41 protein-coding genes, 1 rRNA gene and 4 pseudogenes are annotated in these 50,658 nt (G+C 41.2%); 18 read left to right on the top strand and 28 right to left on the bottom strand.

The window, feature by feature from the left end; all coding sequences use genetic code 11:
• Positions 1-181 precede the first annotated feature (181 nt).
• A complete protein-coding gene (locus Xmir_RS33310; RefSeq protein ID WP_422646040.1) occupies positions 182-607 on the bottom strand; it encodes a DUF1240 domain-containing protein in 426 nt (141 codons plus the stop codon).
• Between the two features lie 68 nt (positions 608-675).
• Positions 676-1,488: a hypothetical protein gene (locus Xmir_RS09320; protein WP_099114108.1), complete on the bottom strand. Its 813-nt coding sequence runs from the start codon at positions 1,486-1,488 to the stop codon at positions 676-678.
• A gap of 201 nt (positions 1,489-1,689) precedes the next feature.
• On the opposite strand from Xmir_RS09320, the pseudogene Xmir_RS28160 reads away from it, so the two are divergent.
• The 4 genes and pseudogenes from Xmir_RS28160 to Xmir_RS09300 all read left to right on the top strand — a co-directional run.
• Positions 1,690-1,815, top strand: a pseudogene (locus tag Xmir_RS28160) (recombinase family protein); the annotation flags it as partial.
• Positions 1,816-2,165: 350 nt separating this feature from the next.
• Complete coding sequence (locus tag Xmir_RS09310) at positions 2,166-3,428, top strand: DUF1479 domain-containing protein (protein ID WP_099114106.1); 1,263 nt, start codon at positions 2,166-2,168, stop codon at positions 3,426-3,428.
• 228 nt (positions 3,429-3,656) lie between these two features.
• Positions 3,657-4,625, top strand: coding sequence for a glucokinase (glk, locus tag Xmir_RS09305; RefSeq protein WP_099114105.1), 969 nt, complete (start codon positions 3,657-3,659; stop codon positions 4,623-4,625).
• Between the two features lie 226 nt (positions 4,626-4,851).
• Positions 4,852-6,597: a beta-ketoacyl synthase gene (locus tag Xmir_RS09300; RefSeq protein ID WP_099114104.1), complete on the top strand. Its 1,746-nt coding sequence runs from the start codon at positions 4,852-4,854 to the stop codon at positions 6,595-6,597.
• A 172-nt stretch (positions 6,598-6,769) separates the two neighbouring features.
• Here Xmir_RS09300 and pyrF read toward each other — a convergent pair whose 3' ends face one another.
• From pyrF to ssb1, 4 genes are all read right to left on the bottom strand, one after another.
• Entirely contained in the window at positions 6,770-7,585 is an 816-nt protein-coding gene (gene pyrF / locus Xmir_RS09295) for an orotidine-5'-phosphate decarboxylase (RefSeq protein ID WP_099114103.1), read from the bottom strand.
• Between the two features lie 322 nt (positions 7,586-7,907).
• Positions 7,908-8,048 carry a hypothetical protein gene (locus Xmir_RS24515; RefSeq protein WP_167385962.1) on the bottom strand — a complete coding sequence of 47 codons (141 nt, stop codon included), beginning with the start codon at positions 8,046-8,048 and terminating at the stop codon, positions 7,908-7,910.
• Positions 8,049-8,231: 183 nt separating this feature from the next.
• Positions 8,232-10,136, bottom strand: coding sequence for a reverse transcriptase/maturase family protein (locus Xmir_RS09290; protein ID WP_099114102.1), 1,905 nt, complete (start codon positions 10,134-10,136; stop codon positions 8,232-8,234).
• Positions 10,137-10,751: 615 nt separating this feature from the next.
• Complete coding sequence (gene ssb1 / locus Xmir_RS09285) at positions 10,752-11,270, bottom strand: single-stranded DNA-binding protein SSB1 (RefSeq protein ID WP_099114101.1); 519 nt, start codon at positions 11,268-11,270, stop codon at positions 10,752-10,754.
• Positions 11,271-11,520: 250 nt separating this feature from the next.
• On the opposite strand from ssb1, the gene uvrA reads away from it, so the two are divergent.
• The 3 genes from uvrA to Xmir_RS09275 all read left to right on the top strand — a co-directional run bounded on the left by uvrA (position 11,521) and on the right by Xmir_RS09275 (position 15,343).
• Positions 11,521-14,352, top strand: coding sequence for an excinuclease ABC subunit UvrA (gene uvrA / locus Xmir_RS09280; protein ID WP_099114100.1), 2,832 nt, complete (start codon positions 11,521-11,523; stop codon positions 14,350-14,352).
• Positions 14,353-14,604: 252 nt separating this feature from the next.
• Positions 14,605-14,763: a DUF5993 family protein gene (locus Xmir_RS24510; protein ID WP_167385961.1), complete on the top strand. Its 159-nt coding sequence runs from the start codon at positions 14,605-14,607 to the stop codon at positions 14,761-14,763.
• Between the two features lie 13 nt (positions 14,764-14,776).
• Positions 14,777-15,343: a disulfide bond formation protein B gene (locus Xmir_RS09275; RefSeq protein ID WP_099114099.1), complete on the top strand. Its 567-nt coding sequence runs from the start codon at positions 14,777-14,779 to the stop codon at positions 15,341-15,343.
• A 94-nt stretch (positions 15,344-15,437) separates the two neighbouring features.
• On the opposite strand, the gene Xmir_RS09270 is transcribed toward Xmir_RS09275, so the two are convergent.
• The 6 genes and pseudogenes from Xmir_RS09270 to Xmir_RS09245 form a co-directional block, all read right to left on the bottom strand.
• Positions 15,438-16,562 (bottom strand): AAA family ATPase, encoded by a 1,125-nt coding sequence (locus tag Xmir_RS09270; RefSeq protein ID WP_099114098.1) that lies wholly within the window; start codon positions 16,560-16,562, stop codon positions 15,438-15,440.
• Complete coding sequence (locus Xmir_RS09265) at positions 16,559-17,290, bottom strand: RNA ligase family protein (protein WP_099114097.1); 732 nt, start codon at positions 17,288-17,290, stop codon at positions 16,559-16,561. The genes Xmir_RS09270 and Xmir_RS09265 overlap by 4 nt, the downstream gene beginning before the upstream one ends.
• Before the next feature lie 497 nt (positions 17,291-17,787).
• A complete protein-coding gene (locus Xmir_RS09260) occupies positions 17,788-18,981 on the bottom strand; it encodes an amino acid aminotransferase (RefSeq protein ID WP_099114096.1) in 1,194 nt (397 codons plus the stop codon).
• Between the two features lie 241 nt (positions 18,982-19,222).
• Positions 19,223-20,302, bottom strand: a complete 1,080-nt coding sequence (gene alr, locus Xmir_RS09255) for an alanine racemase (RefSeq protein ID WP_099114095.1) — start codon at positions 20,300-20,302, stop codon at positions 19,223-19,225.
• Positions 20,303-20,413: 111 nt separating this feature from the next.
• A complete protein-coding gene (gene dnaB / locus Xmir_RS09250) occupies positions 20,414-21,823 on the bottom strand; it encodes a replicative DNA helicase (protein WP_099114094.1) in 1,410 nt (469 codons plus the stop codon).
• Positions 21,824-22,163: 340 nt separating this feature from the next.
• Positions 22,164-22,694: pseudogene (locus Xmir_RS09245) on the bottom strand (transposase); the annotation flags it as partial.
• 406 nt (positions 22,695-23,100) lie between these two features.
• Between Xmir_RS09245 and Xmir_RS09240 the strand changes: the two are divergent.
• Both Xmir_RS09240 and Xmir_RS09235 read left to right on the top strand, forming a co-directional pair.
• Positions 23,101-23,787: a hypothetical protein gene (locus Xmir_RS09240; RefSeq protein ID WP_099114092.1), complete on the top strand. Its 687-nt coding sequence runs from the start codon at positions 23,101-23,103 to the stop codon at positions 23,785-23,787.
• Positions 23,765-24,187 (top strand): hypothetical protein, encoded by a 423-nt coding sequence (locus Xmir_RS09235; RefSeq protein ID WP_099114091.1) that lies wholly within the window; start codon positions 23,765-23,767, stop codon positions 24,185-24,187. The genes Xmir_RS09240 and Xmir_RS09235 overlap by 23 nt, the downstream gene beginning before the upstream one ends.
• Here the strand turns inward: Xmir_RS09235 and Xmir_RS09230 are convergent.
• Entirely contained in the window at positions 24,184-24,663 is a 480-nt protein-coding gene (locus Xmir_RS09230) for an Hcp family type VI secretion system effector (protein ID WP_099114090.1), read from the bottom strand. The two genes, Xmir_RS09235 and Xmir_RS09230, sit on opposite strands and share 4 nt — an antisense overlap.
• A gap of 674 nt (positions 24,664-25,337) precedes the next feature.
• Between Xmir_RS09230 and Xmir_RS24505 the strand changes: the two are divergent.
• Both Xmir_RS24505 and Xmir_RS09215 read left to right on the top strand, forming a co-directional pair.
• A pseudogene (locus tag Xmir_RS24505) lies at positions 25,338-25,752 on the top strand (transposase); the annotation flags it as partial.
• 115 nt (positions 25,753-25,867) lie between these two features.
• Positions 25,868-26,851 (top strand): quinone oxidoreductase, encoded by a 984-nt coding sequence (locus Xmir_RS09215; protein WP_099114088.1) that lies wholly within the window; start codon positions 25,868-25,870, stop codon positions 26,849-26,851.
• Positions 26,852-26,873: 22 nt separating this feature from the next.
• Here the strand turns inward: Xmir_RS09215 and dusA are convergent, their stop codons facing one another.
• The 4 genes from dusA to Xmir_RS09195 all read right to left on the bottom strand — a co-directional run bounded on the left by dusA (position 26,874) and on the right by Xmir_RS09195 (position 30,501).
• Positions 26,874-27,848 (bottom strand): tRNA dihydrouridine(20/20a) synthase DusA, encoded by a 975-nt coding sequence (gene dusA / locus Xmir_RS09210; protein WP_099114087.1) that lies wholly within the window; start codon positions 27,846-27,848, stop codon positions 26,874-26,876.
• 194 nt (positions 27,849-28,042) lie between these two features.
• Positions 28,043-29,059, bottom strand: a complete 1,017-nt coding sequence (locus Xmir_RS09205) for a PDDEXK family nuclease (protein ID WP_099114086.1) — start codon at positions 29,057-29,059, stop codon at positions 28,043-28,045.
• Positions 29,060-29,278: a hypothetical protein gene (locus tag Xmir_RS09200; protein WP_099114085.1), complete on the bottom strand. Its 219-nt coding sequence runs from the start codon at positions 29,276-29,278 to the stop codon at positions 29,060-29,062. It abuts the gene before it with no gap.
• A gap of 74 nt (positions 29,279-29,352) precedes the next feature.
• Positions 29,353-30,501, bottom strand: coding sequence for a DUF1266 domain-containing protein (locus Xmir_RS09195; protein ID WP_099114084.1), 1,149 nt, complete (start codon positions 30,499-30,501; stop codon positions 29,353-29,355).
• A 469-nt stretch (positions 30,502-30,970) separates the two neighbouring features.
• Here Xmir_RS09195 and zur point away from each other — a divergent pair, with 469 nt between their 5' ends.
• Positions 30,971-31,483 carry a zinc uptake transcriptional repressor Zur gene (zur, locus tag Xmir_RS09190; RefSeq protein ID WP_099114083.1) on the top strand — a complete coding sequence of 171 codons (513 nt, stop codon included), beginning with the start codon at positions 30,971-30,973 and terminating at the stop codon, positions 31,481-31,483.
• 149 nt (positions 31,484-31,632) lie between these two features.
• On the opposite strand, the gene lexA is transcribed toward zur, so the two are convergent.
• A complete protein-coding gene (lexA, locus tag Xmir_RS09185; protein ID WP_099114082.1) occupies positions 31,633-32,250 on the bottom strand; it encodes a transcriptional repressor LexA in 618 nt (205 codons plus the stop codon).
• A 118-nt stretch (positions 32,251-32,368) separates the two neighbouring features.
• Positions 32,369-32,740 carry a diacylglycerol kinase gene (locus tag Xmir_RS09180; RefSeq protein WP_099114081.1) on the bottom strand — a complete coding sequence of 124 codons (372 nt, stop codon included), beginning with the start codon at positions 32,738-32,740 and terminating at the stop codon, positions 32,369-32,371.
• Between the two features lie 136 nt (positions 32,741-32,876).
• On the opposite strand from Xmir_RS09180, the gene plsB reads away from it, so the two are divergent.
• A complete protein-coding gene (gene plsB / locus Xmir_RS09175) occupies positions 32,877-35,357 on the top strand; it encodes a glycerol-3-phosphate 1-O-acyltransferase PlsB (RefSeq protein WP_099114080.1) in 2,481 nt (826 codons plus the stop codon).
• A 53-nt stretch (positions 35,358-35,410) separates the two neighbouring features.
• Here the strand turns inward: plsB and ubiA are convergent, their stop codons facing one another.
• The 3 genes from ubiA to pgi form a co-directional block, all read right to left on the bottom strand.
• Positions 35,411-36,265: a 4-hydroxybenzoate octaprenyltransferase gene (gene ubiA / locus Xmir_RS09170; protein WP_208620411.1), complete on the bottom strand. Its 855-nt coding sequence runs from the start codon at positions 36,263-36,265 to the stop codon at positions 35,411-35,413.
• Between the two features lie 13 nt (positions 36,266-36,278).
• Entirely contained in the window at positions 36,279-36,806 is a 528-nt protein-coding gene (gene ubiC / locus Xmir_RS09165) for a chorismate lyase (RefSeq protein WP_099114078.1), read from the bottom strand.
• 184 nt (positions 36,807-36,990) lie between these two features.
• Positions 36,991-38,637: a glucose-6-phosphate isomerase gene (pgi, locus tag Xmir_RS09160; protein WP_099114077.1), complete on the bottom strand. Its 1,647-nt coding sequence runs from the start codon at positions 38,635-38,637 to the stop codon at positions 36,991-36,993.
• Between the two features lie 265 nt (positions 38,638-38,902).
• Here pgi and lysC point away from each other — a divergent pair, with 265 nt between their 5' ends.
• Positions 38,903-40,276, top strand: coding sequence for a lysine-sensitive aspartokinase 3 (gene lysC / locus Xmir_RS09155; RefSeq protein ID WP_099114076.1), 1,374 nt, complete (start codon positions 38,903-38,905; stop codon positions 40,274-40,276).
• Between the two features lie 187 nt (positions 40,277-40,463).
• Here lysC and Xmir_RS28150 read toward each other — a convergent pair whose 3' ends face one another.
• Positions 40,464-40,613, bottom strand: a complete 150-nt coding sequence (locus Xmir_RS28150) for a type II toxin-antitoxin system HicB family antitoxin (RefSeq protein WP_279627212.1) — start codon at positions 40,611-40,613, stop codon at positions 40,464-40,466.
• A gap of 137 nt (positions 40,614-40,750) precedes the next feature.
• On the opposite strand from Xmir_RS28150, the gene iclR reads away from it, so the two are divergent.
• The 4 genes and pseudogenes from iclR to Xmir_RS09135 all read left to right on the top strand — a co-directional run bounded on the left by iclR (position 40,751) and on the right by Xmir_RS09135 (position 43,809).
• Entirely contained in the window at positions 40,751-41,581 is an 831-nt protein-coding gene (gene iclR / locus Xmir_RS09145) for a glyoxylate bypass operon transcriptional repressor IclR (RefSeq protein WP_099114075.1), read from the top strand.
• 327 nt (positions 41,582-41,908) lie between these two features.
• Positions 41,909-42,004, top strand: a pseudogene (locus Xmir_RS22745) (hypothetical protein); the annotation flags it as partial.
• 709 nt (positions 42,005-42,713) lie between these two features.
• The gene (locus Xmir_RS09140; protein WP_099114074.1) at positions 42,714-43,400 is read left to right on the top strand and encodes a hypothetical protein; all 687 of its coding nucleotides are present in this window, start codon (positions 42,714-42,716) and stop codon (positions 43,398-43,400) included.
• Positions 43,393-43,809 (top strand): hypothetical protein, encoded by a 417-nt coding sequence (locus Xmir_RS09135; RefSeq protein WP_099114073.1) that lies wholly within the window; start codon positions 43,393-43,395, stop codon positions 43,807-43,809. Before Xmir_RS09140 ends, Xmir_RS09135 begins: the two co-directional genes overlap by 8 nt.
• Positions 43,810-44,139: 330 nt before the next feature.
• On the opposite strand, the gene aceK is transcribed toward Xmir_RS09135, so the two are convergent.
• The 5 genes from aceK to rrf form a co-directional block, all read right to left on the bottom strand.
• Positions 44,140-45,870: a bifunctional isocitrate dehydrogenase kinase/phosphatase gene (gene aceK, locus Xmir_RS09130; protein ID WP_099114072.1), complete on the bottom strand. Its 1,731-nt coding sequence runs from the start codon at positions 45,868-45,870 to the stop codon at positions 44,140-44,142.
• A gap of 81 nt (positions 45,871-45,951) precedes the next feature.
• On the bottom strand, positions 45,952-47,259 hold the full coding sequence (gene aceA, locus Xmir_RS09125; protein ID WP_099114071.1) for an isocitrate lyase: 1,308 nt from the start codon (positions 47,257-47,259) through the stop codon (positions 45,952-45,954).
• A gap of 57 nt (positions 47,260-47,316) precedes the next feature.
• Entirely contained in the window at positions 47,317-48,912 is a 1,596-nt protein-coding gene (gene aceB / locus Xmir_RS09120; protein ID WP_099114070.1) for a malate synthase A, read from the bottom strand.
• Between the two features lie 306 nt (positions 48,913-49,218).
• Entirely contained in the window at positions 49,219-50,148 is a 930-nt protein-coding gene (gene metA / locus Xmir_RS09115; RefSeq protein ID WP_099114069.1) for a homoserine O-acetyltransferase MetA, read from the bottom strand.
• Between the two features lie 246 nt (positions 50,149-50,394).
• Positions 50,395-50,510 (bottom strand): 5S ribosomal RNA (gene rrf / locus Xmir_RS09110).
• Between the last annotated feature and the right edge of the window lie 148 nt (positions 50,511-50,658).

The following is a 50,658-nucleotide window of genomic DNA, read 5'->3' as shown; positions in this document are numbered from 1 at the left end:
TATTTTGGAAAATCCGGCATTCATGCCTTTTAATTCCGGTATGCGATGAAAAAGCGATGAGTTTATTTTTTTCCTAAAAAAACAAGAAAAAGTCATACACAATAAGGTCATTTATTGGTGAGTGCAAAATTGATCTTATTTTTTGTATTGAGAGTTTTTAGAGGTTCCCTTTAATATATGCTTAGCGACATAATTTTATATTTCTAACATATTCATTTGGTGCAACCCAAGATTTTTTACTACATGTTAAATACCCAAATGACTTCAATTTATAATCAGTATATAAAGAAATTGGAAAACTTAAGACAAAGACGACAAAGAACATTCTTGTGAAAATTTTGAAAAAACGATTAATAAATGACTTGGGCTTACTTATAAAACAAATCAAAATAACAGAAAAAAACATATGAAAAGCTATAGGAAAACCAAAGCAAAAAAGAAAAACCCTCCATGAGAAATATACTTTCTCATCCAAATAAATTAACGAAAAAAGATCTCGCCAGGAATCAAAAACAACAAATGACAAAACTAACAAACAAAGAAAAGATATTAATACATAAAATATCTTTTTCCAAAAAGGAACATCTAGCAAACCTTTACCATTCATAACATTTGACATATGTAAGCCTTATTATTAAATTTGACCCATACTAAAACCTTTGATTAAATTATCTTTTAACCTATCAATATTTTCTTTTTTCTTAAATTTTCTACAACTTTGTTAGTTATTCCATAATCATTATCTAAAGCATACAAAATCGCAGCAATAGCTAGACCAAGCACGAAAAGCCCAACACTAATACCAACTATGCTTGCCCCTATAGCCAAAAGAGGAGCAGTTACAACCTTTCCAATAACTAAAGTTGCCAAGATAGTAATAGCTAATTTAGCCACATCAACTGTAACATTACCTAAAAAATCAGCAAGGGCATATTCATCCTTCATAATCCATTCAATGGCTCTATAAGCAAGGGAGAAATATATACTATGTTTAATTCCCCCTAATATACCATTTACGATACCTTTTGAACCAATTCCTATTTTTAATATTTTAGGATTGTCAATACGATAATCTGAACCTGTAATAAATTTTCTAACGCTTTCTTTACCTGTTATTTTTATATAAGTAACACCTTTGACTTTATACTCTCTAGCTTTAACACCAAGACTTTTGAACTCATTAATTACTTTAACCAACCCAATAGATTCAAGCATATTCCCAAAAAAAGAAGATGCTGGATCAGTACATGCAAATACCTTATCTTTCCATGCCTTATGTTCGCCATCTTTACATAAGTAAGATTTTAAAAAACCAGCTGCTTCCTCTAGCGTTATTAGAGCATGATGTTCTTCATTTTCATTTAGCTTACTTTCAAGCTCAGAAAATTGTTTTTTTCTATACTCTTTCATATGAGTAAAAGGTTTTAATGTTCCATTATCAAAAACTAACTCCCCATCCATAAACTCATCTGATAATCTTCTACTCATTTAACACCCCATAAAATTATATGGCATGATTATTTATTAATATTTTGCCTTATATCTTATCGGATTCAGCCATTTTTTCTTTAGATTTCCTGAAATATTGGGAACTGGCTCAAGTTTCCCTGTCGGGGTACGGCACTGCATTTTACAGCTTCGCTTCCACTGAGCCAAGTATATTAAATTCCCCAAAACAGGCTGGCGAGAGCCCCCATGCAAGAGCTACAACTGCATATGATGTCTGCATTTAACCAGTTTGAACGTGCATTAATTCGGGAAAGACAGACCGAAAGGATCGCAGCTAAAAAACAGCGCGGAGAACGAACAGGCAGACCGCCTGCGGATATCAATAAACTCTCTCAGATAGACGCGCTAAAGACGAAAGGCATTAAGTTAAAGCTGGCCTGTGATAATGTAGAGTTCGCACAGCTCAACTTACAGAATTTAAAAGCCGTTCTGGCTGAATCTATTGCACAAGCTGATCGTGGCGAATTGCATAGTATTGATGATGTATTTGTACCGTTGACGGTTGGTGAACTTGAGGGTAAGGCTTAGGGATGAGTGTCCGGTTTACTAAGAAGGCCAGAGAGCATATTCGTGCAATAAAGCGCTATTCTCATCCGGTTCTCACTAGACCCATGCCCACACTTTATGCTCTCTATACTGAACAAATGAGGTATGCGATGAATATATCTTTTACTTCTACAACCTTCCCAGATGATTACCGCCAAAAAATCCGCCAGATGAAACAGGTCATGCGCAATCAAATAGGCGATGTTGAAAATTTATTCAATCAAATCTGTGACAAAATAGAAAAAGAACTCATTGCTGCGCGGGAAGATGAAAAAACCACAGGTAGTGCTTGGCCTGAAGTCCACTGGCGTGATTTGGCCGAAAACCGAGTTCTGACAGAAACCATACAAAAAATTAAACGCCGTGGGTGTTTGATTGTCAGACAAAATTTTCCCCGTGATACCGCGCTTGCATGGGATAAATCCATGCTTGATTACCTTGAAGGAAACCATTTCGATAGTGTTTATCAAGGCACCGGCGATAATTATTTCAGCAACCTGAAAGCCTCTCGCCCGGAAATTTATCCCATTTACTGGTCGCAGGCACAGATGCAGGCCCGACAAAGTGAAGAAATTGCAAAGGTACAATCTTTTCTTAATCACCTGTGGAAATCTGAATCTGGCGGAACGCGTTGGTTTGAACCTGATGTCAGCATGATCTATCCTGACCGTATTCGCCGCAGGCCACCGGGTACGACATCCAAAGGGCTTGGCGCTCATACAGATTCCGGCGCTTTAGAGCGTTGGCTACATCCTACTTATCAAAAAGTATTCAGACATATTTTCAATAACCGATTTGCGGAATACGATCCCTGGGATGCCGCGCATCGTCCAGATATGAATGAATACGAACTGGATAACGTCACCCGATGTTCAGTTTTTCGCACTTTTCAGGGGTGGACAGCGCTGTCAGATATGGCGCTCAATCAGGGACTTCTGCATGTTTTACCCGTGCCAGAAGCGATAGCCTATTTGTTGTTACGGCCCTTGCTCCATGATGTGCCCGAAGATGAACTCTGTGGCGTTGCTCCCGGCAAAGCACTGCCAACTAGCGAAAAATGGCACCCTCATCTCGCCCGTGGGCTATGTAGTATTCCATCATTACAGGCCGGTGACTCTGTTTGGTGGCATTGTGATCTCATCCATTCCGTTGCTCCTGTGGAAAATCAACAAGGCTGGGGGAATGTCATGTATATCCCTTCTGCTCCTCTGTGTGACAGAAATCTGGCTTATGCGCATAACGTTGCAGAATCACTTGAGAAAGGCACATCTCCGGCAGATTTCCCCCGTGAAGACTATGAAATAAACTGGAAAAGTCGCTTCACTGCCGCTGACTTAAGCCCTATTGGCCGGCGTGGCCTTGGCTTAGAATAAACCGCTTACCTAACGCTGGTGCCGTTGTCGGTGTTAGGTATCTCAACAATATCCATATATTTTTATGCGGCCTTTATGCCCAACCTTGTGTAAAATCCCCTCAATTTGAGTTTTGATCGGTTCATTAGGAAATATACCTATAGATTTCAAATTGCCGCACAGCTAACAAAGAAGCAACTTGAAAGATGAAAGGAATAGACCATTTCGTAAGACTTAAGGAGATACACCATGACAACTTATGCTCTGGTAGGCGATATCGGTGGCACAAATGCACGTCTGGCATTATGTGATGTGGATACCGGGCAACTAAGCGCAGTCGAATTCTATCCTTGTGCGGATTATCCATCACTTGAAATCGTTATCCGCCATTATCTGGAACAACAGAACTGCAAAATCAAAGATGGCTGCATCGCTATTGCCTGCCCAGTGACGGATGATGTCATTAGTATGACCAACCACAGTTGGCGTTTTTCCGTCAGCCAAATGAAAGCGTCTCTGGGATGGGAGCGTTTTGAAGTGATTAACGATTTCACCGCCGTTTCTCTCGCGATCCCGGTCTTAGGTACAGATGACGTCATTCAGATTGGCGGAAAACAGCCCCAGGCTAAACGCCCTATTGCTGTTTATGGTGCAGGAACCGGACTGGGTGTTGCCCATCTTATTCATACTGGAACCCAGTGGATGAGCTTGCCCGGTGAAGGGGGTCATGTAGATTTCGCGCCGGACAGCGTGGAAGAAGATCATATGTTGAGTGTATTACGAGAAGAATATGGTCATGTTTCTGCTGAACGTATCCTTTCCGGGCCCGGTTTGGTAAATATTTATCGTTCGCTGATGAAACTTAACGATCAGCCAGCGGAAGATCTGACTCCCAGAGAGGTTTCCGAGCGTGCGCTAAGTGGAAATTGCCCTATCTGTAAGCAGGCGTTAGCGCTTTTCTGTACGGCTTTGGGACGTTTTGGCGGCAATCTGGCACTGAATATTGGTGCATTCGGCGGTGTTTATATTGCAGGTGGCATCGTCCCACGTTTCCTTGATTTCTTCCAAAAATCGGGATTCCGTCAGGGATTTGAGAACAAAGGCCGATTTACAGATTATTTGCAGGATATTCCTGTATATCTGATTACCCATGATAAACCGGGATTATTGGGTGCCGGTTCTTATATTCGCCAGTCTCTGGGTAAAACGATTGGTTAAATAACGTCTATATATTCTTATGGTTGCTCATGCTGTTTGTTTGATTTTCTCGCAAGATTTAAACGACATTTAGCATGGGCAATCTTATTCCAAGGTACCCCTATTCCATACCCAAATGATAAATATGATAGCCATGTTTTTAATTCTTAGTGTTAATGACATGAATGTCAGTGTTCATAAATTATTCTAACTGATAGACTCCAATAAAAACCTTTTGGAGTTCATGATGAATAAATTACCTGTAATTGTTGGTTTGGGTGGCATCAATGCAGCAGGAAGAAGTTCTGGATTCCACGGCTATAAACGCATTGTGTCAGACAGTCTCAAAGATGAAACAATGCAAAACACATGGGCTGACTTATGCAATCGGATGGGAATTAGCAAAGAGTCAGAACCTATTACAGCAGCCCATATTGAACGCGCCAAAAACGGGACATTGATAAGACGAATCACGCAGTTCAATCCCCAGAAAATACCAAAAAACCGAATAATCACTGATATTGAAAATCATTCAGAAAGATTATTGAAGACCATATATACATCTCTTTCTGTCACTAGCGCAGGGCAATTACCAGAGGGATTTGAAATTGGTGATTTATATAACGCCAACCACCACCCACGCGGCTTACGCTTAACTGTTTATGGTGCTTCGGATTTGTTAAATTCGCTTGGAATGTCATGGTCAGATATTACCTCCTTAGTAGAGCCTGATCAGATTTCGGTTTATGCCAGCAGTGCACTAGGTCAAATAGATCAATTTTCAATGGCAGGGTTAATCGGCAATCCATTGAATGGTTCACGTGCCAGTTCCAAAATGCTTCCCCTTTCTCTGCCAGATATGCCGGCTGATTTCGTTAATAGTTACATTATCAACAACCTTGGTACGACCGCCGCGAGTTTGGGAGCCTGTGCAAGCTTTCTCTATAATCTCAAACAGGGTATCAATGACATTAAACAAGGCAAGGCCAAGGTTTGTTTTATTGGGTGTGCTGAAGCGCCTATTATCCCCGAGGTCATTGAAGGATTTAAGGCTATGGGAGCACTTGCTGAAGATCACCAACTCTGCAAGCTTGATGGAACCGATATCGTTGACCATCGTCGTCCCAGCCGCCCATTTTCAACCAATGTCGGGTTTACCCTTGGAGAATCAGCACAATTTGTGTTGCTTATGAGTGATGATTTGGCCTTGCAATGTGGTGCGAATATTCTTGGTTCTGTGCCGGATGTTTTTGTTAATGCGGATGCGAATAAAAAATCAATCTCTTCACCGGGAATAGGCAATTACATCACCATGATGAAAGCCGCCTCCCTTGCCCATCATTTATTGGATGGGAAATTGCAATATTCTTACGTGCAGGCACATGGAACCGGAACACCGCAAAACAGAGTCACCGAAAGCCATATCATTAATGAAGTTGCTAAAGTTTTTGGACTCAATAATTGGGATATCACCGCCATTAAAGCACATCTTGGACACTCCATTTCCGCCGCCGCAGGAGATCTATTAGCTAATGCTTTAGGTGTTTGGCAATATGGCTGGCTCCCGGGAATTACGACGATTGATCACATTGCCGAGGATGTGCATACCTCCAATCTGAATATTTTAATGCGGGATAAGTTTGTTGGTGAACGTGGTGAAGATATGAAAGCCACTATTCTTAATGCAAAAGGATTTGGCGGTAATAACGCAAGTGCCGTTGTTTTATCTCCACAAAAAACCATGCAAATGCTGAACAAAAAACACGGCGACGCTTCCATCAGTACCTATTACAAACACAATGAAATAGTTAAACGCAGAAGTGAAGAGCAAGATCAGGCAATTTGTCGCGGTAAAGAGTCTGCTATTTATAACTTCGGTAATGCCGTGCTGCAAGGATCAGATATCCAGCTTTCACGTCAGGAAATAAGATTTAATGGAGTCAAACAATCTATAAGGATGCCTAATGCTGATGAGTTTAGTGAGTTTTTATGAGAGGGGGATTTTTAATTGTTAGATTAAGATGAGGTATTCGTTATAATTATTCTAACTATTGGAGTCATGAACTACCTGATAGAAGGTGTAGACTGAAATAATTTAATCTGACAGCCCACAATAATGGGGGAGCTGTCAGATTAAATTTAAACTACTACAAATCAATTAATCTCTACCTATACAGATTGATACTATCCCTAATTTCTTTAGCTGCCTGCCTTGCTTTGTCTGCAAAATCAAATTCATTCTGTGAAGCATAAATAATAGAGCGAGAACTACTTATTATTAATCCTTTTCCATCTTCGTTTTTTCCATTAATTACCAAGTCCTTAATTAATCCACCTTGTGCGCCAACTCCAGGAACTAAGAAAACAATATTTTTTGCTATTTTCCGAATTTCCGTCATCTGAGTAGGCCAGGTTGCGCCTACTACAGCAAGACAATTATTATTATAATTCCATTCGTTAACTATCAAGGACGCAACCCTCTTATATAATGGTTCACCATCAACAAGTAAATCTTGGATATTTACTGCTCCGGGGTTTGATGTCCGACACAGCAATATAATGCCCTTGTCTTTATAATCTAAAAATGGTTTTAAGGAATCGAAACCAAGATAAGGGTTAATTGTAACAGCGTCAACATTATACCTTTCGAAACTTTCCTTTGCATATTGTTCTGCAGTACTGCCGATATCACCCCGTTTTGCATCAAGGATGATAGGGATATCAGGATAAGTGGTTTTTATATAATTGATGATTTTTTCGAGTTCATATTCTTTACCAACTGATGAAAAATGGGCAATCTGTGGCTTGTATGCACATACTAAATCATGAGTAGAATCAATTATTTTCTTACTAAATTCATAATATCCATCTTTGGAGTTTCTATAACGTTTGGGTAATTTATCGTTTATGGGATCTATGCCGATACAAAGTAAAGAGTTATTTTTATCGGATGAATAGCTAATTTTTTCTACGAAATTCATAATTTCTCAACTATAAAAAATACTCAGAAATAATTACTGAGAAAATAACATGTTAAAGGATTCATTATAAAATTGCTCTTGGGAAAAATCAAACTCTAAGAAATCCCTAACATAATTGGGATCTGCACTTTTAATCTTTTCAAGGAATAATGATAATGCCTCCGTTTTATTTTCATTTCCAGTGAAACGATAATTTTGCTCAGAAAATTCGATAGGAAATTTAGGCCAATTTACCTGTTTGATAAAATGAAAAAGTTCTTTTTCTGCTAAATCCTCATCTAAAGTTCCATTTTCGAATTGTTTTAAAATATAAAAGGCGATTTTAACTAATCGTCATTTTTTCATTGTTATACCCCAGATAGGGATCTGTGTCTAAAATATCAAAATCAGGGTAACCAATATGATCTATGTTCTTATAAACCTTAGATAAAACACCTGTACGTGCAATTTGACTATCTAACATCCAAATGCCAGTTACATATAACAATCAATTGATTTAATCTCAATTAGTAATAAAAAAGCCCCTTTATACTAGGGGCTTATCTATCAAATTTTACATTACCTATCTAAGATCAACGTTGGGTAGGACACGTGCGCCCTGATAGGGTTAGCCGTTGTCCCCCCACCGAACCGTACGTGCATATTTCTATGCATACGGCTCTCCATTGGAACAAACAAAGGTTCTTCGGTCTGACAGTGTTCCTCTGTGAAGATCAACGTGACATGTCTGGCAGAGCACTAACGTTTTCCTGTTACGGGCAATCATCAGCTTCTTCCAGTTTTCTGTACCCGCTTTGATATCCTTGAGCTTCCTCACATGGTGGACTTCAAAAGGACCAGTTCTGATACCGCAATATTCACATTGGGACGCTGCCATCCTGTCCAGCAATTCAGTTCTGCCAGAGTATTTATGCGTGTTTGGCAATATATCCGGTGAACTGTATTTGGGCGCACTTCTGTTCTTGAGTCTGAATACTTCCAACTCATATATCTTTCCATTACGATTTTCCTGATAAACATACCTGCCATCCGCTTGCCTTAATCGCCGTGCAATTTTAGTGCGTGATGTCCGATGTTTACCTGCCAGCGTCTTATAAAGACTATTTTCCCATATCCAGTGCAACTTATTGAGATAGAGAACTGGTGCAAGATTGTAGTAATTCGCATAGCCTCGCATTTCAGCATTATACTGACTAATAATTTCATAGTCAGACATGTGCATCATTACTGGCCGACTAACGCTGTTACCATATCCGCCGTCGTAATTCCCATAACCGCGTAGAGAGCAGAATTTCTGGATTCTATCCCTCGGTACGCCCAGATGAATATGTTCCGTTATCGTACGTTTTACCGCATGAGTTTTACTTCCATCGGCATTAAGCCCTACAACACATTTGACCTGTTTGCTTTCACGGCGTGTTTTAATTTCATAACCGAGAAAAGTGAATCCTTTCTTTGGGTCAATAATGCCAGATTTTTCTTTTGATATTTCCAGATGAAGTTCAGTTTCAACAAAATCGACAACCTCTTTCATTATCTTTTTCGCCTCACTTTTACTTCCTGTCACACCAATTAGAAAATCATCAGCATATCGAACATACCGCATTCTTTTGAATTCAGCATCATCCATAATAACACTGGGTAGTGTGCGCAGTTTTTCCTCCAGTTCATCCGCTTCATGTTTCCATTTTTGGATTTTCTGCTCATCAGCAGGCATTCCAGAAGCGCCGAATCCTTGCCTGATCCATTTAATACGATTTGCCCGATTCTGTAGTGCTCTTTTGTATATGGGATTGGGTTTCCTTCGTTCTCCTTTGCCAAACTCTTTGATTTTATTCTTCATAAAATCATCAAGTTCATGGAGGAATACATTGGCAAGGATAGGGGAAATAATCCCACCTTGTGGTGTCCCGCTATGGGTGCCAAAGTAATGCCAATTGTCCAGATAGCCAGCTTTCAGGAACTTCTTGAGAAGCGCCAGAAATTTGTTATCAGCGATCCGCTTGCTCAAAAATTTCAGCAATAAATCGTGGTCAATATTGTCGAAGTAACCTTTGATATCAACATCACATACCCATTTTGTTCCTTTCCAACTGTTTCTGATTTCTTTTAATGCAGAATGACAGGAACGTTTTGGCCTGAATCCATAACTCCAGTCACTAAAGACCGGTTCATAGATTTCTTCCAATAACATTCTCATTATTTCCTGTATTAATTTATCATCTCCAGTAGGAATACCTAATGGGCGTTTCTTCCCATTTGGTTTTCGGGCATCTTTAGGTATGTATATGCGCCTACAAGGTTCGGGTTTATACGTGTTTGAGTTAATAGTTTCAATAAGACTTACGATCCTATTGACGCTCATTTCATCCATCGTATTATTATTTACTCCTCTCGTCATAGCTCCCCGATTGGAATAAATATTGGCATAAGCCTGTGCCCAAAGATCTTTATTGCTGCACATAATTTTATGCAGTTTCCTGATCTTATAACCTTGTATGCTGGCTTTGTTTATACCACTTAAAGCATTGAGTGTTCTCTGTGATAGCACTGACTATCGAACCTTGCTTCTTTTAGTATAGTTCCAACTGACTCCCTTCCCCCTTACGAATATAATTTCACCGATAATTACTTATCGATTTATATATATTTTTCAGATTGGCCAGCCAATTGCCACTCCATTACAGAGTTACGTTGGGTACTATGGAGTCTCCGTTACCTTATTGGTTAATTACTTAACCAACTTAGATAATCCCGTATTTCTTTGTAGTCAAGGTACGTCCCACTTAGGTTCCACTTACGTTCAATTACCACTCTCACCGAGCAGGTGCCAGTATTGTTGGATATAGCGGCCTTCTAATGATAACCACTATAAATATTGGTATGACTCCTGAATAACCGTGAGTCAAAGGCATCCCGAAACCCACTATGAACTATGATTCAACCAATCAGGCTTAACCATATGGGACTTGCAATGGCTGGCGCAAAGTAGGTTATTTCCCCGCAACCAGCCTTTTCCTGACATGCTGCACTCCCCTTCCTCTTTCAAGGTTCAAACCCATTACTGGATAAGGATAAGTCAGGCTTGCAATAGGCACTCCAACAGCCTATGATTAACTCAATAAATTAAATTAACCACTTGATTTACAAAGCAAAAACGGCGCACTCAGAATGGAATATCATCATCAAAATCCATTGGTGGCTCATTGCTCTGTGGAGCAGGAGACTGTGCCGGACGAGATGGAGCGCCGCCGCTGAATTGCTGAGATGCTTGTGGCTGCTGTGGTTGTCCCCAACCGCCGCTTTGTTGCATAGGAGCTTCTTGTCCTGCATTGCCACGGCCACCCAGCATTTGCATAGTGCCGCCAACGTTTACCACGATTTCAGTGGTGTAACGGTCTTGGCCGCTCTGATCCTGCCATTTACGAGTCTGCAAAGAACCTTCGATATAAACCTGAGAACCTTTACGCAGATATTCACCCGCAACTTCTGCCAGTTTGCCGAAAAGTACCACACGGTGCCATTCGGTTTTCTCTCTCATCTCACCGGTTTGCTTGTCACGCCAGCTCTCAGACGTTGCCAGAGTAATGTTTGCGACTGCACCGCCATTCGGCATATAGCGAACTTCCGGGTCCTGCCCCAAATTACCCACTAAAATAACTTTGTTTACGCCTCTGCTGGCCATTGGGAATACTCCTGATGAAATGAATTTTGCTAAAAACGAACTTCTCTAATTATAAACAAAGTAGTTTACCATGCGAGGATTAAGTTTAAACATAGTACCGTTATATTATACTTTGCGAAGCGTATCGTACTTTACATTGTCATGGTTTCAGCATGATTTCCCGTTAAATACTGTATATCCATTCAGCAATGTTTGTGCAATAATAACGCGTTTACAAATTTTGCACTGTCAATAATCTGGGAAATGGTATATGGATAACATCGAAGTTCGGGGCGCCCGCACCCATAATCTCAAAAATATCAATTTGATAATTCCCCGTGACAAGCTGATAGTCATTACCGGACTATCTGGCTCTGGCAAGTCATCGCTGGCTTTCGATACCCTGTATGCGGAAGGTCAGCGTCGCTATGTTGAATCACTCTCTGCGTATGCCCGCCAGTTTTTGTCATTGATGGAAAAGCCCGATGTCGACCATATTGAGGGGTTATCCCCCGCCATTTCTATTGAGCAAAAGTCTACTTCCCATAACCCGCGTTCTACGGTCGGAACGATTACTGAAATCCACGATTATCTTCGTTTACTGTTTGCACGTGTGGGTGAGCCACGTTGTCCCGACCACGATATCACACTGGCAGCACAAACTATCAGCCAGATGGTCGATAATGTTCTGGCATTGCCGGAAGGCCAACGCTTGATGTTGCTGGCTCCTGTCGTCAAAGAACGTAAAGGTGAACACACCAAACTGTTGGATAATCTCGCTGCACAAGGCTATATCCGTGCTCGTATTGATGGTGAAGTGTGTGATCTTTCCGATCCACCCAAACTCGAATTGCAGAAAAAACATACTATTGAAGTGGTTATCGATCGCTTCAAAGTACGTGCCGACCTCGCTCAGCGACTGGCAGAGTCATTCGAAACCGCGTTGGAGCTTTCCGGTGGCACGGCTGTGATTGCCAATATGGATGATGGGCAAGCCGAAGAATTGGTCTTCTCTGCCAATTTTGCCTGTTCAATTTGTGGCTATAGCATGAGCGAGCTGGAACCACGCCTGTTTTCTTTCAACAATCCCGCCGGTGCTTGCCCAACTTGTGACGGCTTAGGGGTTCAGCAATTTTTCGATCCTGATCGTGTTGTTCAGAATGAAGATATTTCCCTTGCAGGGGGCGCTATTCGTGGTTGGGATCGCCGTAATTTCTATTACTTCCAAATGCTGAGATCATTGGCAGAACACTATAAATTTGATATTGAAGCACCATTCAACCAGTTAAACCCAACCATTCGGAAAGTGGTTTTATTCGGCTCAGACAAAGAATCTATTGAATTTAAATACACCAATGACCGTGGCGATGTCACCGTTCGTCATCATCCCTTTGAAGGTGTTCTGCATAATATGGAACGCCGCTACAAAGAGACTGAATCCAGCGCAGTACGGGAAGAGTTGGCAAAATATATCAGCAATCGTTCTTGCGTTTCCTGTGAAGGAACCCGATTGCGCAAAGAAGCGCGTTTTGTCTTTATCGAAAATACTACGCTGCCACAAATTTCAGATTTCAGCATCGGACATGCGATGGCGTTTTTCCAAAATATCAAACTGAGTGGACAACGTGCGAAAATTGCTGAAAAAGTTCTGAAAGAGATCCATGATCGCCTGACATTTTTGGTCAATGTCGGGCTGAATTATCTGACGCTTTCCCGATCAGCAGAAACCCTTTCGGGCGGCGAAGCCCAACGTATCCGCTTAGCCAGCCAAATTGGCGCCGGCCTTGTTGGTGTGATGTATGTGCTGGATGAGCCTTCCATTGGTCTGCACCAACGGGATAATGAGCGTTTGCTGGAAACCTTGCTGCATCTGCGCAATCTGGGTAATACCGTTATCGTAGTCGAACACGATGAAGACGCCATCCGGGCGGCTGACCATATTATCGATATCGGGCCTGGGGCGGGTGTACATGGCGGCGAGATTGTTGCCGAAGGAACGATCACCGATATCATGGAAAGCAAGAAATCGCTCACAGGAAAATTCCTGAGCGGTGAACGCCAAATTGCGATCCCTGAACAGCGTGTACCAGCCGATCCAGACAAAATGCTGAAACTGATTGGTGCAAAAGGCAATAATCTGAAAAAAGTGACATTAAAATTGCCTGTTGGCCTGTTTACCTGTATCACGGGTGTTTCTGGTTCAGGTAAATCGACGCTGATCAACGATACGTTGTTCCCTATCGCACAGCGTCAGTTGAACGGAGCAACAAACATTAGCCCGGCGCCTTATATCGATATTCAAGGACTTGAGCATTTTGACAAGGTGATCGATATCGACCAAAGCCCGATCGGCAGAACACCTCGTTCAAACCCTGCGACTTATACTGGCGTATTTACACCAGTAAGGGAGTTATTTGCCGGTGTCCCTGAATCCCGTGCTCGTGGTTATACTCCGGGACGTTTCAGTTTCAACGTCAAGGGCGGACGCTGTGAAGCCTGCCAAGGCGATGGTGTAATTAAGGTTGAGATGCACTTCTTACCTGATGTTTATGTGCCTTGCGATCAGTGTAAGGGCAAGCGTTACAACCGCGAAACTCTGGAAGTCAAATATAAGGGCAGGAATATTAATGAAGTGCTGAATATGACGATTGAAGAGGCCCGGGAGTTTTTCGATGCAGTCCCAGCACTTGCCCGTAAACTGCAAACTTTGATAGATGTTGGCCTTTCCTATATTCGCCTAGGACAATCCGCAACAACACTTTCTGGCGGGGAAGCTCAGCGGGTAAAACTGGCACGGGAATTATCTAAAAGAGGTACAGGCCAAACGCTGTATATCCTTGATGAACCAACAACCGGTTTGCATTTCGCAGATATTCAACAGTTACTGTCCGTTTTGCATCAATTGCGGGATCAAGGAAACACCATCGTCGTCATTGAGCATAATCTGGATGTAATCAAAACCGCTGACTGGATTGTCGATCTTGGCCCTGAAGGTGGCAGTGGTGGTGGTGAAATATTGGTATCAGGAACACCAGAAGAAGTTGCTAATTGTCAGAAATCTCACACTGCTCGTTTTTTGAAGCCAATACTTGAACGTGATTAGTTTACTTCCTTAATTAAAATAATTTACTATCCTCCCCACACGGTGGGGAGTTTTTATCTGCCTTCAACCAAATTGTTGACCAACAAAACCCCATAAGTGCAAAAAATATTTTTTTGTAGCCAATCCAGACGAAATAACCTTTCGTGAATCAGTATCGTATTGTTGATCTAATATTATTACTAATCACACCTTTTCACGTATTAATGCCATAATGGCATAACATATGCTTTAAATTCATAATGGAGATTAAACATGTATATGTTTTTACCGTTCTTAGTCGCACTGGTTATCATTGCCACCGTCGTGACAGGCAAAAAAAAGCTGACGTATGCACTTTGGTTCGCTTTATTCATCATCACGATATTTTGGTTTAAATATCATGCCACTGATGCCTTGAATCTTTCTTTCTGAATCGGAGGCCACAATGAATAATACAATGTCAGCACCACGTAATATTAACCTAGCGATGGCCTTGAATATCCTTGGTCTATTCGGTATCAGTGTCGTTTTAATAGTCGCGTTTTATTACCAATTAGCACGTTTTGAACTCCCTTGCCCATTATGCTTATTGCAACGCGCGGGCATCATCATGATTGGTTTCGGATTTTTATTTAATATTTATTTTGGCATAAAAAATGGTCATTATAGCCTCTCAATACTTGGCTGTATTGTGACTGGGTTCGTTGCCATGCGTCAGGTTTCCCTTCATATCCTGCCGGGTGATACGGGATATGGTTCAACGTTCTTCGGATTACATTTTTATACCTGGGCTGCAATCCTATCTATTCTGACCATTATTGCCATCGCAGTTATCATGCCTCTGAAATCCGGCAATACTGATACGGCGAGATACACCCCACCAATATTAGGCAAAATTACCATGGGTTTGTTCGCATTGTTGATCGCGGCTAATCTGGTTTCTACCATATTGGAATGTGGCGGCGGACAATGTGACGACAACCCAACGTTCTATCAATTACTGCAAAAATAATCCTTTCATATTAAAGGCATAAGAATAGTAAGGCTGCGGTATTCCAGCAGCCTTCTAATTTCGTCAAAACTCTCAGAAGTACTTTTCGAGATTATCAGCTCAACATCACAGAATCGATAAAATAGCAAACTTCATGTGCTTCTTCAGGCGCAGGAACCTCCAGTTTATCAAGCATCCGATCCATCACCTTATCCGGTACCACATATTGGCGATTACTGTTCTGCTGACGCCAGCACTTATAATCTTGCTCAATATAAACAATCCGTACTCTGGCGTTATAACTCACAAACAACTTGACCAATTGCTGACGCATTTGTCCCGTCAAGTTAGTCGCATTCCAGATAAAATCTTGCCTGCTGCGTAGTTTTTCTCTGGCCTGCTGTTTCGCTTGCTGTACGACCCAACCATTAGCATTTTTATCTTCCGGATTAATTTGATGCGCACGACGAATCGCGTCCAGACTGATCACTGATATCCCCTTACCATGCTGTTGGATAAAGTGGTCTTTACCCATACCCGGCAATCCGCACAACAATGTCACTTGGCTACCGTAGTCATCATAAGGTTGATAGTCTGGATGTTCGCTGTCAGTGGAAAAGTAATGGAATCGTGCTCCACCAGATGAAAATGCCCGGGGCTTACGCCAGCAACCTTGCTCACGGCAATAAAGTTCAAACAGCTCAATACGCTCAAGTAACTCTTGCGAATCGTGACATGTGCGCCCCAATACATCGGCTTTTGCCAGTAAAGTCAGCAAATAAGTATCAACACGCAATGAAGCTGCCAATAATGCCTTTTGTGGGTTGGGCTTTTCCATTAACCACAAGGGCAACCCATGAAAACGTACAAGCGCAGCAATTTGTTCCCGTATTACAAATGGAGTAGGTATTTGCTGAAACAAAATTTGTCTGGCCGACAGCTCCCCTTTACGGGCATGTCCCGGAGAAATAATGCGTCCGTCCCAATCCACCCGCGTAGTGCTGCGTTTCTCTACATCGTGTAACAGCGCTGCTGTCCAGAGAATTTCCTGTTTTTCCGCCGTCAGTAAGGAATACTCCGGTAATTGTTCCAATGCAGCCAATACCATTTGGGTATGGATCGCAACATCACCTTCCGCATGATGGATGGGATCTTGTTGAACCCCATCCATATCAGCGATAAAAGAGAAAGCAGAGGATAAGTCATTCCACGATTTATTGTGGCTGAATAACCAACTCATTTCCTTTCTCCTTCCGTATTGCATTTATTCGAATTAGAAAGATGTTCGAAATATAGAGGTGCTCTTTGCCAGTTCCTCTTCCAATGGCTATCTGTTTTGACATGATTTTTTCGCACATATTTGAAGACATGATGTGGAAAATCAGTCACCAAATATTCTCCCGCATCGCGGCTAACAATGCCTTCCATTGAACATAATTTTTTGTTCTGTGTATCCCATGAAGAAAAACAACTTCCCTGCTTTGCCGTTTCAATAATGTTTTGCATAAATGCCGATTCATTTCTTATTTCAGGAATGTTTATTTCAGGCACAGTCGGAAAATCAAATAATGCCGCATAGAATTTGACTTCTTCCCAACTGAGCCAGATATCTTTAATACGCACAGCAAATGCGAAGAAATATTCTTCAAGATGGCGATATTCAATGGAGTGAATGGCATAAAGGTTTTCACCAAATATCTCAATATCACCTAAGTCACCTTTCAGCAATTGCCAACGCTGGCGAATTTGTTGAGTCCATGCCGATTGCGTTGGTGCGGCATGCGAACGGGCAAATACACCATATTTATTCAGGCAATTATTTTCACCGTCCAGCTTTTCCGTGTGAACAAGCTGCTTAATGTTTTGTATATCCTGCCACCAATGATGATTGATGCGATCGTCACTGGTCGTGCCTGGCGAGAACGGGTAATGGAACGTTCTACCATACTTTCTTGATTGCATATCCATAATGCTTTGACTCTTTTAATAATTATCGCAATAGCGCCTTTACGGGTTAATGTCCATCTTAATAACTGATGAAAGAGCTCAAGAGTAGGTATTACATTTTCTTTATTTCCATTCAGTTAATCTTTTGGCTTTAAAAGATTAAGTTAAATATTCAAGTGAATTAGATAGTAAGGTGAAAGGGAAGTGTCAAAAATTCAGGTAGCCACTATATTTAGGCGACCGTTATATTTAGGCGGCCACTATATTCAGTTGGTCACTATATAGTAAACCATCATTAATTGACATGGTGAACATACTTCAAGCAAAAATAACCAATAAAAATCTTCTATTTTGGGCTATAACAGAGATATCTGTGATATAGAAACTCATTTTACCTGATTATACGGGATATTCTTTACCTCTCTACAAATTATACCTGCTTAATTCACGTATTGGTCAAACTTCCCCTGCCCACCATGAGAACAGGGGATTTATGAACTTACAGGCGATAAAAATTACTAACTCACCGCAGCAAACGCCTCTGCGATGCGCTGTACATTATGATGATTCACGCCCGCCATGCAAACACGACCAGAACCGACCAGATAGACACCAAATTCTTCACGCAGTCGATCAACCTGTTCCTGGCTGAATCCCGTATAACTGAACATACCGCGTTGTTTTAGCAAGTGATCAAAGTCTTTCTCTGGCAAGGATTTCTTCAATGCGTTGACCAACACTGTCCGCATTTCCCGAATACGCAAGCACATCTGTTCAACTTCTTCCAGCCACTGAGTTTTTAATTCAGGGGTACTTAATACTCTTGCGACAACCTGAGCACCAAAATTTGGCGGGCTGGAGTAAATGCGTCGCACGCTCGCTTTTAATTGGCCCAAAATACGTTCAGTTACTTTTGCATCATCACCAATAACGGATAGGCCACCAACACGCTCACCATACAGCGAAAATATTTTTGAGAATGAGTTGCTGACCAAACAAGGTAATTCAGCATTTGCCATCGCCCGGATTGCATAAGCATCTTCTTCCATACCATCTGCAAGTCCCTGATAAGCGATATCGAGGAAAGGAATCAATCCCTTCTCTTTGGCAACTTGCACTACCTGATCCCATTGGTCATTGTTTAAATCAGAACCCGTTGGATTATGGCAGCAAGGATGTATCAGAATAATGCTTTTTGCCGGCAATTGCTTAAATGTTGCCAACATTTCATCAAATTTTACCCCTTTAGTTTTGTCATCAAAATAGGGGTAATAATTCACTTTGATCCCTGCACCAGCAAAAATAGCAGCATGATTTTCCCATGTTGGATCACTACACCACACTTCAGAATCAGGGAAATAACGGTGTAAAAAATCAGCCCCCACTTTTAATGCACCTGAACCACCCACAGTCTGAATGGTCGCGATACGTTTCTGATTTAATAAGGGGTGATCTTTACCGAACAACAATTCCTGAATTGCCACACGGTAGGCAAGTAATCCTTCCATTGGGAGATAAAGAGAAGCAGATGATGGCAGAGCACACATTTGCTCCTCAGCAGAAGCAACAGCCTGCAATTGTGGAATTATGCCTTGTTCATTGTAGTAAAGCCCAATGCTCAAATTAATTTTTTCTTCACGGGGATCGCTATTAAATTTTTCCATCAACGACAGGATAGGATCGCCTGCATACGCATCAACATTCTGGAACACTTTTCATACTCCCTGTTATTGAATATACCCGTCGTCTTCCAAGTTGTAGTTTTATTGAGCTGAATTATTCGCCCCAGACACTGTAGTTATAAACATATTTATAAACATATTTAATAAACATAATTATAAACATAGGGTTAGCTATGCGCCTGTGGATTCATTCCCTCACCGTCGCGCTACATCTTAAAATCCAGTGGGTATATATAAGAAAATGTACTGACAGACAATATAACTTACCGAATTATTCGTCTAGATATTCCATCGCGACACGTGAAGTCAGTTTCGTAATCAACTCATAAGCACTAATTCCTGAATGTTGGGCTATTTTTTCAACTAACAGGGAATTCCCCCAAAGGGTAACTTCATCGCCCACTTTATCCTGACACTCTGGCCCTAAGTCCACGGTAATCATATCCATGGAAACACGCCCAACAAGTGGTACTTCCCGGCCATTAATAAATACTGGCGTACCCGCGGGTGCGCTACGGGGATAACCATCACCATATCCCATCGCCACAACACCAAGATAAGTATCGCGTTCACTATTCCACGTACCCCCATATCCTACTGATTCACCGGCTTTATGTTTACGCACGGCAATCAAACTGGATTTTAGTGTCATTGCAGGAATTAAGTTGAAATCGGCCGCTGTTTTACCCTCTATCGGCGAAGCTCCGTACATCATGATACCAGGGCGAACCCAATCCAAATGGGCTTGTGGCCACAATAAAATTCCACCTGATGCGGCGATGGATTTTTCACCAGATTTATCCGAAACAAATGCCATAAAGCAATCAATTTGATGTTGGGTAGTTTCTACGGTAGGTTCATCTGCACGGCTGAAATGGCTGATGATATTCACGGGTTGTTCGACGTTATGGCAACGGTTCAGGCGTTGATAAAACTCCTCTGCTTCATCAATCCTGACTCCCAGACGGTGCATACCTGTATCCAGTTTCATCCACACTTTAATCGGATGGGGCAATTCCGCCCGCTCTAACGCTTCGAGCTGCTCAATGCTGTGTACAATGGTTTCAATATGGTTAACAACCAGAACGGGCAAATCTGCCGCCTCAAAAAAACCCTCCAATAGCAAAATTGGCTTGACGATCCCTCCACTACGCAGAGCGAGAGCTTCCCCAATCCGAGCAACGCCGAAACAATCAGCGTCTTCCATTGTGTACGCAGTTTCTAATAAACCATGTCCATAGGCGTTTGCTTTCACAACTGCAATCAGTTTACTGTCAGGAGCTTGTACTCTAACCTGTTGCAGATTATGTCGCAGAGCGCGGCGGTCGATAACAGCAGTTGCCGCTTTCATTTCGTCCCCTTTTTATGATGTTCCGATCAAGAGTGGTAATTAAAAGCCTATCCCCATTATTTGGACGCTGCTTATTTCAGGCCATTTGAATATGAACGATAGGCACCAGAGTTATTCGTCGCTATAGCTTGGCCCTGCATAGTTATCGAACCGTGACCACTGGCCATTAAATGTCAGCCTTACCGTCCCTATCGGGCCGTTACGCTGTTTACCAAGGATGATTTCTGCCACGCCTTTCAGTTCACTGTTGTCGTGATAAACCTCATCACGATAGATAAACATGATCAAGTCAGCATCCTGTTCGATAGAGCCTGATTCACGCAGGTCAGAGTTAACCGGGCGTTTATCAGCTCGCTGTTCCAAGCTACGGTTAAGCTGGGAGAGCGCAACAACTGGCACTTGAAGCTCTTTTGCCAATGCTTTCAATGAGCGTGATATTTCCGCAATTTCCAGTGTCCGGTTATCAGATAAAGAAGGTACTCGCATCAATTGCAGGTAGTCGATCATAATCAAACTAAGCCCGCCATGCTCACGGAAAATCCGTCGCGCACGGGAACGCACTTCTGTCGGCGTCAAACCGGATGAGTCATCGATATACATATTACGTTTTTCCAGCAAAATCCCCATGGTACTGGAAATCCGTGCCCAATCCTCATCATCGAGCTGACCGGTACGAATGCGCGTTTGATCCACGCGAGAAAGGGATGCCAACATACGCATCATGATCTGATTACCGGGCATCTCAAGGCTGAAGATCAAGACTGGCTTATCCTGCATCATCGCTGCGTTCTCACACAGGTTCATCGCAAAGGTGGTTTTACCCATTGAAGGACGCGCTGCCACAATAATGAGATCTGATTTTTGCAAACCAGCCGTCTTTTTATCCAGATCCTGATAACCTGTAGAGACGCCTGTCACACCATCATGTGGGCGCTGATAGAGTTGTTCAATTCGCTCAACGGTCTCTTCAAGGATCTGTTCAATACCTTTCGGGCCTTCATCTTTATTCGCCCGGTTTTCGGCAATCTGGAATACCCGTGACTCAGCCAGATCCAAGAGCTCTTCGCTAGTCCGCCCCTGCGGATCGTAACCCGCATCTGCAATTTCATTTGCCACCGCGATCATATCGCGCACTACCGCACGTTCGCGGACAATATCGGCATAAGCATTGATATTCGCAGCACTTGGGGTATTTTTTGACAACTCTGCCAGATAGGCGAACCCACCTACCTTATCGAGCTCGCCATTCTGTTCAAGAGATTCCGATAATGTAATCAGGTCGATAGGTTTACCCGTTTCGAGTAAACGCTGCATTTCAGAAAAAATACGTCGGTGGGGTCGGCTGAAAAAGTCATTGCTGGTAACCCGCTCAGAAACATTGTCCCAACGTTCATTATCCAGCATCAAACCGCCCAACACGGATTGCTCTGCTTCCAAAGAGTGTGGTGGAAGTTTCAGCCCTTCCACTTGGCGATCTTTTGGTTCAGCCATACTGTTGTTAGTTGGTTTTTTTCCAGCCATGTATACCGCGTCAATCCACTAAACAAAAAACGAAATAGCGCATCAGTATACGCCATGAAAACTGCCTTGAGTAATTATAGATAGCCCACATTCACAATTCAAACATAACAAATTGATATTTATTGAAAAAATCATTTTTAATGAGATTGTTTTTGTTCGTTTATATAATTATTTATACATAGAACACTGAACGAACCTATAAACAAAGCATAAGATGAAAACAATGTAAAAGAAAAGGGAACCTCTAAAAACTATCCCATGAAAAAATAAGCTCAATTTTGTACCTATCCGTAATAAAATTGACCTTATTGAGTGTGACGCTTTCTGACTTTTTCAAAGATTAAAAGGCATGAATACCCGATTTTCCAAAATAAACCAAACGTTGTAAATCATAGCAGGTCACCATTAACATCATCGTGAAATTAGCCCGCAGTTGACCTATCGTCCGGATGAATTTTTCTCCCATCTGGGTGAGTGAACCAAAGATATGTTCTACTCGTGCCCGAGTGCGCGCGATTTTCTTGTTACGCCCTTTCTGGCAGTTTGATAACGGGTTATTTCGTGATGCTTTTCTTTGAATATGTACACGATAGCCTTGTCCTTTCAGCACCTGCTCACGCTGATGGCTGGCATACACTTTGTCCGCATAAATATCCCGACTCGTATTGACCCTGTCCAAAACGGCTTCAAGATACTGGCTGTCATGGACAGAGGCGGTTCCTGTGGCGGTTTGACGAATGACTTTGTACTTTACATCGACATTAATCGTGAGTGTGTAGCCAAAATAATTTTTGCCGGTTTTTTTCGTCCAGGTTGCATCCGTATCTTTCTGGTATCGTTTGTTTTCCGGCCAATTATCCGGGGTTTTACCTGACGGATTTGTTCATTCTCTTCTTAGTAGTAATAATTTGATTAAATTTTCTTAAAAGATGCTTTATTAGTGGATAAACACATATTAAGCAGCAATGTAAAACTGATAGTTTTTCATAATTATAATTTCCATTTGAAATAAATTTCTTTTAATGTCTTTGATGTATATTCCTGTTTAGAGCGAATTTACATTAAAAATACGTTACCTATTAAAAAGTGAATTTTGGATTTACTAATCTATTATGTGATTATATTATCTATACTCCATAGAAATCTATGGTTTGGTGTCAGATAACAAAACAGTAAATTTCTGTTAAAACGTTTCTATAGGCAGTCAATTAATGATTTTTCGTACTATCATACATATAAAATTTTATAGCGTACTTAACTAAATAACAGGAGTTATAATGACTAAAAGATCTGATATAGAAAATGGACGATTGATCTATACAGAAAAATTAGGGTGGTTAGATTTAGGGCATGCTAATGGTGATAATGCAAGAAAATTGATGATTTCTCTTGCCTTGGGGGATGAAACTACTAATAAATCGCATTTTATCGTTAGATATGTCCAATATATGGGTAGGGGGCGTAGCCTAGGAACATCTATAAAAACAAGATGGAGAGTTAGAAGAGGTTTATCTTTACATGATAAAAAAAGAGTTGCTCTTACTATTATGATGTATACAACTCATTCATTTGAATCATATCAAGACTCCTTTCCTTTTACTTTAATTTCAGATAGTGGCTATAGTGGTGAAGATTTGATTTCTAATTTATTCGGTTTTTATCAGGCTATAAACGAGATTAATTATTTACCTCAAGTAGGGGTAGTAAGTAAAGAAAAAGCATATAAACGATGGGATTACTATGGAGTTATAGGAAAATATAAAAACAAGTCTTTTAAGCCATTATTATTCCCTGACCCTGAAAAGCATCCAAATAATACAATTCCTTATAATTTTCCCTTGCCTAGTTTTTTAAATACAATAACGCCTATGAGCGATATAAAAACTGGTCAGGATGTAATGCTTATTGAAGATGCAAGCTGGGTTAATATAGGTAAAGAATATGCTGGGATTGCGGTTGAGTAATTTTATACGTATATGTATAGTTATCTTCATTTTAGCTATTGGCGTTATTCTTTTTTTTGCATCATTAGCGAATGTTAATTTATCATATACAAAAAGAAATTTTATTTATTATTACGCATTTACCTTTGATGAAATTAAGCATGTTCCTTTAATTTCAAATGATTATATCATATATTATGACTCCCCTGATGGTAATAATACCATGACTAACGAAATTATCTTTTCAAATGTAAAATTGAGTCGTCTGGCAGAATTAATAAAATACACTGAAAATATGGGATTTATAAAATACTATGATAAGTATTGGAAAGATGAACGCTGGCGTAAAGATAATACCATTATAAGTATAAAACAAAATGATACTGAGAGTACCATTTTGTTTTTAGTTGAGAAGAATTAAAATACATTCTCTTCTCTTATACTGTAACCTGATGTGCCAGCGATGTGATGTGTCCATGTTATGCTATTATATGAAATTGTTATACTTTCATATGGTTGCATATCATTGTGACTTAGTGAATTCGGATAGTGGCTGGAGATGTTTTTTATAGCGGCGTTCGTTAATTTAATCGAGTAAAATTTTTCTAATCCCCCTGCCGAGCTATTTCTATATATTTCAAGCAGACAATCTAAATGTTCATTATTTGATATTGAAACTCCTAATAATGGAGATGATTTATCAATTGGTTTTGTTATTACTATAGGGTGATGATTTACATTTTGCTCTCGATTAATATCGTGATCTATAGAATAAATCAATATCTTATCCTTATTATCCTCTTGATATTTATTACCGATTGAATCATAAGTTGAGCAACCTGATGATATCAACCCTTGATTTTTACCGTTTAAGGTCATGTAAATAATATTTGCCATTTCATTTCCTTTTGCATGTTATTCTCCCTCCATAAAATATATAATCATTCATCATCCTGTCAATAGCACTATTGACAATTTAAAATAAAACAAAATAACAATAATAAAATATATAATATAGGAATTAAAAATACTATCAATCAATGGAGAGCACATTATATTGAGCGGCACTTAATAATATTTAGATGAAAGAATATTTTATTATACAGCTTATAAATCGACTGTTTAACTGTTGATTTGAATTATATCCTGATATATATCAGAGCATAAAAGTATTTTCATGCGCTAATTACTCTCGTAAACAAGAACAATGATCACTTAAAATTAGGAAATTTAGTCTTCCTACCAGAGATACCCCCTATAAATCTTTTTCGCCCTCTCAGTTATGCACCCTCCGCACAATTCCCTGAAAGCCTTGCTACATCTGGGTTTAGGGCGATTAATATAATATTCATTCACTGTATCCTCTGTTCACCCTCCTTTTTTTACCCTAATGAAGAGAATGTATATTTGATGTATAGCTAAGAAATAAATATACATCTATTATTTTCTTTTAAATACAAATGGATACTTAAAATAATGTATGGAATGTAGACTTAAATCCAAAAAGCTTATAGCGGGGATTTAAAATCCCGGCATTCAGGCACAGACGGCAGCCATTCTTCGGCTTCTTCGGATATCATGTACACGATAACTTAAAAACAGATGCGGTCATCAAGGCGTAATAAACAGGCCTTAAGAAGCCGAAAATTGATCGGACAATCTCTGGTACATCATTCAGACAGAGGATTACAATATTGTTCCAAATCCTATCAAATGTTACATGAGTACCATGCAGTAATATGCTCAATGACAGATGGCTACGATTGTTATCAGAATGCCTTGGCAAAACGTGTCAATGGCATACTAAAAAACGAACTCTTACTCTGTAAGCCCGCTAATCTTGAAGACGCGACGAAAATGGTGAGTGAATCGATAGAGATATATAATCGATATCGACCCCACTTAGCCCTAAAATATAAAACGTCCGATGAAGTACATCATCAGGCGGTTATGAGTAAAATAAGTGTCAACGTATATCAGGACTAGACATTTGTTACATATAGTCTGTAATGATTTCAGATACATTTACGCTGTTTGCAGCAGTTTCATTGCAAACGTGCGAGGCCGCTCCCAATATTTCTAACATAATGAGAGAGTTACCATGGCAAAACACATCAAATTTTCCGCCACTGGCGGCCCAGAAGTACTCCGATATTGTGAATTTACGCCTGTTGACCCTGCATCTGATGAAGTTCAAGTCGAAAATAAAGCCATCGGGATTAACTACATTGACACCTATGTGCGTAGCGGGCTATATCCACCAGCCAGTTTGCCCAGCGGGCTGGGAACCGAAGCCGCAGGTATTGTCACTAAAGTGGGTTCAAATGTGACATCCATTAAAGTTGGTGATCGTGTTGTTTATGCCCAATCTGCCGCTGGTGCTTACAGTGAAGTACACAATGTGCCCGAAAGCAAATTAGCGCTGTTACCAGATGAGATTTCATTTGAACAAGCTGCCGCATCTTTTTTAAAAGGTTTAACCGTTTACTATCTGTTCAATCTGACTCATAAGATCCAGGCAGGAGAAACATTTCTGTTTCATGCCGCAGCTGGCGGTGTGGGTTTAATTGCCTGCCAATGGGCAAAGGCACTGGGCGCAAAATTGATTGGAACAGTGGGCTCAGACGAAAAAGCATCGCTTGCCAGAGCGGCTGGGGCATGGCAGACCATCAACTATCATCGCGAGAATATTGTGGAACGTGTCTTGGACATCACTGGCGGGGAAAAGGTTGGCGTAGTATATGATTCTGTCGGCAAGGAGACATGGCTGGATTCATTGGATAGCCTGAAACGGCAAGGTTTGATGGTCAGCTTCGGTAATGCTTCGGGGCCAGTGACAGGCGTGAACTTGGGGATCCTCAATCAGAAAGGTTCACTGTTTGTTACCCGCCCTTCTCTTAATGGCTATATCACGACTCGCAAAGAGTTGGCAGAAGCCAGCAAGACGCTGTTTGATCTCATCGCCAGCGGCAAAATCAATGTGGATGTACCGGAAAACCAGCAGTTTCCACTAAGCGAAGCCGTAAGGGCACACCAGAGGCTGGAAAGCCGTGCCACCCACGGTTCCAGCTTGTTGATCCCATAACACAGAACAAAATGAGAGCGGATCACATCCGCTCTGTCACCATTTCCAGAGCTTTTTCAACAATCATAATATCAGCACCGGATTTATGGGCATTTTCACTCAAGTGGCGCCGCCATTGACGTGCACCGGGAATTCCCTGAAAAATCCCCAAAATATGGCGGGTGATATGCCCTAAATAAGTTCCTTTTGACAATTCCTGTTCGATATAAGGATAAAGCGCCTTAATCGCATCAACCGTATTCGTCACGGGTGCGGTTTGATCAAACAATTCACGGTCTACATTCGCCAGAATAGATGGATTTTGGTAGGCTTCTCGCCCAATCATCACACCATCCACATGCTGTAAATGCTGCTTCGCTTCTTCCAATGACTTAATGCCGCCATTAATGGAAAGAGTCAGTTGTGGAAAATCTTTCTTCAATTGATAAACTCGTGGATAATCCAGAGGCGGAATTTCGCGGTTTTCTTTTGGACTCAATCCAGACAACCACGCCTTGCGCGCATGGATCACAAAATTGTCGCAATCACTGTTTTTCACGACAGTATCAATAAAATCGCACAAAAACTCGTAACTATCCTGTTCATCGATCCCGATGCGAGTCTTCACCGTAACAGGAATATCCACCACATCCTGCATCGCCTTGACACAATCGGCCACCAGCGCGGCTTCTCCCATCAGGCATGCTCCAAAACGACCATTCTGCACACGATCAGAGGGGCAACCAACATTCAAATTGATTTCATCGTAACCCCGCTCTTGCGCAATCTTGGCACAGTGCGCCAAAGCGTGAGGTTCACTGCCACCCAATTGCAATGCCAGTGGATGCTCTTGTTCGTTATAAGCCAGATAATCCCCTTTGCCATGAATGATCGCGCCTGTTGTCACCATTTCCGTGTAAAGCAACGCTTCCTTACTTAATAGGCGATGGAAGTAACGGCAATGACGGTCAGTCCAGTCAAGCATGGGAGCAACGGAAAAGCGGGATGATGGGTGCATATCACAAACCTCATTTAAAAATCAAAAAGATAGCGCCGATACCGCCGCTTTATATTCTGGTCTATTTAAGCTTATTCAGCTATTAGAGGATATTTAGGGGAGTACAAACTTCCCCCAAATATCCAAGGCGGGCAATTATACAGAGCGAGAAGGATAGCTTCAAACTCAGCCAGATTTAAACCACTACAACCGAATTAATCCCACTCAAAGCGCAGTGCTGAGAATTCTTCTTGAATTTCATTGATAAATCGGTTCGTATTAGAAAGGCTCCAATTTCGAGCGATGTAATATCCTTCATCCTGGTAAACAAACTCAGGTTCTGACTGAGTACGATATTTTTTGTATTTATCTTCAGTACCTTTGATTTCTTCGAATTTCTTCAGTAACTGAAATGAACACGTTTTATTATATCTGAGGAAGTAAAAAACAGGTTCACTGATAAGTTTATGCTCTTCAAGTGCTCTAACCGTATAAAAGCCAATATCTGACTTACGGAATTTTTGCTGATAACGTTCTCCATTGACATACAGAGTCAACGATGAATGATCTTTTTCGCTATTGCGAGCCGCTCTCTCTTCTCGCTTTTTGTGACGCACCTCTATCTGGTAATCCATCGCTTCAGGAAGGGGAATAATTTGCTCAACATTCAATAAGAGTTTTTTACCAACTCGAAAAGGTTGAAGACGAACACAAGTAATGTCCAGCCCCATATCATTCATCCACAAAACTGATGTAGTAATTTCTTTAGAAAAATTACGAGCAGCTAAGACAATACGTGTCTCTTTAGCAAAATCACCTTGTTGTGGTGAGTCCCATCCCAGAAAATCTAATATCGAACTTTCAGCATCAATATTTTGCCCCATTCGATTTAAAAAATCCCTGTAAGCACTCACTACTTGCTCCCAAGTCAGATTCGCAACCATAGCAGCATAACGAATCGCTTGGAGTTCCATATGACCACCATCATCATCCCGCTTTAGTTCTATAACGACAAGATTTGCAGACTTATCAATGCCGAGTAAATCAAGGCGACGATTAGAGTCCACAAAATGGCTATATTCTTCGGCGATCACTAATGTATCAGGGCTAATAGCTTCAATATTTAATTTTAAGAGGCGCTGAATGTCTTCCCGTTCCTTCAACTTTTCAGCCTCAAATGAAGTCATTTCAATTTTTATCAACGAATCCTCTGTTAACTCATATATTGTCATTTAAGTTCCCTCATCCCCATTCGACATATTAAAAATGACCCGATTAAATGGCTGTGTGTTTTCTGGGCCATCTAGCAAACCAATAAATTCATCAACATTAAAATGCTCAAACATTTCACACGTATCTTTGCTCTCTTTTAATACAATTTCCAAATGACGGAATAACGTGAATGGTAAGATCACCGAGATGGGTAATCGCAAATCAAGTTGATTTTCCATCTTCGGTTCCTTATTGCAATACAGAGTAAATGCCTATCCGTGTAGGCGATCAATGTAACTATCCAGTGCAAAATTCAGTGCAGGATGCGGATTTCAGTATGGTTATTACCTTCATCCATTATTTCATCGTTGAGCGGATCTTCCATCTGATCTTGTAATATAGAATTTACGACATCAGAAAAACCATCTTTCATATATTGTTCCATGAAGATGCCTTTCGGATCTGGCCAAGGTAGTTGCGCTATAGGCCAATCACAATATTCTTTATAAAACCGGAATTCTTTCAAACGACCTTTTACTGTATCAAAATCCCGGCTCCAATAAGCGTTACCTAACCGATAATTAGTGTAAAACGCATCAAAGCTGCCAAAAATTTCATAAACATAATCCGCAGTTTTCAATATATTTTTCCACGCTGTTTCTTCACTGATATAACCCGCGGAAAAACAGTTCCGGCTCAAAATAATTGCCCGCCAAAGATCAAATCCCCAAAGCAAAGCGGGAGGACGCCCATCAATTGACCGGGAGCATTGTTGGACATATTCAGGTGATTCTTCAATCAAGCTACCCAATATCGTAAACATTTCTCCATCGGTAAAAACTGCATCAGCAGCAAAACGTTCTGAGTGCATTCCTGCCCATAAGTCATGCAATACTTTCCAATAATCTTTTTCATCAAGAATACCCCAGTCTTGGTAAACTCGAGATTGGTGAGGTTCTGCATCAGACAAAGGCAGAATACGGTATTGATAGTTATCGTGAGCAACTCGACTTTTCAGAGGATAATGCTCTAAGGTTTCTGTCCAAAATCCATCGTAATAACAACTCACTATATGCAGGCGCAATGCCTGACGTTTTTCTGCCGGCAAAACAGAGCATTTTGCCTGTGCGTAATAACGCGTCTGCTCAGCGATAGGCAGTTTTTTGAGGCATCGGAAGCTATAAATAGAGAGAGATACGCCGGTTAAGCTTAAACCAACCAATACAGCCCAAAGTATATAACCCATGAAAGGTATGTTACCGGCACTGAGAATTAATCCCGTTACCCCTATCGATAACCCACTCAGTAACAGTGTTGCAATCCAAAGTATACTTAAGCCAACTACCTGAATAGGTTTAAGAAACGTCATTCCTTTTCTTTCTTTGAGGACTGCTTTGACTATCCTAAAACCATCAACGGGAAATCTTCTATTATTCGGGTGGTTCTGTAGTAATTCTTTCATTTTTAATCCATTAATCTGTATTTTACGATACTGAAATTTATTTCCGTTCTAAATGGAATTATTGGAGTAAAAGTCATTGATTGTATTGACCACTACAATTTATCTCTATCTGTAATCATATAAGAATATTCTTTTCTTTATGGACTATAACTGTTGTTATATTGAAATAATGAATTGTTAATTCCATATCATCACTCTTATTGACCAATTTAACCATTTATATATTATCCAGCATTTTTACTTTTATTTTTTCCATTTTTTAGCCCATTTTATTGTTCTTATCCGTCGATTGATTTTCGTTCTCCATATTATTTAACTGGTAAGGGCATGTCACATAATGCCAAGATAGCCAGCCGCCCTATGTATATCAGGCATCAGAAAAGCGCTAATCATTGTGTGGACCCCACTCTCAGGCCCAAAAACATGGTAGTATTAAAATCATTAACATCGTGTAGGTGTGAGAGGTGTAATGAAAACTATCAATCAAAAAAAGTTGCTGGCACAGGCTGAGACAATCTGTCTGTCAAGAGGGGTTCGTTTGACACCTCAACGCCTTGAAATTCTTCGTCTCATCGCTGAACAGCCCAGCGCAATAAGTGCCTATGATTTGCTGGATTTGCTGCGTGAAGTCGAACCGCAAGCCAAACCGCCAACGGTTTATCGTGGTTTAGAATTTCTATTGGAACAAGGTTTTATCCACAAAATAGAATCCACAAACAGTTATGTCCTCTGTCATCATTTTGAGGAACCCAGCCATACCTCAGCGATGTTTATCTGTGAAGACTGTGGCTCCGTAACGGAAAAAGACGCGAAAGATGTTGAATCCACTATTCAACAGCTCGCACAAGGCACAGGGTTTCATTTACGAAATAGTGTGATAGAAGTGCATGGTTTGTGCTCTTCTTGCTATGAAATCGATTCCTGCACGGAACGAGATACATGCGAGCACAATCATTCAGTTACAGAGAATAAAAAGAAATAAGGTGAGAATGCTGAAAGCCTGATTAAACGGTGAGGCGGTCATGGTTGATGTACTCACTTATCCTCATGTCACCGCTTAATCTACGTTTAACGGGAACCGGGAAAAATGACCGCCTCAGAATGGCAAAGTGCAAGTATCCGTTTTTACGCTCAGAACCAGTCTCCGCTACGAATAACACCTACTGCCAATCCTTCAATAGTGAAGCTCTGTTCACTCAAATCTACAACAATCGGCTTGAATTCTGGATTTTCAGCAATCAGCTCAATTCTGTTCCCTGTTTGTTTAAAGCGTTTTACTGTAACCTCATCTTCAATACGCGCCACAATGACTTGCCCATTATGAACATCCTGAGTCTTATGAACAGCCAGTAAATCCCCGTCCATAATACCGATGTCTTTCATAGACATTCCACTGACACGTAACAAAAAATCAGCACTTGGTTTGAATAATTCAGGATCAACCTTATAGTGACTTTCGATATGTTCCTGAGCCAGCAGTGGTTCGCCGGCAGCAACACGACCGATTAGCGGTAATCCCGCACCTTCACCTTGCTCTTCGAGAAGCAAACGGATACCTCTGGATGCACCAGAGATAATCTCTATCACCCCTTTACGTGCCAGAGCCTTTAAATGCTCTTCTGCCGCGTTAGGTGAACGAAAACCCAGACGTGCCGCAATTTCAGCACGTGTTGGTGGCATACCCGTTTGCGAAATATGATCACGCACCAAGTCATAGACTTGCTGCTGTCTGGCAGTTAATGCTTTCATTTCGCCCCCTGTTTGTTTATACAGTCCGACTGTGAGTATATACAGGTAAATTAGAATTGGGAACCTGCTAGCATGTAAAAGCAGCTAAATAACGTATTTTGATGAAAAACACATCACATTAGCGTATGAAATGCGACCAAAGAATTGTTCCCCAAGTCAACAGCGCAAGAATTATGGTTAGCAATACAGCCGCTGATCCCATATCTTTCGCTCGACCCGATAATTCATGATATTCACTACCAATACGATCCACGACGGCTTCTATGGCACTGTTAAGGATCTCAACAATAATGACAAGCATGACAGAACCGATAAGCAGGAGCCTCTCAATTAAGCTGATATCTAAAGAAAATGCGACGATGATCGCAAATATGGCAGTCACTGCCTCCTGCCGGAATGCCGCTTCATTTTGCCAAGCAGCCTTAATTCCTTTCGCTGAATAGCCCGCAGCTTTGATAATGCGGGTCAAACCTGTTGATTGATTTGCCATGGTAATTTTCTAAATGAGCTTAATGATTGTATGGTCATATAACTTTTAGCTCTTATTATTGTCTTATTTCCACAGATCTCAAAATCTGTTTCTGGTATCCTTGCGACGCGTTGCTAACAAGAGGCTTAAAGCAGTTATGTCAGGTTGGCGTAAAATATATTATAAGTTATTGAATTTACCACTAAAATTATTAGTAAAAAGTAAACTTATCCCTACGGATCCCATTGCTGAGCTGCGTCTTGATACGACACGGCCCATTTTGTATGTACTGCCGTACCATTCAAAAACAGACTTATTGACCCTGCGTCAACAATGTCTGGCGCAAGATCTGCCGGATCCGTTGAATCCTTTGGAAATTGGGGACACGCAGCTTCCTAGCTGTGTCTTTATTGATAACGGCCCACGTGTGTTCCGTTGTTATGCACCAAAACATGAATCGGTGAAAATCTTTCATTCTTATCTGGACCTGCATCGCAATAATCCTGATTTGAATATCCAGATGGTGCCAGTTTCCGTGATGTTTGGTCGCTCTCCCGGGCGTGAAGGGCATGAAGGGAACACAGCACCGCAGTTACGTCTGCTAAATGGTGTGCAGAAGTTTTTTGCGATCCTGTGGCTTGGGCGGGATAGTTTTGTGCGTTTTTCTACGCCTGTTTCCTTACGCCGTATGGCTGACGAACACGGTGCGGATGATATCATTGCCAATAAACTCGCTCGTGTTGCGCGGATACACTATTCCCGTCAACGTCTCGCGGCTGTTGGGCCTCGTTTGCCTGCCAGACAAGATCTGTTCAACAAGTTATTGGCTTCAAAAGCGATAGAAAAAGCGATTGCTGATGAAGCACGCAGCAAGAAAATCTCTTCCGAAAAGGCAAAGCAGAATGCCATCAATATGTTGGAAGAGGTTGCTGCGGATTTCTCCTATGAAACAGTGCGCTTGACCGACCGCGTTTTGAGTTGGACCTGGAACCGTTTGTATCAAGGCATTAATGTTCATAATGCCGAGCGAATTCGCCGGTTGGCACAAGATGGTCATGAACTGGTTTATGTTCCGTGCCATCGCAGCCACATGGATTACTTGCTGCTTTCTTATGTACTTTATCATCAAGGGCTGGTTCCCCCACACATTGCTGCGGGCATTAACCTGAATTTTTGGCCTGCCGGCCCGATATTCCGCCGTCTTGGTGCGTTCTTTATCCGCCGTACATTTAAAGGCAATAAGCTCTATTCGACGATCTTCCGCGAATATCTCGGTGAATTGTTCTCCCGTGGTTATTCGGTTGAATACTTTGTCGAAGGTGGTCGTTCACGTACCGGGCGTCTGCTTGATCCGAAAACGGGTACACTCTCCATGACCTTGCAAGCGATGCTGCGGGGGGAATCCCGTCCAATCACGCTTGTACCGATCTATATCGGTTATGAGCATGTGATGGAAGTTGCGACTTACGCCAAAGAGTTGCGGGGAGCCACCAAAGAAAAAGAAGGCTTTTTCCAGATGGTAAGTGGCCTGCGCAAACTGCGTAATTTGGGACAAGGTTACGTGAACTTTGGCGAGCCGATCCCGTTGGTACAGTACCTTAACCAACATGTTCCAGATTGGCGTGATTCCATTGACCCAATAGAATCCCAGCGCCCCACATGGCTGACTCCAACAGTCAGCAAACTGGCTGATAACATTATGGTCAATATCAATAATGCCGCCGCCGCCAATGCTATCAATTTATGTACTACGGCCTTGCTGTCGTCACGTCAGCGAGCACTTACTCGCGAGCAGCTTATTGAGCAGTTAGATTGTTATCTGCAATTGCTGAACAATGTGCCTTACACCAACGATATCACTGTACCGAACAAAACAGCAGAAGAGTTGTTGGATCATGCCTTGCTGATGGATAAGTTTGAAGTCGAGAAAGACAGTCTGGGGGATATCATTATCCTGCCACGCGAAAGCGCGGTATTGATGACTTATTATCGCAACAATATCCAGCACTTGTTGATTTTGCCATCCTTGATTACCAGCATTGTGATGCATCACCGTCGTATTAGTCGCAGTGAATTGCTCAGGCAGGTAGAGTTAATCTATCCGTTAATCAAGCAGGAGCTTTTCATGCGTTACAGCAAGGAAACGCTTCCAGAAGTCGTCAATACCCTGATTGATGAGCTGGCACGTCAATGCCTTATCTGTAATAAAGAGCAAGGAATGCTGGTACTGAACCCTGCCCGCATCCGTCCACTGCAATTACTGGCGGCGGGTATCAGAGAAACACTGCAACGCTATGCAATTACGCTGTCTTTATTGAATGCCACCCCGGACATCAGTCGTGGTGTATTGGAAAAAGAGAGCCGGATGTTGGCACAGCGTTTGTCAGTGCTGCATGGCATCAATGCCCCAGAGTTCTTTGACAAGGCGGTTTTCGCCTGTTCAGTCAACACGCTACGCGAAGAAGGTTACATTCAGGATAGTGGCGCTCAAAATAGTGGCACTATAGTTACAACCAACGCTCAGGCACTTTACCATGTGTTGAGCGAGTTGATGTCACCTGAAATTCGCCTGACAATTGAAAGCGTCAGTATGCCACCAGAGCAAAATGACCCTGAACAGGTAAAAGAGCAAAGATAATGGTGTTACGCGGAATATAAAACGATTAACGGGCGGTAATACCGCCCGTTATATTAGACATAGCTGAAAAAGATACCAAGGAATAAAATAAGGCCAACGTAGTTATTATTCATAAAGGCTTGAAAGCAAGATGCCCTTTCCCGGCCTGAGATCAGTTTTTGTTGATAAATAAACAACGCTGCTGCCAGCAATATCGTCCAGTAGTATATTCCCCCCAGATTCACGATATTGCCGATCAATACCAAAATACCCAACATGGTAAATTGCAGAATACCAATAATCAGCTTATCAAAGCGTCCAAAAAGCACCGCCGTCGATTTCACACCGATTTTTAGGTCATCATCACGATCAACCATCGCATACTGTGTATCATAAATCACTGACCAAATAACGTTGGCTAAAAATAACAGCCAACATTCCAAAGGTAAGGACTCACTTACTGCGGCAAACGCCATCGGAATTGACCAGCCGTAGGCAGCCCCTAATACAACTTGTGGCAGATGGCTGACACGTTTTACGAAAGGGTAACTCCACGCCAATACCAAACCAACGATCGACAATGCAATCGTCATTTTATTCAGCGTCAGAACCAGCACAAAAGAGATGAGTACCAGCGTGGCAAACAAGATTTTACTTTCTTTTTCGGTGATATCACCACTAGGCAAAGGGCGAGATTTTGTTCGTTCTACATATCCATCAAATTTTCTGTCTGCGAAATCATTAATGCAGCATCCCGCAGCACGCATAGAAAACACACCAAGAGTAAATACTAACAACACATGTAAATTTGGTATACCTTTTGCGGCGATCCACAATGCCCAATATGTTGGCCATAATAATAATAATACGCCAATGGGTTTATTGATACGCATTAAACGGCAATAGGCACGCCATTTATTTTGCGTCATACTGACCTCCAATCTATTTCTCCCCTTTTATTTTGTTTGTTTTATATACAGGTGATGCTGGCAGAAAAACCTCTGTGAGCAACAGTGGCTTACTTGACAATCTCAATAATGAACGCCGCACCCAACGTGACTCTTGCCAGCCTATTTGAATATAATCCCGCGTCAGATTATTACCACTAAAAAGATAACGCCCGAGTGGGACGGTTCCTACATCAACCAATTTTCGATCTGGGCCAGTTAGCGTTTCTGCCGGAATAACCGTGCGACCTAAAAGCCACGGGATATTATCTCCATACAAGACAATCTCGCGTAACCAATATTTTTCGCTCACAGGTAAGTGCTTACTTTCATCGCCTAATTCTTCTGCCGTGATGAAGCATTCCCGGAAAGGAGCCACAGATACCTGCTGACAGTGTTGTTCAAAGCGGTGTGTCATTGAGCCAACTTCCATCAGCCAGTCTAAAATATCGTCAGGAAGATCGGTCTCGTCTGCCGAAAACCAGTGGATGGGGGTTGAAGTTAATATTGTGTCATCTGCCATGTCATTTTTCCATTGCGGAGAATATCAGTTTCCCCGACAGCACAACGAATGGGGAATGAGGATATCATGTTGCAGACCAATAAAATAAAAAGTTGATAACAAATTATGGAAATCATAAAAAAACCTCCCCCACAATAACTATTGTTATTGTGGGGGAAGGTGGAATAAACAAGAGGGAGTCAGATTATCGCCATTCTTTGAATCGGTTAATCAGACCATTTGTAGAACTGTCATGGCTGTTCACCGCTTCTGCATCGTGCAATTCAGGCAGAATACGATTCGCCAATTGTTTACCCAACTCTACTCCCCATTGGTCAAAAGAGAAAATATTCAGAATTGCGCCTTGAGCGAAAATTTTATGCTCATACATGGCCGTCAATGCGCCCAAACTAAATGGCGTAATTTCGCGCAATAAAATAGAGTTGGTCGGACGGTTCCCTTCAAATACTTTGAACGGCACAACATTCGCCACATCCTGGGCACTCTTTCCAGCCGCTGCAAATTCTGCTTCTACCTGAGCCTCTGTTTTGCCAAAGGCCAGTGCTTCAGTTTGAGCAAAGAAATTGGACAGCAACTTATTATGATGGTCGCTAACCGGATTATGGCTGATTGCTGGCGCAATAAAATCACACGGGATCAGTTTGGTTCCCTGATGGATAAGCTGATAGAAAGCGTGTTGACCATTCGTGCCCGGTTCACCCCAGATAATCGGCCCGGTCTGGTAATTGACCGGATTGCCATTGCGATCGATGTGCTTACCATTTGATTCCATATTGCCTTGCTGAAAGTAAGCAGCAAAACGATGCATGTATTGATCGTATGGCAGAATCGCTTCAGTTTCTGCGCCAAAGAAATTGTTGTACCAAATGCCGATTAATGCCAACAAAACGGGAATGTTGTGTTCAAAGGCGGTTTGCTCAAAATGTTTATCCATCGCATGAGCGCCACTCAACAACTGTTCAAAATTTTCATAACCAATAGAAAGTACAATGGATAAACCAATCGCAGACCAGAGCGAATAACGTCCCCCTACCCAATCCCAAAATTCAAACATGTTTTGTGGATCGATACCAAATTTACTGACTTCCTGTTCATTGGTTGATAACGCTGCAAAATGTTTGGCAACATGTGCTTCATCAATGGCGTTTTGCAAGAACCAGTTACGCGCAGAATGGGCATTGGTCATCGTTTCTTGCGTGGTAAAAGTCTTGGAAGCAATGAGGAACAAGGTTGTTTCTGGGTTCAAATTTTTTAGTGTTTCAGCAATATGAGTTCCATCAACATTGGAAACAAAATGCGTATTCAGGTGATTTTTATAGGCTTTCAGTGCTTCAGTCACCATATACGGGCCAAGATCGGAACCACCAATACCAATATTCACCACATCAGTAATCGCTTTACCCGTATATCCTTTCCATTCACCATCGATGATACGCTCACTGAATGATTTCATTTTTGCCAGCACCGCATTAACTTGCGGCATGACATCTTCCCCATCCACCATAATCGGGGTGTTGCTGCGGTTACGCAGGGCAATGTGCAGCACAGCGCGATCTTCAGTGCGATTAATTTTCTCACCGGAGAACATACTGCGAATTGCGCTGCTCAAATCAGTTTCTTGTGCCAGTGCCTGTAATTTTTCCAGTGTTTCCGTAGTAATGCGGTTTTTGGAATAATCCACCAGAATCTGCTGATCAAATGGCGCAGAAAATGCCGTAAATCGTTCTTTATCCTGTTCAAACAGATCCCGCAAATGCACATTCTTCATTTGCTCAAAATGCTGCTGTAATGCTTTCCAGGCTTCAGTCTGGCTGGGGTTGATGTTTTTCATGGATGATACTCTCTATCAACTGTCAATAAACAATAGGAATGCACAGATTGTAACGGGTTAATTCTGTGATTAATCTCCTTTTTCTTGTAATTACTGATATTGGTCAAAATAGTCAGTGATTTCCAGCCCTAATTGGTGAGATAGGCAAAAACGATAATTTTATTTCCATCATGAAAATTATTTATGCTTAATTACCAAACATTGACTCAATGCACTTAACCCGATATTTCTAAAAGTCTCTTCTTCGAACAAAAGGTTATCATCCATGTGCGCTGTTTCATCTCCTAATTCGCAGTATGTTGTAGCAAAATTCGGTGGTACGAGTGTGGCTGACTTTGATGCCATGAATAACTGTGCCGATATTATTTTGGCAAATGCCAATGTTCGCGTGGTTGTTCTGTCAGCCTCTTCTGGCGTGACCAATTTGCTGGTTGCATTAGCGGCTGGCTGCGATAACGATAAACGGGAGAGTTACCTGAAACAGATCCGTGACATTCAATATGCAGTTATTGAGCGATTGAATGATGCGAACGTGATCCGCGAAGAAATTGATCGTCTGCTGGAAAATATTGAGATGCTGTCAGAAGCTGCGTCTCTTGCCACGTCAGAAGCACTGACTGATGAATTGGTTAGCCACGGTGAAATGATGTCCACCTTGCTGTTTGTTGAGCTTCTGCGCCAGCGTAATACGGATGCAGAATGGTTTGATATCCGCCGGATCATGCGAACCAGTGCTCACTTTGGAAAAGCAGAACCAGATACCCTCCAACTCCATACTTTAGCAATGGAGTATCTTCATCCTCGCCTGAACAATACGATCGTCATCACGCAAGGTTTTATCGGCAGAGAAGAAAAAGGCCGTACAACGACGCTGGGACGGGGAGGCAGTGATTATACTGCTGCTTTGTTGGGCGAAGCGCTTGGATTACAACGTGTTGATATCTGGACAGATGTTCCGGGTATCTATACCACCGATCCCCGTGTTGCTCCTACCGCTAAACGCATCAATACCATTGCCTTTGATGAAGCGGCAGAAATGGCGACATTTGGCGCCAAAATTCTCCATCCTGCCACGCTGCTGCCGGCTGTTCGCTCTGGCATTCCGGTATTTGTCGGCTCCAGCAAAGATCCTCTCGCGGGCGGCACAGTGGTTTGCGATAAAACAGAAAATCCACCGCTGTTTCGTGCATTGGCATTGCGCCGCAAACAAACTTTACTGACTCTGCATAGCCTGAAGATGTTACATGCGCGAGGTTTTCTGGCAGAAGTCTTTACCCTGCTCTCGCGCCATAATATATCGGTGGATCTGATTACTACATCGGAAGTAAACATCGCCCTGACACTGGATACCACTGGTTCCACCAGCACTAATGGTAGTTTATTGACGAATGCCTTACTGACGGAACTTTCCACGTTATGCCGTGTGGAGGTCGAAGAAAATATGGCATTGGTGGCGATTATCGGCAATGATCTTTCGAAGTCTAAGGGATTGGGAAAAAAAGTTTTTGGCGTTCTGGAATCCTTTAATATTAGGATGATTAGCGGTGGCGCAAGCAGTCATAATATCTGCCTGCTCGTGCCTGGCAAAGATGCAGAACAAATGATTCAGACGTTACATCGAAGTTTGTTTGAAATATGACAAAACAAATTAAACATGCTTTAAGAACCCGCATTATGCGGGTTTTCTTGATTTTGCAAATCAGGATATTAAACCGAGCTTACGAATGTTTCGATAGTTCACGCCGGGCTAATTCTGCGAAGAATCCACGGCGGCTGAGATACTCGCGATGTGAACTAACATAATCATCAATTCGGGCTAAGAGAAACTATGGCAAGGTAATATTTAGTTTAGTCGCGCGTCCTTCGTATCCAGACAAATCTATATCAACGTAAACCCAGATCCCACCAATACAATTTTCATCCCCAAGATGATCAGCCACTGTTTTTGCCTTTACTGGTGTTTTGTCTCTGTTCACTTAAATATTCACTACCAACACATCGGATATGTTTTTCCCCGCTTTATCATTCATAATAAGAAAACGAAAATAAATTCCATTTTTTGTCCATCGCAGCCATCATTGCTGCAATCCGATTATCATCCAGAGGGCATCTTATGAGTACAGCAGTTGCCAATAAACGTACAAAAAAAACTAAAATGACAACAAGCAGTGCCGCTGCAAGCGGCCAAGTTCAGTCTTTAAGTCGAGGACTGACACTTTTGGAATATATTTCCGATTCACCTGTCGGTGTCGCCCTGACTGATCTGGCAATACAAGCAGGCTTGCCCAACTCCACCACTCATCGCCTCTTAACGACTTTGCAGCAACATGGTTTTGTTCGCCAAATTGGCGATCTGGGTTTGTGGGTGATTGCTTCCCATGCTTTTGTTGTCGGCAGTAGTTTCCTACAAAGTCGCAATTTGATGGTGCTGGTTCACCCTATTCTTCGTCAGTTAATGGAAGATTCCGGTGAAACTGTCAATCTTGCCATTCTCAATCTTGATGAGTATGAAGCGGTGATTGTCGATCAGGTGCAATGTAATGCGCTGATGCGTATGTCAGCTCCAATTGGCGGTAAACTGCCGATGCACGCTTCCGGTGCCGGTAAAGCCCTTCTTTCCACATTGTCGGAACAAAAACGGCTTCAATTACTGCATAAAAAAGGCATGTATGCCTACACTCAGCACACCTGTACTACCGCCGCAGCATTAACAGAGAATCTGGAGCAGATTCGCAAACAGGGGTTTTCATTTGATGATGAAGAGCATGCGTTGGGACTACGCTGTATTGCCGCCTGTATCTATGATGAACATCATGAAGCCTTTGCCGCCATTTCTATCTCTGGTCCGATATCACGCATCTCTAATGATCGAGTCATTGAACTCGGTGCTCTTGTTATGCGCGCGGCAAAAGCTGTCAGCCGGGAATACGGTGGAATTAAGTAATTTTTGCCGAAACCCATTTAAAAAGCTGATTTGTTGACAAGCTGTTACGTTTCAGCTTTAAAAATTGATGTAGATCACAAATAAAATGCGTAGTCGGAGAAAGTTGATTGCATCCTCTGATTATTGCATTACCAATATTACCGGTAACAATGAAGCAATAGTCACATTCCATTGTGGTGTCGGGAGCAATTATCATGACAACAAACCAGAACGGCACGGCTACCAACGAAACTGTCGCGCGCATTACATAACGTATCATTGAACGCTCAAAAGAGACTCGCCGCCGTTGGTCGATGAAAAAGCCATCGTCAATGGCATTATTGCGCTAAAAACCCTTCAGCCATTCATGTCACGCCAGAAGCCAGAACAGACGGATTGCTGACAAAAGTACAAAATGGTGATTTGATCCGCGTTGATATTCGCTTACTTTTGTAAACATTGTTCCACGAGTTGTACCATACAATGTTATTTTTATTCCCCCGGGCATTATGGACGTTCCATTAATTATAATATTATTGCAATTTTCTTGAATTTCCTTTTCTTCTCCTCTTTGTACTATGGTTCTATATGGATTCCATTGTATTCCAGAATCACTAGGAGTGATTTCTACATGTACCGATTCTTTCATGATACTCATAAGTATTGAGATTTATTTACAAAAGCATCAGGCAAATGATTTGATTTAGGTAAAATGTGGGATGTGGATTACTACACCCATACAGGAAGAAGAATAAGCAAAGTAAATATTTTTTATTTTATTGATTTTAAAACCACCGCCAAATAGCTAACCTAAAAATTAATCAAGTGAGTATTATTAAGAATTTAGTTTAAATAATTTAATTAGTGGTATAGTTTGTAATAGATATTACTTTTAATAAAAGAAAATCTGAACATTTTTAATCTAAAGCGACTTTATATAAAGCCTATGTCCTTACTAAAAAGTGAGGTTGGGATTTACTAATCTACTATGTAATTATAGTATCATATTCTATAGAAGCCTATTGTTTAGTGTAAGGCAACAAAACAACAACCTTTTTTAAAAGGCTTCTATTAGGCAGTCGATTAATTATTTTATGTACTATTATGTAATCTAAAGTTTTATAGTGTATTTAACTAAATTACAGGAGTTTTCATGAGTAGTAGAAGTGATGTAATCGAAGGAAGGTTAGTTTATACTGAAAAATTAGGATGGGTAGATACTGGGCATTCAAAAGGTAATGATGCCAGAATGTTAATGGCTGCTATAAATTCAGGTGATGATACTAAAGAATCATACTTTACCATTAAGTACACACAATACATGGGACTTGGATTAAAATATGGCACATCTAAAATAACAAGATGGAAAGTAAGGAGAGGATTATCTTTACATGATAAAAAAAGAGTTGCCCTTACTATTATGATGTATACAACTCATCTATTTGAATCACATCAAGATTCATTTCCTTTTAATTGGTATACAGATAGTGGGTACAGTGGTGAGGATTTAGTTTCAAATCTGCTTGGTTTTTATCAAGCGATAAATGAAACTGATTATTTACCTCAGCTTCAACCTATAAGTAAAAAAGATTCACTAAAGAGATGGGATTACTATGGTCCCATAGGAAAGTATAAAAATAAAATGTTTAAGCCTTTGTTGTTCCCTGATCCGGAAAAATACCCCCATAATGCCAGACCATATTATTCTTCTTTGCCTACGTTTCTTAATACTATATCACCCATAACTGATATAGATAGAAGTCATTTGATAATACATATTAATGATATAACTGGGTATAACATACATGCAGTAAGAGATAGGGGGATTGAACTTGAATAAATTTTTAAAAATTGTATTTATCGCCCTGTTTTTTTTAGGGCTGATTTTTACCATTCCTATTTTATTTGTAGATAATCATTTTTCATATACAAAAAATGACTTTATTAAATATAATTTATTTACTTTTGATGAGGTTAAAAACGTACCAATTATTTCAAATGATTATGTTATATATTATGACTCTCCAGATGGTGTAAAACCAATGACTAATTCAGTTTTATTTTCGAATGTAAATCCAAATCGTAAAATAAAATTGATAAGCTATATTGAAAAATTAGGTTATATAAAAGATATAAACGCGTATTGGAATACAGATGGAAGTGAATCTTGGAGTAAAGGGGATTTGTTTATACAGATAAAACAAAATGATACTGACCGTACCATTTTGTTTTTAGTTGAAAAGAATTAAAATACATTCTCTTCTCTTACACTGTAACTTTCCGTATTAAAAAAGAAATAAACCAATTCCATTTAAAAGACATTCTTATAATTGAGAATTTTTGATAGCAGAGAAGTATAAATTTCATATACAACTTCTGGTTGATCTGATAGCCAACAAGTATCAAGAAATCCATCATGAATATTATTAAAACTATTCAGCAGATGGATGATATTGCCTTCACGAATTTTTTCATCAAATTCACTCGTCGTATCTGAAAATATAAGTCATATCGCAGTATCAATAAAGTATATGGATCTATCAGCGGTGTAATATTACAACTGATATTTTCTTTTCTATTTAATTCATTTCATCACGCTGGCTGAATCGCTGTCTATGGCGATACGCAAAGACATCTTCCACGTGCCCGTTTTTTATACGCTCTTGCAATGCCCGCCAGTAATCCGCTTTGAATAGATCACGGTGGCTCTCTTCGAAGTAACCTCGAATACGTTTGTCTGTGCATAAAAAATGCCGAAATTCTTCTGGAAAAACATCGTTAACAGCCACGCTATACCAAGGCTCATTAGCCAATTCATCTTCTGGATAACGAGGTGGAGGAATATCCCGAAAGTTGACTTCGGTCATGTAGCAGATCTCATCATAATCGTAGAAAATGACCCGACCGTGGCGCGTAACGCCAAAGTTTTTAAACAACATATCACCGGGAAAAATATTTGCTGCGGCTAACTGCTTAATCGCATTTCCGTACTCTTCTATCACATCTTTCAATTGTGCTTCATTGACTTGTTCCATGTAAATATTCAGTGGAATCATTTTACGTTCCATATAAAGATGTTTTATCAAGATCTTATCACCCAAATCTTCGAGTTTTTCCGGTATCTCCTTTTGCAATTCCGCCATTAATTCCGCGCTAATATGGCGTTTATCAATGACAAAATTTTCAAATTCCTGTGTATCAGCCATTCTTCCCACACGATCATGTTCTTTGACTAAACGATAGCATTCCTGCACCCGCTCTTGGGAAACTTCTTTCTGTGGCGCAAATTTGTCTTTAATCACTTTGAATACACGGTCAAAAGAGGAGGACGCAAAAACCAGCATCACCATGCCTTTTACGCCCGGCGCAATCGCAAACTGTTCCTGAGAAGAATTAATAAATGCCAGATATTCACGATAATATTCCGTTTTACCATGTTTCTGGCAACCAATTGCCATATATAACTCAGCCGTGGATTTTGTCGGTAAGATCTCACGTAACCACTCTACCAAAGCGGCTGGCAAAGGCGCGTAAACCATAAAGTAGGAACGTGCGAAGCCAAAAACGATGCTGGCATCATCGTGACTGGTCAAACAGGTATCGATAAAGATCCCTCCTGACTCATCATGATGAATAGGTAGTAAAAATGGGTAAGTGACTGTTCCCATCTTTATTTTTCCTACTAACCACGCCGCCTTATTGCGATAAAATAACTCATTGGCAATTTGGAATGTCGCGTGCAATAAATCGTGTTGAGGAAATGTATTTTGTAAGTATTGCGTGATGTAACAAATATCCCGCTCTAAGTTTTCCCATTTAAGACGCAATGGCAGATCACTTAAAATTATTCGCAACATGGAAGTGAGACAGCCATTCGGGGAAAAATCCCGTGATAAAGGGCGAGAGATCTCACGAAAACGACAAGCTGGCTGAGAAGATAAGATAAATAAATTTTCCGGCTTCAAATTACGGTGCTGAAACAAACGGCAGTAAACCGAATTGAAAAAGCTTTCTGCAATTTCGAAACGGGGATAATCGGGCAATAACCGAGTATAAACAGCTTTGATTCCAGCGAGGTAATCCTCATCCTGCTGCAATGAACTGTGAATACGCTTCAACTGTTCTACTACCAAGCCAACATGATGATCGTACAAATTTATTCTCTTTTTCATGGCCCGCTGTACCGCATGCCAATCCGCCTGTTCAAAACGTTGCTGTGCGCCTGACGTGACTTCGAGAAATCGACCATATTGCGCATCAAATCCTTGCAAAATGGTTTGTGCAATTAAATGTGCGAGATCTATTTCCATATTTAGCCACCTTATTTGGCACGTAAAGGGGAATTCCTTTTGGAATCCCCCAACAATATCAATGGAATGGATATAATAAATTTAGAATTGCTGCTCTTCTGTTGATCCTGTCAAAGCAGTAACAGAAGAAGCCTCTCCCTGAATAATTGTAGTTACTTTATCAAAATATCCCGTACCCACTTCCTGCTGGTGTGAAGAAAATGTATAACCACGTTTAAGAGCAGCAAATTCTTGTTCCTGTACTTTTTCAACATAATGCTTCATACCTTCGCCACGGGCATAATCGTAGGCCAAATCAAACATGTTGAACCACATACTGTGTATACCCGCCAACGTGATGAACTGGAATTTATAGCCCATTTCAGACAATTGTTCCTGGAAGCTGGCGATAGTTTTATCATCCAGATTCTTTTTCCAATTGAAAGACGGAGAACAGTTATAAGCCAGCAGCTTACCCGGGTATTTTGCATGGATGGCTTCGGCAAAACGACGAGCCGCTTCAATATCTGGTGTAGAGGTTTCACACCAGACAACATCGGCGTAAGGGGCATAAGCCAATCCACGGCTGATGGCCTGATCAATCCCTGCGCGAGTGCAATAAAAACCCTCACAAGTCCGCTCGCCTGTAATGAATTCGCTGTCATAAGGATCGCAATCCGATGTCAGAAGATCGGCCGCATCTGCGTCAGTACGCGCGACTAATAACGTTGGCACACCAGATACATCCGCCGCCAAACGTGCAGCTATCAGTTTCTGGATGGCTTCTTGAGTCGGAACCAAAACTTTCCCCCCCATGTGCCCACATTTCTTCACCGCAGCCAATTGATCTTCAAAGTGAACCGCAGCCGCTCCTGCCTCAATCATCGCTTTCATCAGTTCAAATGCGTTCAATACTCCACCGAACCCGGCTTCTGCATCCGCAACAATCGGCAGGAAATAATCAACGTATTCCTGACTGTCTGGATCAATGTCATTCGACCACTGGATTTGATCTGCCCGACGGAAACTATTATTGATACGCTTGATGATATTAGGTACAGAATCAACAGGATACAATGACTGATCGGGGTACATGCTTGAAGCTGTATTTGCATCCGCCGCAACTTGCCAGCCGGAAAGGTAAATCGCTTCAATACCTGCTTTAGCCTGTTGAAGAGCCTGACCTCCCGTCAACGCTCCAAGCGCATTTACATAACCTTTTTTGGATTTGCCATGCAACAATTCCCACAACTTTTTCGCTCCCCTCTGCGCCAAAGTGTGTTCAGGGTTAAGTGAACCACGCAATTTAATGACATCCTCAGCACTATATGGGCGAGTAATGCCTTCCCAACGCGGTTGTTTCCATTCTTGTTCTAATTGAGCGATTTGTTGTGTCCGGGACATGGTCATGATGTTCTACTTCCTATTTTTAATTAATCGGATATTTTTGCCATTATTGTTTTTAAATTAATCCAATAACTGATAACCAGGTAACGTCAGGAAATCAATTAAGTCATCCTGCGTGGTAATCCTTTCCATCAAGCTCGAAGCTTCTATGAATCGTCCCTGCTCAAAACGAGCTCCCCCAACCTCTTGTCTGATAACCTCGAGTTCTTCTTTGAGCATTTCCTTGAAGAGTTCTTTTGTTACCTTTTTACCGTTGGAAAGCGATTTTTTATGCCGAATCCATTGCCAAATAGAGGTGCGAGAAATTTCTGCCGTAGCAGCATCTTCCATCAAGCCATAAATCGGTACGCATCCATTACCCGAAATCCATGCTTCTATGTACTGAACAGCGACACGAATATTCGCGCGCATTCCCTCTTCAGTTCTTTCTCCCGAACAAGTCGCAAGCAACTGTGCAGCCGTAATGGTTTCATCCTCTTCACGCAAAACTGTCAATTGATTCTGGCGTTCTCCCAATTTGGCGCCGAAGACCATCATGACAATATCTGCAAGCCCCGGATGTGCGACCCATGTACCATCGTGACCATTATTGGCTTCTAACTCTTTGTCAGCCCTAACTTTATCCAAAACTTGCTGATTTTGTTTAGGATCTTTGCTAGGAATAAATGCCGACATTCCCCCCATCGCAAACGCACCGCGTTTATGGCAGGTTTTAATCAACAAGCGGGAATAGGCACTCAAGAAAGGTTGTGTCATCGTAACAGACTGGCGATCCGGCAAAACACGATCAGCATGATTTTTTAATGTTTTGATATAACTGAAAATATAATCCCAACGCCCACAATTGAGGCCAACAATGTGATGACGTAAGTAGTAAAGAATTTCATCCATCTGAAACACAGCAGGCAGTGTTTCAATCAGAACCGTGGCTTTAATAGTGCCTTTTGGCAAATTGAAACGTGATTCTGTAAAACTGAAAACATCACTCCACCATTGCGCTTCGTGGTAACTCTGTATTTTAGGCAGGTAAAAATAAGGGCCGCTGCTCTTTTCCAGCAGTTTTTTATGATTTAAATAGAAGTAAAGGGCAAAATCAAATAACCCTCCCGAAATGGGTTCGCCTTTATAAAGAACGTGTTTTTCCGACAGATGCAATCCCCTGACCCGAGCAATCAATACTGCGGGATCTGGCTTCAATTCATAACGCTTACCTTGCTCATTGGTATATGAAATAGTGCCATTGACAGCATCTCGTAAGTTGATTTGCCCGCTTATGACTTTATCCCATGCAGGAGCTAATGAATCCTCAAAGTCCGCCATAAATACTTTTACATTTGCATTTAAGGCGTTAATAACCATTTTACGTTCTACAGGACCTGTTATTTCGACTCGGCGATCTTTGAGATCGTCAGGTATTCCCTGTATTTTCCAATCCCCATCTCTAATGGAAGATGTTTCCGAAATAAAGTCAGGGAGTATTCCATCATCTATTTTTTTCTGCCATTCTATGCGTTCTTCCAATAATTTTTCACGCCTGCCAGAAAATTCAACAATCAAATCTTCTAAGAAACCAATAGATTCAGGTGATAACACCTGATTCTCTGCCTCACCAAAGGGCTTAATGAAGGTCAACTGGGTTGTTAACATTTGCTGCATACTCCCCTCTTTTCGTCTTTTAAATGCTCAACCTGATTAAGATTAATCAATTAAAAAAATAAATCAAAAATGATTTCCATTATTTTTCAATTTTAAAATTAACCAAATAAAATCAATCGATTAAGTTTATTTAAAGATAAGAAAGACAGGGAAATAAATTCCAAAAAAGCAAACAGAAAAGTGTTAAGTTTTTGTTATGTATAAGAAATAACTCATGTCCGGAAATCATCAATATGGAAAGGAAAATTAAAAAAATGAGAAATGGCTCGCTTCAGCCAATCCTCATTTTTCTGTTTCAAATGGAGATCAATCTAGGGAAGGATTCATAAAAGTGAGGTCATATGGCGTAATTTGATAAACATAATAATTCAACCAATTTGAAAACAGTAAGTGACCATGACTGCGCCAAGCAGCAATCGGGCTATTTTCAGGATCGTCATTCGGGAAGTAATTGATCGGTAGCACAGGATTCAAATCAGCAGCCCGATCACGCCAGTATTCTGCTGCCAGCGTACCCACATCATATTCAGGGTGACCTGTAACAAATACGAGTCTTCTATCCTTACTGGAAAATAAATAAGCGCCAGCCTCTTCTGAGCTGGCTAAAATATCTAAGTCTGTATGTTCGCGAATAATGGATTCAGGAAAATCAGCAAAACGAGAATGCGGTGCAAAAAAAGTTTCGTCAAATCCGCGCGTTAGTAATGCTAAAGGATCTAACGTTGAATGGGAATAGACACCAGATAGTTTGGTTGTCCGGGTGTATTTTGGAAGACGGTAAAGAATATTTAAGGCTGCCTGCACTGCCCAACAGACAAAAAGTGTCGAAGTAACATGACTCTTTGCCCAAGTGACAATTTTTTCAATTTCATCCCAATAAGTCACATCCTCAAATTCAACCAATCCCAAAGGAGCGCCCGTGACAATCAATCCATCAAAATTTTGATCTTTTATTGAGTCAAAATCACAATAAAAGGTATCTAAATGTTCAACAGGCGTATTTTTACATTGCCGGCTATCAATTCTCAATAATTGAATATCAATCTGTAGCGGTGAATTTGACAGTAACCGAATAAACTGATTTTCAGTTTCAATCTTCTTAGGCATCAGGTTAAGTAGCAATACTTTCAATGGGCGAATATTCTGAACCTTTGCCCGTGTTGAGGTCATGACAAAGATGTTTTCATTGCGGAGAATATTTACCGCAGGCAATTCATCTGGTACACGAATAGGCATTGCTCGAAACCTCTACTATTTCAATTTGCACATTTAGACTTCTAGATAGCTAAATTTAACAAAAAGGTGAAAGCGATGTCGAGCTATTGTACTCAAATTGAAATTATTTCATTTTATTATATGAAACTAGGAGGGGTAATAAGGAAGGTAATAACAATAAGGTATGAATTCAATAGTAATATCAATGAATTATTCCAGACGCAAAAAAGCCACCCGGTTAAGGATGGCTTCTCTGGCTAATTGAATGTCTGGCAGTGTCCTACTCTCGCATGGGGAGGCCCCACACTACCATCGGCGCTACGGCGTTTCACTGCTGAGTTCGGCATGGGGTCAGGTGGGACCACCGCGCTGTTGCCGCCAGACAAATCCTGTATTCAATCCCGAACAAGCTGCTTTTCTTTCTCTGAAACGGTTATCTCTCTCACCCTCACCCAAAACACCTTCGGTGTTGTCAGGTTAAGCCGCACGGTTCATTAGTACTGGTTAGCTCAACGTCTCGCAACGCTTACA

This window comes from Xenorhabdus miraniensis (assembly GCF_002632615.1).
The sequence above is the reverse complement of the archived record's forward strand: the minus strand, read 5'-3'. Positions and strand labels throughout refer to the sequence as shown.

What these genes read in the sequence shown, in the direction of transcription:
- uvrA (WP_099114100.1), top strand. Translation starts at nt 11,521, where the DNA reads ATGGATAACATCGAAGTTCGGGGCGCCCGCACCCATAATCTCAAAAAT.
- aceA (WP_099114071.1), bottom strand. Translation starts at nt 47,259, where the DNA reads ATGACCATGTCCCGGACACAACAAATCGCTCAATTAGAACAAGAATGG.
- Xmir_RS24510 (WP_167385961.1), top strand. Translation starts at nt 14,605, where the DNA reads ATGTATATGTTTTTACCGTTCTTAGTCGCACTGGTTATCATTGCCACC.
- Xmir_RS24515 (WP_167385962.1), bottom strand. Translation starts at nt 8,048, where the DNA reads ATGTTAGATAGTCAAATTGCACGTACAGGTGTTTTATCTAAGGTTTAT.
- plsB (WP_099114080.1), top strand. Translation starts at nt 32,877, where the DNA reads ATGTCAGGTTGGCGTAAAATATATTATAAGTTATTGAATTTACCACTA.
- aceK (WP_099114072.1), bottom strand. Translation starts at nt 45,870, where the DNA reads ATGGAAATAGATCTCGCACATTTAATTGCACAAACCATTTTGCAAGGA.
- Xmir_RS09230 (WP_099114090.1), bottom strand. Translation starts at nt 24,663, where the DNA reads ATGGCAAATATTATTTACATGACCTTAAACGGTAAAAATCAAGGGTTG.
- pgi (WP_099114077.1), bottom strand. Translation starts at nt 38,637, where the DNA reads ATGAAAAACATCAACCCCAGCCAGACTGAAGCCTGGAAAGCATTACAG.
- pyrF (WP_099114103.1), bottom strand. Translation starts at nt 7,585, where the DNA reads ATGAATTTCGTAGAAAAAATTAGCTATTCATCCGATAAAAATAACTCT.
- ubiA (WP_208620411.1), bottom strand. Translation starts at nt 36,265, where the DNA reads ATGACGCAAAATAAATGGCGTGCCTATTGCCGTTTAATGCGTATCAAT.
- aceB (WP_099114070.1), bottom strand. Translation starts at nt 48,912, where the DNA reads ATGCAGCAAATGTTAACAACCCAGTTGACCTTCATTAAGCCCTTTGGT.
- dusA (WP_099114087.1), bottom strand. Translation starts at nt 27,848, where the DNA reads ATGCACCCATCATCCCGCTTTTCCGTTGCTCCCATGCTTGACTGGACT.
- alr (WP_099114095.1), bottom strand. Translation starts at nt 20,302, where the DNA reads ATGAAAGCGGCAACTGCTGTTATCGACCGCCGCGCTCTGCGACATAAT.
- Xmir_RS33310 (WP_422646040.1), bottom strand. Translation starts at nt 607, where the DNA reads ATGAATGGTAAAGGTTTGCTAGATGTTCCTTTTTGGAAAAAGATATTT.
- Xmir_RS09180 (WP_099114081.1), bottom strand. Translation starts at nt 32,740, where the DNA reads ATGGCAAATCAATCAACAGGTTTGACCCGCATTATCAAAGCTGCGGGC.
- Xmir_RS09310 (WP_099114106.1), top strand. Translation starts at nt 2,166, where the DNA reads ATGAATATATCTTTTACTTCTACAACCTTCCCAGATGATTACCGCCAA.
- Xmir_RS09140 (WP_099114074.1), top strand. Translation starts at nt 42,714, where the DNA reads ATGAGTAGTAGAAGTGATGTAATCGAAGGAAGGTTAGTTTATACTGAA.
- Xmir_RS09300 (WP_099114104.1), top strand. Translation starts at nt 4,852, where the DNA reads ATGAATAAATTACCTGTAATTGTTGGTTTGGGTGGCATCAATGCAGCA.
- Xmir_RS09195 (WP_099114084.1), bottom strand. Translation starts at nt 30,501, where the DNA reads ATGAAAGAATTACTACAGAACCACCCGAATAATAGAAGATTTCCCGTT.
- ssb1 (WP_099114101.1), bottom strand. Translation starts at nt 11,270, where the DNA reads ATGGCCAGCAGAGGCGTAAACAAAGTTATTTTAGTGGGTAATTTGGGG.
- dnaB (WP_099114094.1), bottom strand. Translation starts at nt 21,823, where the DNA reads ATGGCTGGAAAAAAACCAACTAACAACAGTATGGCTGAACCAAAAGAT.
- metA (WP_099114069.1), bottom strand. Translation starts at nt 50,148, where the DNA reads ATGCCTATTCGTGTACCAGATGAATTGCCTGCGGTAAATATTCTCCGC.
- lexA (WP_099114082.1), bottom strand. Translation starts at nt 32,250, where the DNA reads ATGAAAGCATTAACTGCCAGACAGCAGCAAGTCTATGACTTGGTGCGT.
- Xmir_RS09275 (WP_099114099.1), top strand. Translation starts at nt 14,777, where the DNA reads ATGAATAATACAATGTCAGCACCACGTAATATTAACCTAGCGATGGCC.
- lysC (WP_099114076.1), top strand. Translation starts at nt 38,903, where the DNA reads ATGTGCGCTGTTTCATCTCCTAATTCGCAGTATGTTGTAGCAAAATTC.
- Xmir_RS09200 (WP_099114085.1), bottom strand. Translation starts at nt 29,278, where the DNA reads ATGGAAAATCAACTTGATTTGCGATTACCCATCTCGGTGATCTTACCA.
- ubiC (WP_099114078.1), bottom strand. Translation starts at nt 36,806, where the DNA reads ATGGCAGATGACACAATATTAACTTCAACCCCCATCCACTGGTTTTCG.
- Xmir_RS09240 (WP_099114092.1), top strand. Translation starts at nt 23,101, where the DNA reads ATGACTAAAAGATCTGATATAGAAAATGGACGATTGATCTATACAGAA.
- Xmir_RS09215 (WP_099114088.1), top strand. Translation starts at nt 25,868, where the DNA reads ATGGCAAAACACATCAAATTTTCCGCCACTGGCGGCCCAGAAGTACTC.
- Xmir_RS09235 (WP_099114091.1), top strand. Translation starts at nt 23,765, where the DNA reads ATGCTGGGATTGCGGTTGAGTAATTTTATACGTATATGTATAGTTATC.
- Xmir_RS09265 (WP_099114097.1), bottom strand. Translation starts at nt 17,290, where the DNA reads ATGGATATGCAATCAAGAAAGTATGGTAGAACGTTCCATTACCCGTTC.
- zur (WP_099114083.1), top strand. Translation starts at nt 30,971, where the DNA reads ATGAAAACTATCAATCAAAAAAAGTTGCTGGCACAGGCTGAGACAATC.
- iclR (WP_099114075.1), top strand. Translation starts at nt 40,751, where the DNA reads ATGAGTACAGCAGTTGCCAATAAACGTACAAAAAAAACTAAAATGACA.
- glk (WP_099114105.1), top strand. Translation starts at nt 3,657, where the DNA reads ATGACAACTTATGCTCTGGTAGGCGATATCGGTGGCACAAATGCACGT.
- Xmir_RS09270 (WP_099114098.1), bottom strand. Translation starts at nt 16,562, where the DNA reads ATGAGTTGGTTATTCAGCCACAATAAATCGTGGAATGACTTATCCTCT.
- Xmir_RS09320 (WP_099114108.1), bottom strand. Translation starts at nt 1,488, where the DNA reads ATGAGTAGAAGATTATCAGATGAGTTTATGGATGGGGAGTTAGTTTTT.
- Xmir_RS09205 (WP_099114086.1), bottom strand. Translation starts at nt 29,059, where the DNA reads ATGACAATATATGAGTTAACAGAGGATTCGTTGATAAAAATTGAAATG.